We start from the raw sequence: 57,671 nt of genomic DNA, 5'->3' as shown, positions 1-57,671 counted from the left end.
GGAGAGTGTGCAATTGAAGGACGTGTTCCCGATTAATAAGATGTTAAATTTTTCGGCGCATCAAAAAATTAGAACGGTTGCATTTGTTTTGCTTTTCATTTATTTATGTTTACTTTTTTATGTAACACTATTTGCTTGGAATTACGGCGCATCACTTGGGCCAGAAGGACCTGGAGGAAGAAATTTTAATTTAACACCATTTCGAAGTATTTATCGTATTTCTGTGTTCAGTCAAGATATTATGGACCCGATCATTATTTTATTAGGAAACGTCATGTTGTTTGTGCCATTTGGCTTTTTATTACCTTTTATGTTTAAGCATGTTCAAAAAGTGATGATTAAAGCGGTATTCATTTGTTGTGTTAGTTCCCTTTTTATTGAAGTGTGCCAGTTTTTGTTTACGTATCGTGTTTCAAATGTTGATGATGTGATTTTGAACACGTTCGGTGGATTAATCGGCGTAAGTATTTTCGTTATAATACGAACCATAAAAAAGCGAGTGGTTATTTTTTATAAAAAATAAGAGGCTGCCCGAAAGAGCCCAGCATCCAAAGATTTGATAGTGAAGCTGGTTTTGTTCTGGGCAGCCTTTTTCATAACTATCTATTAATTTGTAATGTTCGTTTTTTCCATTGTTTGAAACATATAAAGACAACTGCTACAAAGAGTCCATAAAGAAGCATAATAAGCAGAAGGTCTCTAGGGTTAGTAACTAATGTATTTCCAACTATCGCAAATAACATCATGGATGGCATTTTACCGAGAGTTGAGGCAATCGTATAATTAATAAACGATACACGACTTAATGCTGAATAGACATTTACAATAATTGAAGGTATGACGGGAATTAACCGGCTTAGAAATATAGCAAAAAAAGCATTTTTCTCAAATAATAGGGTTACTTTCTCCGTTAATTTATAATTACGCAGTATTGAATTACCCCAGTCTTGAAAGCTGTAACGAACAATTAAAAACATAATGATAGAGGCTCCTGAAGATCCAATCCAAATGACAAAAGCGCCTAAAGTAGTACCAAATGCAGCACCGACTATTCCTCCAATTATAGGGTAAGGAATAATAGGAAATAAAGATAATAATGTAGCAACAACTATTGTTGATAGTAAAAAGTCTCTTGCGTAATTATCTAACCAAACTAATAATTGATCACCATATACGTAAAGTATTAATCCGGTCATAATATAAAGTGCTATTACACCTAATTTTTTGAGCATTTGAATCTCCTTATGTGAAAGTGCTTTATCAATTATAACGGGATTAAAGAATTTTTGTGATAAATTTTTTGCTTTTCACAATTAGTTCACATTGTTAATATATAATACAGACAAGAATACTAGGAATTAAAAGGAGTGTAAAAGTTGAAGAAGGTATTATTGTTATTTTTATTCTTTTGTTTCGTAATGCCCGTATATGCTTTAGGCCATTCATATGTTGGATCATCTTTTCCAAGTGAGGGAGATGTGATCGTGGAACCATTAGAACAAATTGAATTGCATTTTGATGTTGGTATTGAAAAGCATACAAAAATTGATTTGATTGATGAAGCAGGAGATATTGTTCCACTACACGCTCAAACGGTGGAAGAACGAGTCTTAACAGCATTACTAGAACAGCCTTTATATAAAGGTAACTATGCAATTCATTGGTCTGCATTAGGGAGTGATGGTCATGCGACGGATGGTACGATCTCATTTACGGTTGATGCTCCTGAACCTGAAGTAATCGTTGAAAAAGAGGAAGAGGTTAAGGAGCTAGAAAAAGAGAGCATCGATGAAGAAGGACAAATGGAAACAGAAGAAAATGTTCAAGAAATTAGTGGTGAAACAAAAGAAGAATCTTCTACTAATTTGAAGTGGATTTTATTCGTTGTTTTCATCATTGTTATTAGTACGATTATATTTGCAAGACGACGTAAATAAGTGAAAAGTGGGGAATTCAGATGGTTGAAATTAGCCAGGTGCTAATGTATTTACTTTTTTCATTTTTATTAGGGGTAGCCTTGCTCCAAGTTGTACCTAAGAATAGGGGACCTGCATTCGTTGTAAAAAACAGTTGGGTTTATGGGTGCATTTGCTTAATTCCCGTACTAAGTGTTATTCCTATTTTATCGGCTACTTATCAAATTCATATTCAATACGAAGCGCCATTTATGCCGATTATGACCCAAGTCATGCTTGGATACAAAATCGGCCAAGCTTGGATGGTAACGACGCTATTAGCTATTATTAGCATCACTTTATATTATGGATTAGTATACATTAAGACTTTTTATGTAAAATTAATATTCTTATTACTCGTAATTATTTTTGCATTATCATCGAGTTGGGCGAGTCATGCGGCATCATTAGATGAAGGACTTGGATTTATATATAACGGATTACACTTCATTGCTGCTACAGTATGGATGGGGACTTTGTTTGTAATTAGTTGGTTTTCGAGTGAAAAGAGTACCGAAAAATGGACTTTATTTATTCGATGGTTTTCTCCAGTTGCTATTGCTTCTGTGATTATATTGATTTTGTCTGGTCTACTATTAATGACAATCATTGTTCCAGAGTATGTTAATTCATGGGTGCTTACTTATGGACAATTATTGCTATTAAAGCATATTTTAATTGCTCCAATTATTTTGTTTGGGGTTGTTCATGGGTTTCTATTAAGAAAAAGGCTACATAAAGTGGGCGTTACTCGTTTTCAAAATACATTAAAAGCGGAGAGTATTATCGGTTTGTTTATCTTTGGAATTACTGCTGTAATGACAGAACGAGTTCCACCTCATGAGGTGGCGCGAACATTACAGACGACAGAACCATCTCTATTATACAAATGGTTCATTGGGGAACATGTCGGTTCAATTGTTCCACTTACTTTCTCGTTCAACTGGTTATCAATTGTTTTATTCACTGGTTCTGCCTTACTTTTATTATTACTTATTTTTGAAGTATTAAGAGGAAAAGGGTGGATACGAATCATTTCTGTCAGCACAGCTTTTGCCTTTCTAATGTTATTTGGAATTCTCGGTAGTACTCATCCTTCAAGTCAGGGGTGGATTGATAGTCAGCGATTTTCTACTCCACGAGAAGCGATTCAATCCAGTCAGGAGAATGGTGAAGTGGAAGTACTTGTAGAACAACGAGTAAGTAATGACTTTATTGCGGTCGTTTATCACATTAATCATGAGAAGTTGGCAGTGGATCTCCTCTATAAAGATAATCAGGATTATTATAAAGTAAACGAAAGTAACTTAATGATAGGCGGTATTCCAATCAATGAGCTTGATCATAAAATTAGAACCTTTATTATTCGTAATGGACCATGGCTTCAGAATAACCAACCGTATACTTACGTAACCATTGGGTATATAAGTGAACCAAGCGATGTTGATAAAGTCGGTATTTATTTTGAAGGAGATTCGAGTGAGGCGAAGGTAGAAAATAATACGTTTATTAATGTTATCAGCTCGGATGAGGAATGGGACCCTAATCATCCAATTGAGTTTTTCAATGATAAAGAAGAAATTGTGGGTGGTTATATGAGAGGGTTTCTTGAGGAGGGTGTTTACTGTCATTAAAATCCTAACAAATATTTAGTTGTTTTATTTATTGGGGGCTAAACGGCCTCCTTTTGCTTTTTAACAGTCTAGCTACAGGAACTAACTTTTTACTTTTCTTAATAAATATTTCGTTCTTCGAAAAAAGTGGTACAATAAAGAAAAACATAAGTGAAATTGAGGGAATATGATGGAAAAACAAACAACACCAATATTAACTTATATTATGTTAGCCTTAGCAACAAGTACTTGGGGTAGTGCATTTATTGCTGGAAAGGTTGCGGTAGAGAGCTTTGAGCCTGCTACTGTTGCCTTTTTTCGTTTCTTAGGAGCAACTTTGTTGTTATTTCCAATTATGTGGACGATGGAAAAAAATCGTCCGAAGCCAACAAAAAAAGATTGGGGCTTGTTTGCGTTGTTAGGTCTAACGGGTATATGTATTTACAATATTTGTTTCTTTTTAGCGAGTAAGCATGCTCCTGTTATTAAAAGTTCTCTTTTTATTGCTTCCAATCCTGTATTAATTGTCCTATTATCTGGGTTGTTTTTAAAAGAAACGATTACAAAACGACATATTGTTGGGATGAGTGTAGCTTTGTTTGGGGTTGTAATTATTATTTCAAACGGTCGGCTTTTAGATTTAGTAAAAATAGGTTTTGAACCGATCGATTTTATTTTATTAGGAGCAGTTATAAGTTGGGCGCTCTATAGTGTTTTAGGAAAAGTTGTGTTAGGAAAGTATAGTGCGATTGTTTCGACGACGTATGCTGTATTTTTTGGAACATTATTTTTACTACCATTTGCACTTTATGAATTAACATGGTCACAAATAAAAGGAGCACCCCTCGGAGTATGGGCTTCACTTCTTCATATGAGTATTTTTGTTACTGTTATTAGTTTTATCATGTATTATCAAGGAATTAAAAAGGTAGGGGCAGCTAAAGCTTCAATATTTATTAATGTAATGCCTGTTTCAGCTGTAATTATGGCTACGTTATTTCTAGGAGAAAAGTTTACATTTGCACATGGAATCGGGGCATTGTTTGTCTTATCAGGAGTATATATTGGGACGTACGTGAAATCTAAGAAACAAAAACGGGATATTCAGACAAAACAGGTGATGGTAAAATAAAGGAATAGCCAAGCAAGAGGTGAAACAACTTTATGAACGAATTAAGCATATCATTAAAACAAATCAATGAGGACGTAAACTTATGGCTTGAAGAACCCGAGCAATTTAATCAAGAGCCATTAGCCCTTCGTTACCTTACGTATTTAGAAAATCATCCAGATACCGCTTCTTGCAGAGTGCGAGCGTTAGTATTAAGTTTATTAACATTGAAAAGAAGCGAACGGTATAGTCCGGATGACCCTTTACTTAGTAAGTGGTTAGATGAGGCGCTAGCGATTGAACCGCAGCAGCCATTGGCCAATCGGATTCTTGCTGAGCAGTTAATTTCACAAATACAATTTGACATTATTCCTGAAAAATTACCGCAAATACGAGAAACTGACCATGGTGCATCGAAGAAAAAGATTGCCCATGATTATTTTCAGATTGCGAATCATTTTTTTTCAAGAGCTTCTGAAATTAATTCTGTTCTTTTACGGGCGCGGCAGTCAGCAGAATTAATCGATAGTAGTATGCAACTTAATAAGATTGTTCAGCTCGAAAAAATTATAAAGGATTTGAATGAGCCGATGCTAGCCATTGCAAAAGCTACTGAAGCATACCAGGAATCGGCGACAGGCATTTTTTATTCTGCGTCACAATTAAAAGAAATTCGAGCTCCAATTAAAAAAATTGAAGGATTAAAAGAAGCTTGGCTACGGACGGTTCAACAAAAAGGAGAATTACCGAAGGCAATGGATAGGTTTCCACAATCGTTGAATACGTTAAATCATATGGTTGGTTTAATTGAAGTAAAAGAACGAGTGAGGGGACTATATCATTTTCTACAATATCAACGACGTCGTAAAGAAGAGGGGTTTCATTTTCAAGATGACTTAAGTTTAAATATGATCATTACCGGAAATCCAGGAACTGGGAAAACGATGTTAGCCCGTCTCCTAGCTAAAATTTATTATGAACTTGGGATATTGCCTCGTGAAGATGTTCTTGAAGTTGATCGCTCTCAGCTTGTGGCAGGGTTTGTAGGGCAGACGGAAGAAAACACCTTAAAAGTGATTGAGAAAGCCCTTGGAGGGGTTCTATTTATAGATGAGGCATATAGTTTAAAGCGTGAAGGCGCTGCAAGTAATGATTACGGCCAATCAGTGATCGACACGTTAGTATCTGCCATGACGAGTAGTGAATATGCTGGCAAGTTTGCGGTCATATTAGCTGGTTATCCTGAGGAGATGCGGCAGTTTTTATGGGCCAATCCAGGTCTAAGAAGTCGGTTTCCAGAGCCAAATCATATTCATCTACCTGACTATTCAATTAATGAGTTGTTATCGATTGGAGAAAGAATGGCCTTCGAAAACGATTATGTATTTTCGATGGATGGGTTAAGGGAACTAAAAAAAAGAATTGAAAAAGAGCAGGTAGATGAAACGTTTGGAAATGCACGTACGGTAAAAAATATTGTACTTGATTCAATTTTTAAAAAAGGGTCTCGTGTAGAAATGGACAAGCCATTGACCATTGAACAAATGACAATACTCGATGGTCAAGACGTGAAGGTAACAGCGCGTGAGAACGACGAACAAAAAGAAAGTGCATTAGAGCGACTTTCTCGCTTAATTGGTTTAGATGAAGTTAAAAAGGAAGTTGAAACGTTAAGCTCATTAGTTCGGGTACAGCAGCTACGGGCAGAAAAAAACTTGCGCGTTATGCCGGTCCAACTTCACTCTATTTTTACAGGAAATCCAGGAACTGGGAAAACGACGGTAGCAAAGTTGTTTTCGGAGCTACTTAAAGATATTGGTCTTTTAAAACGAGGACATGTTGTTGTTGCCGGTCGAACGGATCTCGTTGCTGGGTATGTTGGGCAAACAGCATTGAAAACGAAGAAAAAAATTCGTGAAGCTTTAGGCGGTGTTTTGTTTATAGATGAAGCTTACTCATTAGCCGCTGGTGGCGAAAAGGATTTTGGTCGTGAAGTGATAGATACGCTAGTTGAAGAAATGACAAAGCATAATGAAAATTTAGTCGTTATATTAGCAGGGTATCCGGATGAAATGAAGCGGTTAATTTCTCAAAATCCTGGGCTAGAGTCAAGATTTAAAAAGTACATCCACTTTGAAGATTATACGACTGAAGAATTATTTAGTATGGTTACGATGTATGCACAAGATTACGGATATCAGTTAGACGATCGTGCAGCAAAATATGTCCAAGAAGAACTACGGAAAATTAACATAACAGGTAATGGTCGCTATGCAGTTAATTTAGTTGAAATGGCAATAAGCAAGCAAGCGCATCGGGTATGTCAATTAAACGAGGTTGATATTGAACCTTCCGTACTTATAACAGTACAAAAAGAAGATTTCGTATTTTAAGTTTGTCTGCTGTCATTCCGATACATGTTGTTCCAATTAATCCGCTAAAAACTTAAGGCTGTTTTCGTAAACTGTGTTGCTTTTGGACCGTTTTTTGAAAATAAAATAGGCTTTTCAAGACAAATTCATTTGTCTGAACGGCTATTTTGTTTTCAAAACCTTCACGCTATGTGTGAAGAGCCAAGCATCCGCTTGGCTTACGGTCCAAAAGCTAAAAGCAACAATCTTTGAGAAAAGAGCCAAACTTAAACATAAAAGGGAGGTAAACAAATGAAAAAATCGGTAACTGAAATTGAAGTGCGTTACAAAGAAACAGATCAAATGGGTGTCGTTCACCATTCGAACTATATTGTTTGGTGTGAATTAGGGCGAACACACTTAATAAAAGCTTTAGGATTTAGCTATGTGCAAATGGAAAGTGACGGGATATTATCTCCTGTAACGGGTATAAACTTAGTATATAAATATCCTGCGAAATATGGCGACACGATAACGATTGAAACATGGGTTGAACGTTATGATGGCATTAGAGTTGTTTATGGATATAACATAATGAACGCTGATGGCGTTCAATGTGTGTCAGGTACAAGTGAACATGTTTGTGTAAAAAAAGAATCGTTCCGACCGATTTCTATACGAAAGCATTTACCTGAATGGCATACTGTTTATGAACGTGAAAAGAGAATAGAAAAATAAAGAAAAAAATAAGAATAGAAACGAACCTCCTGCAGCAAAATAGTTACGTAAAAATCTAAAGGAGGCTTCCTCATGGCTAAACCAGATAATCGTAAAAATAATGTAGAACGTCTACAACAGATGAAAGAAAACACAAAACAAAACATTGAAGCTGCAGAAGAAACTTTAGCGCAAAGTGATATGAAGGGTGCAGAGCGACAAGCAGTTGAACAAAAGAATGAGAGACGTCGAGAAAGCATAAATGCATTTGATGCAGAAATTAAAGATGAGCAAGAAGCGCGAGAACGCGGCGAATATTAATAAGAATATTATACTTTTTCCAAGTAGCTCTGATGTCGCAGAGAAACATAAGGAATAACGTATCAATTAGAAGCCCGAATCGTATATTGATTCGGGCTTTTTTAATAATTGCAATATCAACGATAACTCAAGTATACCATACTAAATAATATCGTAAGCATTTTTATAAGTTAATGTATTGTTATTTCTTTTTTTTATTATCAAATTGTGAGATTTTCTAACAAAAGTACTGACAAAATTGATTTTGTAATGTATATGTTAAAGGATAGAGATAATCCTCGTTTTGTCTTGAAAAAAACGGGTAAATTACTATTAGGACGGAAAGGTACTGGGGGAATTAAATTGACAGAAATGCAGCAAAAAATTATGAAGGCACTACAAGTGCAAACTGAAGTGAACGCAAGGGTTGAAATTAGACGGAGAGTTGAGTTTCTAAAAACGTATTTACTTCACTCAGGAATGAAAGGGTATGTGCTTGGGATTTCAGGTGGACAAGATTCAACATTAACGGGGAAACTCGTTCAAATGGCGATTGATGAACTAAACAATCAACATTCAGAAAATCCATATATGTTTATCGCTGTTCGACTTCCTTACGGTGTGCAAAGAGATGAACAAGATGCTCAAGATGCGCTTAATTTTATTAAGCCTTCCGAGAGAGTGACAGTAAATATCAAGCCTGCAGTAGATGCTGCATATTCTTCTTTTACTGAAGCTACAGGAAAAATATTGTCTGATTTTAATAAAGGGAATACAAAAGCAAGAGAAAGAATGAAGGTACAATATGATATTGGTGCGCATTATCAATGCTTAGTTGTTGGAACTGATCATGCAGCTGAAGCAATTACTGGTTTTTTTACAAAGCATGGGGACGGGGCGTGTGACACTGCACCACTTTTTGGACTAACGAAACGCCAAGGAAAAGTATTGTTAAAAGAGCTAGGCTGCCCATCTCACCTATATGAGAAAGCACCTACAGCTGACTTAGAGGAAGATCGACCTGCCTTACCAGACGAAGTAGCTTTAGGTATGACGTATGAACAGCTTGATGACTACCTTGAAGGCAAGGAAGTTGCAGCAGACATAAGAGAAAAAATTGAAAGACGTTATTTAATGACTGAACATAAACGGAACTTACCCGTTACAGTTCATGACAATTGGTGGAAAAATGTATAGGACGTGCAAAAAATAAACACAAACCATCGGCGAGGTTAAGAACCTACTGATGGTTTGTTTTACTGGTAGGTTGATAGTAGTATGAAAATTGCGAATACAGAAAAGGAATGATTTGATGACTAAAGCACAAGAAAATGCCGATTTGCATATGCATTCAACAGCTTCAGATGGAGGATATAGCCCAAGCTCGTTGTTGGACAAATGTAAAGATGTTGGATTGCAATATATTGCCTTAACGGATCATGACACAACAGAAGGTGTTAAGGAGGCAATGGATAGAGGTAAAGAATTAGGTATTACGGTAATACCAGGAATTGAATTTTCAACAAAATATCATGGGAAAAGTGTTCATATTCTTGGATATGGTCTAGATTATGATAATGATGAGTTATGTCAAATGTTGAAAGGGCATCAACAGATGAGGAGAAAACGATTGGATGTCATTTTAGGAAAGTTAAAAGCAGTTGGACTTGAGTTAACAGCTGAAGATGTTTTAGAATTTGTTGACGGTGGAAGTATAGGAAGACCACACGTGGCGAAAGCATTAATCAAAAAAAAGTATGTACAGGATGTTGCAGAGGCTTTTGATAAATATTTAGCTGAAGGTCGTCCATGTTATGTTTCCAAAGAAAAAGAAATGACACCAGAAGAAGCGATAAATTGGATTCATCGTATGAAAGGTGTATCTATTATTGCACACCCTGTCTATTATGATTTGGATGATTGGATAGAACCCCTTGTAGTTGAATATGGATTACAAGGAATTGAAGTGTATCATCGAGATCATTCTGACGAAGACAGGATCCATTATGAAAAACTATTACAACAGATTGAGAAAAAACATAAAATATCGTTATTGAAAACTGGTGGTTCAGATTTTCATCATGAAGATTACGGAAGAGTACCTGAACCACTAGGGAGAACGAGAATACATAATAGCTATGCAGAAAAACTAGTAGCTGCAATTAAGAAAAGCGGAAGCGCCCGTTCAGCGACGTATGGACTGGACTAAGCCGCAGAAGATAAAGGAAACACAATGAACGTTAGTGAATTGATGTTGACTTATCGTACGGCGGTGAGGGAAGTCTCACTAGACGCTGGGCGCTGTAGCTAGACACAAAAGAGCTTTTACCTATTGGTTAATCTTATGATTAGGTTTCACTATCATTTAAATTTAAGTGGCTTGATATAAATATTTCGTTTAATGCCTGGGAAGCGAGCTGATCAGCTTCCCGGTTTTCTTTTCTAGAAATGGCTTTGTAGTTGACTATGTAACCAAGCTGCTTTGTTTTCTTTTCAATTCGATCGAGCCATCGCTCTAAATTTTCCTCGTAACATGGCCATTCATTTGTTAATTGGTTGATAACGACCATCGAATCCCCTTTTATCGTTAATTCAGTATGGTGTATTTCGAGCTCTTCAAGTTGTAATAATAAATTCCATAGTGCAGCATATTCTGCTTCATTGTTTGATTCCATTTCTTCGATCCGTTCATTTTTACGGATTCGGTATTTTTGTCCATCTTTCTCGTAGTAAATAACGACACCTAGACCGGCAATATGTGTTGATTTATCAAAGCCACCATCGAAGTAGGCTACAATCTGCTCGGGCTCTTGAGATTTTTTCTCTAACAGCTTTTCTAATTCTTTTTTTGTCCACTCTGAATCCATTTGATCATAAAATTGCAACTGCTTTACTCTACCCGTTTTTTCAATATCTCTAGCGAAAAATAAAATATCTTGAATACTCATAAAATCAGTTGAGAGTAAATACGTTTTTTTTCCTTTTGGTACTTGGTAGTGCCATTCTAATCGCATTTTCATAACGCTTTCACCTCTATTAATAAAAATCATAACAAAATAACAATTGCGAATTATATAAAATCATGATAATTTAATAAATTAAAAGGGTAAAGTTTTGACAGCATTTCTTTTATTTTTGATTGAGAAATCGGTTTATAAGTTTAATACCTTGTTTTAAGAGGATAAGCTTAATCATTTTACGAATCACTAGTCCTATCATTTGTTAACCATCCCTCCTATGTTGTATTTATTAGGCTGTTTTCGTAAACTTTGTTGCTTTTGGACCGTTTTTTGAAAATAAAATAGCCTTTTCAAGACAAATTCATTTGTCTGAACGGCTATTTTATTTTCAAAACCTTCACGCTATGCGTGAAGAGCCAAGCATCTGCTTGGCTTACGGTCCAAAAGCTAAAAGCAACAATCTTTGAGAAAAGAGCCATTTATTGTTTAGGATGGATGATTTACCTTTGATTTATCCCGCATAAAGGAGTTAGTAAAAATGCCAATTAGAGTTCCAGATCATTTACCAGCAAAAGAAATTTTAAACGAAGAAAATATATTCGTCATGGATGAAAGTAGGGCCTATAAACAAGATATACGCCCATTAAAAATTGTTATTCTAAATTTAATGCCGTTGAAAGAAGTAACGGAAACTCAACTTCTTCGCTTACTAGGAAATACTCCATTACAAGTTGATGTCGTATTTATTCATCCAGATACACATAAATCGAAAAATACATCTGAAGAGCATTTATCATCATTTTATAAAACATTTGATGACATTAAGAATAGAAAATTTGATGGAATGATTATTACAGGTGCTCCTATCGAAAAATTAGTATTTGAAGAAGTGAATTATTGGGAAGAATTAAAACAAATTATGGATTGGACTGTGACAAACGTTACATCCACCCTACATATTTGTTGGGGAGCTCAAGCCGGTCTATATTATCATTATGGTATTCCTAAATATCCGCTAGAGAAAAAAATGTTTGGCGTGTTTGCACATAATGTAAATAATGAATCTAACGTTAAACTATTAAGGGGATTTGATGATGTATTTCTTGCGCCGCACTCTCGTCATACCGAAGTGAGGAGAGAAGATATTGAAAAAGTACCAGATTTGGAAATTTTGAGTGAATCAGATGAAGCTGGCGTTTACATTGTTGCTTCAAGAAATGGTAAGCAAATTTTTGTTTCAGGACATTCTGAATACGATTGTTGTACATTACAAGACGAATATGAAAGGGATGTAAATAAAGGCTTAAACATCGAAATGCCGATCAACTATTTCCCAAATGATAATACGAATGCAAAACCTTTATTACGTTGGAGAGCACATTCCAATTTACTGTTTTCAAACTGGTTAAACTACTACGTTTACCAAGAAACACCATACGACTTATCTAAATAATAAAAAGAAAGCTAGCTTTAAGTTTGGAGCTAGCTTTCTTTTTATGGAGCAACTTTTGTATATTCTTCTTTATTAATCATAAAATTTTTTTCTATAAGATATTCAGCAAAATAATCAACAAATTGTGCTTCCCATTGAGTACCTTTGCTTTGATTTAAAGAAATGGTTGTAAACATTAAAACAGTTCCAACTCTGAAGACTGAGACAAGTGAACCGATAATATAATTTCTTAATAAGCGTTTTATAAATGTTCGATATATATTCATCATTAGACAACCTTTTTATTAACATGTTTGATTTTGTCACCATTTAAATAATTCAGCATAGGTTTACTATAGGTTAATGTCTATTTTACTAGTAATCTTACTAACTATACAATGTAAAAGTTGGAGAATTGGAGGATATTAGACATGTTCTTTTTACCTTTATCAAAATTTTCTTAGATGGAGGTTTTTTTATGAAAATGGATCGTCGGTATTATGTAAGTGGACATACGAGGGTTGGTTATTATTCAGTGTTACCAGAGTTAACTCAACAATTGGAATGTTTATTTGTATTAAAAGGGCTTTCTATGAAGCAAGGGCATCTGACCATTGAAAAAATCGCTAATGCATTGAAAGAAAGTCATTTTTCAATCGATTACTTTCATAGCCCAAGCCACAATGATTATGTTGAAGGATTACGCATTCCTGAATTAAAGCTAGCTGTAGTAACTTACACAATGATAAAAAATTTAGATATAAACTTTGCAGAGCAAAGTGTTGTCTTTATTAATTTTAATAAGGCATACGATGTTCAAAAGGCTGGTCAATTGCAAAAGCAAATTAATCAACTAGAAAATGAGCGTGATTACCAAATTCAACTCGCATATGAACGTTTTTCACAAGCGACAGAACACCATGAAATGAAAGAGCAAATCTACTTATCTGCAATGGATTTTACAAAAGCGAATGAGGTAACTGATAAGCTCAAAAAGGCCATCTTTCAAAATAAAAAAGCAAAGCAAACAAGTGGAAATTATGAAGAGATTTTCTTTGGGGCTGCAACCCCAAAAGGCGCTGTACATTTTATTGAAGAGTTAACTTCTGAGTTAAAAAGAAGGTATATTATTAAAGGACGTTCAGGAAGTGGTAAATCAACGTTAATGCGTAAGCTGGCAACGGAAGCCATTCACCGTGGAATGAATATCACATATTTCCTCTGTGGGTTCGACCCTACTAGTTTAGATATGATCATTATTGAAGATTTAGAGATTGCGGTCATCGACGGAACTGCTCCTCATGTAATAAATCCAAAAAGCGAACGAGATAAAGTGATCGATATGTTCGAATTCTGTATTGACCCTACTATAGAAGAGGGAACTGAAATGTCGACCATTAATCAATGTGAATCTAATTATAGAAGCTGTATGAAGGAAGGTACAGCTCATTTAATGAAAGCAAAAGAAGCTCAAGACGTGATTGATGAATATTATGATCTTTTCACCGTAAAAAATAAATTGGAAGCGATCCAAAATGATGTTATCCAAAAAATCATTGAACCGTTAAAAGAAAATTAGAAGCTAATGGCTGACTCATTAACAAAACATTTCGAGAAAGTATAACCGCTTATAAATAGCGTATTTTTATGACTACAATGGGTCAGCCACTATTTTTCCCGGACTTTTAAAATTACATTATAAGTTTCTTTTTTAAAAGGAGGACAAAAAGAGCCGAGAAGGTCGAGGCGGCGAAGCTTCGAGTAACGCAGTGTATGCTTTTAATACATGAGTAACGGAGAAGCAAGCCAACGATGAGATTCGACAGCTATTTTTCCCGGACTTTTAAAATTACATTATAAGTTTCTTTTTTGGATACCAACTCTATCCTTTAACGGCCCAGAATCGACATGAAGATCATTATGGTCATCATCGCTTACATCCTCCATCGAAAAGCCTTCCCCGTAATCTTTCGTATATTCTAAGTCAATGTTGGCTTCTAACCCATATTCTTTTGTACGAGGTTCAACTGTAATTCGTTTATTGTTATTTTTCATTTCTATCCCTCCAATACATAATTCAAGTTATCATAGTTTGCTAAAATAAAGGCAATCCTATTCTTAAAATGTGTGCTCATTTGGAGGGAAATTCTCAATGAAGCAGTATGTTGAAAAATCTGATACGATTTTAGTTAATAATGTAAAAGTGCACTATGAATATTATTTTCATGACAATCAATTAGAGCGACCTGTGATTGTTCTTATCCATGGCTTTGTATCATCAACATATAGTTTTCGTCACCTCATCCCGTTATTAGCAGGTCATCATCCAGTATTAGCAGTTGATCTACCTGGATTCGGAAAAAGCGAAAAATCGAATACGTTTGTCTATTCCTTACAGAATTATGCAGAGTTAATATTTTCAGTCCTTTCAATCCTTAAAATTAATCGAGTCGTATCAGCTGGCCATTCAATGGGGGGGCAGGTGGCACTATATATGGCTAAACTAAGACCTGATCGTGTGGAGAAAGTTGTGTTATTATCTAGTTCAGGTTATCTAAAGCGAGCAAAGAGGACGTTTCGCTATGCTTCATACATTCCATTTGCACCTAGACTAGTAAAGAGATATTTTATGAAACGAGATTATAAGGATGCACTTTCCTATGTTGTCTACAATAAAAAAATCGTCAATGATGATGATGTCATTGAATATGCAAAGACGTTTGAAGATGACCAATTTTTTCATTCTCTAATACGTATTCTTCGTCATCGTGAAGGAGATTTATCTGCCGAACAGTTAAGAAAAATCGAGCAACCTGTTTTAATATTGTGGGGGAAACATGATAAAATCATTCCTGTTCACATCGGGAAAAAGCTACATTTCGACCTTCCAAATGCAAAACTTTTTATTTTGGATAAAACGGGACATTTAGTACCAGAAGAACGACCAAACGAAGTCGCAGAACAAATATTCGAATTTTTAGATGAAGACAGTGCGTATCCAAGCTCTAATATATAGTTAGTATGCTATAATATGGTTGTCCTAGTTGTCGTAACTTGGAGGTGTTGATTTGGATGCATTAGATGTCATAATGAATAAAGATAAAATTGTTCCATACTTTCAGCCAATAATTAGTGCTGATACACAACTAGTTATTGGTTATGAAGTATTAGCTCGTATTGAATTAGACGATGGAGTCAAAAGTCTAGGATGGTTCTTTAAAGATCACTCGATTCCAGAGGAGTATCGACAAGAAGTGGATGAATATGTTTGTCACCTTGCGATTGAAAAGTTTTTATCATTGAAGGATGATACAAAGCTTTTTATTAATGTTGATATGAATGAAATTTTAGCTACTAATGGGGAACGATTGATCAAAAGCTTAAAGTCGTTTGAATTGAATGGACTGTTACTATCTAAGATCGTTATTGAATTTACGGAACAAGACTTCAAAGGAGATTTTTCTTTATTAAAACATTTGTTAACGTATATTCAAAGCTTAGGTGTACAAATCGCTATCGATGATGTAGGAAAAGCAGGAAGTAACCTTGATCAAATCGCCCAGTTAAAACCTAATATTGTAAAGGTAGATTTAGAGTTTTTAGAAGGTGATGCTTTTCCCCAACTATATCGAGATGTCCTTTATTCCCTCTCACTTCTTACTAGAAAAATAGGAGCTACTTTAATGTTTGAAGGGGTAGGGAGTTTTAATCAATTAAATTATGCATGGCGGAATGGAGGCCGGTATTATCAAGGCTTTTATCTTTCTCGACCTAAGCCTAATTTTCAAAAAAGTGATTTTTGTAAAATGTCTCTAAAAAAAGAATTTCACCACTTCATTCATTATGAACGTAAAAAAATTGAAGCACAGTTTACCTTAACAGAAAAACTAGGATTGTTATTAAAAAATTCATTAAAAAAATTAAAATCGTTAGATAGCTATGATGATGTTGTGATGCAAATTGCAAAGGAGTTGGATGAAGTATCTTTTCGAGTGTATATATGTGATCACGATGGTTATCAGCAATCTGGAAATGCCGTTAAAGACAAGAACAATTGGCACCTAGAAGAAGGAAGTCGATTTAAGAACTGGAGTTGGCGACCTTATTTTTTAGAAAACATTGTTCGTATGAACTATGAACGAAAGGGAATTTTATCTGATCTTTATACTGATATTGAAAAAGATGAAATCATAAGAACATATTCTTTTCCTATTGATGATCGTCTCTTTTTATTTGTCGATATTCCGTATAATTATTTGTTTGAACAAGACGGATTAATATAACCTTGACTAAGGCCTTGAAATCATTTTTTGGTTTCGGAGGCTCTTTTTATTTTTCTGAAAAGTTAATTATTTACAAAACTATAGTCATTCTCGGAGAAAACCTTTATTCTTATATGGTAAGTGATTTGAAATGGTCTAAGGGAGATTTTTTGGAATTAAAAAGTCTACTACTGGTAAAAAACGAAGGGAGTGAAGGGGATTATGATACCAAATCGTTCAGTTTTAAGGCTCATGGCTTATTTATTTTTTGCTTATTCGATTATGACTATAGTTATAAGCTATATACCGGTTTACTTTAGGTATCAAGGTGTGACTGCAAAGGATCTCGGAATTCTTTTAGCAGTAGGACCGCTCGCTTCTATATTTGCTCAACCGTTTTGGGGTTATATGAGTGATAAATTTAAAACAATAAAAAGAGTGTTACTTATCGTCGTTACTGGAACGTTTGTGTCAACGTTTGTTTTATTTCAAATGAATCATCTTGCTGGCTATACGATCATGATGTTCGTATTATTTTTATTTTTAGCACCCGTAACTGCATTAGGAGATAGTTTGTCACAGAAAACGGCTCTCAAACATAAAGTGAGCTTTGGACGGATACGTATGTGGGGTTCCTTAGGGTTTGCAGTTGTTTCATTGTTAGCAGGATATTACTTAACTTTTGTCGGGATCCAGTACATCATGTATCCAATCTTATTTATGGCTGTTGTTGCGTTTCTATTTGCTACCTCTCTTAGTGATGTTAAAACGACGAATAAGCCAGTTACCATTTTACATGCAGTAAAGTTAGGGGCAAATCCACGTTTATTTATATTTTTACTCATTATTGTGTTTGTATCTGTTACCCATCGTACGAATGATACGTATCTTGGAATTTTTATTACAGAACTGGGTGGGAAAGAATCATTAATAGGTTGGGCATGGTTTACCGGAGTTGTATCAGAGGCAATCGTTTTCTTTGCAACGGCATTTTGGTTTAGAAAGTTTACTCCGTTAACCTTTTTAATGATTTCAGCTGTATTATATAGTGTTCGCTGGTATTTTATGGGGGCAGCTACTTCCCCAGAAACATTGCTTGTTTTTCAAGCTTTGCATGGAGTTACATTTGGAATTTTTTATATAGCAGCGTTTCAAATTGTTTCAAAGCTTGTCCCAGAAGAATTGCAAGCGACAGGACATGTATTATTTATTACGACATTTTTTGGAATATCTGGTATTATCGGTGCGTTTGTAGGAGGTTTGGTTATTCAGAATGCAGGTGTCGCACAATTATATAGTTATTTAGGATATTTATCGATAATTGGATGTGTCGGGTTGATGATTTATAAATTTCTTACTGAAAGCCGCATAAGTAATACGATGGAATATTCAAAAACATAGGGGTTGCTCATAGAGTTGCCTCTATTAGACTTTTTCATTGAAAATAGGTTAAAATTTTCATAATGCCTAATACTTAAAATAAAGAGCTCGAGGCTTCATAAAAAGGTTGTGCAATTGAAAATATTGGAAACTGATGGAAATAAGGATATGATAAAAAGGAAGAGGTGGAAGGAAACATGAAGGTAATTGTAACAGACGCTGCGTACGCACAGTTAGTATCAGAATTTGATCAAGATGCTATTTATTTGCGCGTATTAGCCATTGATACATTCGAGTGAAGTACGATGTTAGAGTTTCAACTTGCTCTGGATGAGCAAGCAGTAGATGATGCAGTGTATATATTTGATAAAGTTCATGTTTTACTTGACGAAAAGGCAAGAGAAGAGGTCCGAAATTATTTAAAAATTGATTTCTACGAAAATCAGGGCTACCGTCTCATCAATTCATCTCAAACTTTGGCCTATGGTTTAAGAATAAAAAAGGGAAGTGCCTATTAAAATATTGAAGCTAACTCATGAAAATCTTCAGCACACGTAAACAGACAATATTGATGATACCAAAAAGGAAGTATCCTTGATTATCGTTTGATAAAAAATAGGGTGCTGACTTGATTGAGTTAGCCTCTTTTAAATTATATTTTGGTTGCTGTCGTAAACATTGAGCTAACAGATTTAACAATTGGCGAAATTTGGTTTACTGTTTTTACAACTTGATCGACGGTTTGAAACGTTTTTGCAATATCAAAATTCCCATTAGGTCCTTTAAATGCGTTAAGAAAAGCAGGACCTTGCTGAGCATAAGGATTTTGAACTCCAAAATAGTTAGGGCGGTTGCTTAGTGGATAGTTGGCCTGCCAATTTTGTTGATAAGGAAAGTTATAATTCGGATTAGGATAAGAATGCATCTCATGTGGCTTGTAGTTGCTTTGAAATTGATTAGGATAAAAGTTCGGTTGCTGCTGATAGTAAGGATAGCCTTGCATCATATAAGGTGTTTCATTATAGAAGTTCAATTTAACCCCTCCACTAGTAAACGTTTATTCAATATCAATGACATGACGGCGGTTAGGTACTTTGATCGTCAAAAGTCCGTTTTGGTACCTAGCTTTTACATCTTTTTGTGTAACTGGAAATGGTAATGAAATGACGCGCTCTTTTACTTGAGTAGAATATTGCTGTGAAACGTAATGTTCTACATCATTTTGTTCTTCAATGAATTCCTCTTGTTTTACACCGATTTTGACATGACTTTGATAAACATCTAAGATAATTTGCTCTTTTTTTACACCCGGTAATTGAGCCTCGATAATAAAGGCAGAATCTGTTTCGTATGTTTGGACTGGAATCTGTGGATGGAACATGCCATTGTTATGAAGATTTTGGAACGCATCATAAAAGAACGAGTCAATTGACTTTAAAAAATCATTATATGATTTTTTTAGGACATCAGGGAATTGAGGTTCTTTTTTCTTATCATTCATACAGATCACTCCATTTAATACTCTTATCTGTTTTTACTATATGAATGAAGGGTTGTATTTGTTAGTGATATTCGCCTAAAGGACAAATACCTAATGAAAAAAAGGAGGTTTTTATGAACGTTTTTGATGCCCATTGTGATGCATTATTAAAAATTTGGGAAAACCCACAACGTGACTTCACGAACTCAAATGAGCTTGACGTAAACTATGAGCGATTAAGGCTTGGAAAAGTAAAAGTTCAATGCTTTGCATTATTTGCTGAACCAGACTTAACAATTGAAGAAAAGTATCAATCGATTTTAAGACAAGTTGAATTGTTTCAAACAGAAGTTATCAGTAAACATGATCATATAAAACATATTAAAGAATGGAATGATATTACTGATTTACAGGATCATGAGATAGGGGCAATTCTTACACTGGAAGGGGTAGATTGCATCGGTGATAATTTGACGAAACTGAATATTTTCTATCAACTGGGTGTAAAATCGATTGGGCTTACTTGGAATCAAGCCAATTTATGTGCTGATGGTGTAGGAGAACCTAGAGGCGCAGGTCTGACGTTATTGGGGAAACAATTTGTTCAACTGAATAATGAGTATCGCGTTTGGACTGATGTTGCTCATCTAAGTGAGAAAGGATTTTGGGATGTAATGGAATTAGCAGACCTTCCTGTTGCAACGCATTGTAATGCACGGGCATTGTGTGACCACCATAGAAACTTAACTGATGAACAAATCGTCGCACTAGTGAAAAAAGGTGGATGGGTGGGACTTGTTTGGCATCCTTTATTTTTAACAGGAACTGAACAGGCAACTATTTCAGATTGTATTCGTCATATTGACCACTTATGTTCTCTCGGTGTAAAAGATCACATCTGCTTCGGTTCAGATTTTGATGGGATTTCGGTCTTCGTTAAAGGACTCGAAAATGCGAGTAAATATCCCTATTTTATTGAAGAGCTATTGAAGCATTTTTCTGAGGAAGATGTGAAGCAATTTACGTATGGAAATTTTGAGAATTATATTAACCGAATATCTTAAGCTTGCAATAGTACGGATTATTTATATACTTTAAATAAGTGTGTATTTCTGTAAGAAAATAAGTGAGGTGAAAAACATGTTCATAACAGATAAAGCAAAATCTCTTATTTTAGCTGCAATGGAAAACAATAACTCTTCTACAATTCGTGTCGTTTTTGCAGGTATGGGTTGAGGTGGTCCTAAATTAGGACTGGCTCTGGATGAGCCAGATGAGAGCGATAAAATTGAAACCATTAATGGATTAACCGTGGCTATTGAGGATCACGTTATACCTTATGTAGAAAACATAACGTTAGATTGTGTGAAGAACGAATTTGGAAAAGAAGCATTAACGATCGTTGGAAATAATGATTGCTGTTAATGAATTTTCTTGAAGTACAATGAAAACATGATGTGGATGACGCTAGGATTATTAAATGAATCCTAGCGTTTTTCTTAATATGTTTGGAGGGATATTGATGAATGATGTTGTGAATTTAGATGGAATCTTAATGAAAAAGTGGGAGAAAACCATCGTAAGTAATATTAACTGGAAAGTAAAAAAAGGTGAACATTGGGCGCTACTTGGCTTAAATGGTTCTGGAAAAACGTCACTATTGAAAATTATTACGGGATATGAATGGCCATCTAAAGGAGGGGTGTCAGTTCTCGGTAATACATATGGGAGTTGTAATATACAAAATGTTCGCACGAAAATTGGCTGGGTGAGTACAGCATTAGATGATCGATTTCAAGCACGTACAAGCGATACAGTTCTTGAAGTGATCTTAAGTGGGAAATTGGCCTCAATCGGATTGTATGAAGATGTCACGACTGAAGATATTAGCCGTGCAGAAGGAACCGTTGAACGATTTAACATTGCCCATTTAATTAATGAGCCGATTGGTATTTTATCTCAAGGTGAAAAACGAAAAACATTTCTAGCTCGTGCTTGGATGGGCAATCCTGAATTGCTCATTTTAGATGAGCCTTGTAATGGTTTAGACGTATTTTCAAGAGAAAGTTTATTAGAAACGATTGAAGAGTTAACTCATCTAGAAAATGGGCCTACTATCATTTATGTTACGCATCATATTGAAGAAATGGTTCGAGGCATAACGGATGCACTTATATTAAAAGAGGGGAAAGTAGTAGCAAAAGGCAAAAAGGAGAATGTCATCACAGCGAAAAATTTAGAGTCTGCTTTTAATCTTCCATTGAAGTTATCATGGGAAGATGGGCGAGCTTGGATTTCGATAAAAGATAAGCAAACTATCAATTATAAAGCTTCTCAATAGCATTATTTTTGTTGTACTAGTCTAAAATTTCACTTATCATATGGTTATACAATGTAGCAACGAAAATGGGGGCTTTCCATGAACAATGACAAAATACTGCTTGAAACAGGAACGAATGAGTTAGAAATTGTAATGTTTAATGTAGGAACAGGTTTATTCGGTATTAATGTATTAAAAGTACGCGAAATTATTAACCCACTACCAATTACAGAAACGCCGAATGGACATCCGTATGTTGAAGGAGTTATTCGTTTGCGTCAAGAGGTTATTCCAGTAGTCGATTTATCAAAAGTTTTAAATTTTCCACCATCAGAAAGACCAGAGCAAGATAAGTTTATTATTTCTGAGTTAAATCAAGTAAAAGTAGCTTTTCACGTCCATAGTGTAACGAGAATACACCGAATTTCTTGGCAACAAATTGAAAAGCCAAGTCAGCTATCTCAAGGGGAGCAAGCACAAACAATTGGGATTGTAAAAATGGATGAAGGAATGGCGTTATTATTAGACTTTGAAAAAATTGTTGTCGACATTAGTCCTGAGTCAGGAGTCAATGTAGAAAGTTTAAAAGTACTCGGACCAAGACAACGGTCAACGAAAAAAATAGTAGCAGCTGAAGATTCTGCTATTCTAAGAAAATTATTAAGTGACACTTTAGCAGAAGCAGGCTATGAAAATATTATATTTTTTGAAAATGGACAAACTGCTTGGAAATATCTTGAAGATTTAGCCGATGATTCAGCTAAAAATCCGTTAGAAGAAGTCCATTTATTAATAACGGATTTAGAAATGCCACAGATGGACGGGCATCACCTTACATTGAAAGTTAAAAACCATTCGAGATTGAACGATCTTCCTGTTGTCATTTTTTCTTCTCTTATTACAGATGACTTATTCCATAAAGGGGAAAAGGTTGGGGCAAATGCTCAAGTAAGTAAGCCGGAAATTGTTAAGCTTGTCCAAGAAATCGATCAATTAATTTTATAAAAAGAATGATGCTTCTGCTAAGTTTTTACGGTTGAAACTGAGAGAGAAAAAACTACTACTACTTATCTACTAACGAAGGTGAAAATCATATCGATTTTCGCCTCTTCTTTTACTATTGTATTTAATTGAGAATTGTAAAATCATATTTATAATCAGTTTTTTTATTCCTTTATAGGCGATGAACCAATTTCCTTTTTACGACATATCATTTATTATACTTTTTATTCAAGGGGAAATGGTTAATGGCAAAGAAATCATCTAAAAAGAAACTGATTTCACCACAAGTGAATAAACATGAGTTTAATATGAAAGTTGTGACCTCTGATGTTTGCATCGCTTGTAAATCAAAGTGCAGCCGTGGCATTCAGTATATGGAAAAGATGTCACAGCCAGGGGCGATCGGAAAAGGGGTACCTTGTATTCTTACAAAAGGTAAAGCGTATAAGTGATAGTATAAGAGCTGACTTTAGATTAGTGTGAAGCACCTCAACAAAGAAATGACATGAGGAGCGAGTGACACTTAGGAGTCAGCTCTTTTTCATGGCATTGACAGGTTGATTAGTGAATAAACTGAAGTAATATGAAAAAATACGATTTCCATTCGATTTTATTAAAGAATTTACAAACCACTTAAAAAAAAAGTAGTTGCCGGTCATTTTGTACTCCTTTTTGATTATATTGTTATAGGAGGAAAGCGATGGGGAGACGACATTTGGTTAAACCGTTTCTTACTAGAAATTATCCCATTATTGATTACGGTAAGGGGGTTTTTTTATATGATAGCGAAGGTCATTCATATTTAGATGGTTCTTCGGGAGCGGTAACCGCAAACATTGGCCATGGTGTTGATGAAATTATTGAGGCCATGCACGAACAAAGTAAGAAAGTATCTTTTGTTTACCGATCACAATTTACGAACCAACCAGCGGAAGAATTGGCGAAAAAGTTAAGTGGATTATCACCTGGTACGTTAAATTGGTCTTTTTTTGTCAATAGTGGGACAGAAGCAGTTGAAACAGCGATGAAAGTGGCACTTCAACATTGGCAAGAAAAAAAGCGTCCCGAAAAGCAATTATTTCTTTCTAGAAGGTTAAGCTATCATGGAATTACAGTCGGTGCTTTATCATTATCCGGTTTTATTACTCGTAGAGAACGATTTGAACCACTTCTTGAAAACTATCCATTATTATCTCCTCCTTACTGTTATCGCTGTCCATTCCACTCTAGCTTCCCAAAATGTCATATACAATGTGCAGAAGAGTTAGAAGATATCATTGAAAGAATAGGTGCAAAATATATTGCTGCTTTTGTAGCAGAGCCGATTATCGGGGCGGCGGGTGGAGCAATCACACCACCTGATGGATATTATCAAAAAATAAAAAAAATCTGTAGTCGCCATGAAATATTGTTTATTGCAGATGAAGTAATGACTGGAATGGGAAGAACAGGAAAAATGTTCGCTATTGAACATTGGGGAGTCACACCAGATATTATGGCCATTGGAAAAGGATTAAGTGGAGGATATGCACCAATTGCAGCAACTCTTGTTTCAGATGAAGTGATCCAAACAATAGAAGAAGGAACGAAAGTGATTATGAGCGGACATACTTTTAGTGCTAATCCTCAATCGTGTGCGACAGCCTTGGCAGTTATACAATATCTATTGAAAAATAAAATTGTTGATGCTGTAACTGTAAAAGGGGAGTACTTAACCAAAAAGTTAGTTCCCTTAGTAAAGCGATTTCCGTTCCTTGGTGACATTCGCGGAAAAGGGTTACTTATCGGAGTTGAGTTCGTTGAGAATGCGCGAACAAAAAAACCATATTCACGTAACTGGAACGTAAGCCAGATCGTTATTGATCATGCTTTAGGTTCACAATTGTTGCTATATCCTGCAGCTTCAGGTCCCAACGGATTAGACCAAAATGGGATTTTAATTGCACCACCATTAACGATAACCAATCAAGAAATCGACGTACTCGTAGAACGATTTGCAAAGTCTCTAATCTTAACCGAACAAAGTTTAGCTCTAAAGGAAAGGAGTTAAGCGTATGTCATTTCACAAAGTCCAATCTAAAGAACGCATTTTCGACTATGTAAAAAGTGCAAGTACAGTCATGATCGGAGGATTTGGTGGGGTCGGAAGTCCACCTACTATTATTGAAACAATTTTAAATAGCGAAGTAGAGTCGTTAACGGTCATTAGCAATGATGCAGGTTTTCCCGACATTGGAATTGGTAGATTAGTATGCAGTCAAAAAGTGAAAAAAATGATAACAACCCATATCGGCTCTAACCCAGTAGCAGGGCATATGATGAATGAAAAAAAGCTGGAAATTGAATTTGTGCCTCAGGGAACATTTGCTGAACGGGTGCGTGCAGGTGGAGTAGGTCTTGGAGGCATCCTTGTTGAAAGTGGGTTACAGTCATTGAATAACCCAAAAGAAAATAGCGTTCAAATCAATGACAAGTGCTATTATCTTGAAAGGCCTCTAACGGCTGAAGTATCGTTCATTTATGCAAAGAAAGCAGATCATATCGGAAATCTAATTTATGATAAAACCGCCAGAAATATGAACCCATTGATGGCGATGGCTGGAGATGTAACAATAGCTGAGGTTGAAGAGATAGTTCCAGTAGGTGCCCTTGACCCAGAGTCGATTGTAACTCCTGGAGTATTTGTTGATGTCGTCATTGAAAGTAAAGGGGTGAACTGGAAATGGGCATGGGAGTAGAAGATCGTCATCGAATGGCAAAACGTGCGGCGAAAGAAATTACTCCAGGAATGTGTGTAAACTTAGGAATTGGTATTCCTACCCTCGTTGCTGATTATATACCTGAGGAATGGCATGTCATGTTTCATGCTGAAAATGGAATATTAGGAGCTGGACGTAAGCCGGTTTTAGGACATGAGGATGAAAACCTATGTAATGCAGGTGGCTTTCCGATTACATTACGTAAAGGTGGAGTTTATTTCGATAGTGCAATCGCTTTTGCAATTGTCCGTAAACAATTACTTGATATGACGATTTTAGGTGGTCTAGAAGTAAGCGAAAAAGGTGATTTGGCCAATTGGATTGTACCAGGAAAACGAGTACCAGGTATGGGTGGAGCAATGGATTTAGCTGTAAAAGGAAAGAAGCTCGTTGTCATCATGAGTCATACCGACAAAAAAGGAAATCCGAAAATCGTAAAGAATTGTGAGTTTCCATTAACGGCGAAACGATGTGTGGATTTAATTATAACGGATATGGCTGTTATTGAAGTAAAAGATACGGAATTAGTTTTAAGAGAAACGATGGTGAATTATTCAGTTGACGAAGTAGTTAGAAACACGGGATGTGCGCTAACTATACCACCTGATATCGAAAACTTTCAATAGCGTCAGGAGGGGATGAAATGAAAAATTATCAATCATTGGTTCATTCATGGATTCAGGAAAATAATGAGATAGGCATTGAGTTATTACAACAGCTTGTCCGTAACCGGAGTGTGCAAGCAAATGAGTATGAAGCACAGCAAGTCATGGTTAATCATTTAAAAAAGCTAGATTTAGAGATCGATGAATGGGAAGTAGAAGGAGATATATTTAACCATCCTTATTTTTGTTCAACGAGAAAACAGTTTTTGAAGAGTCCCAATGTAGTGGCTGTCAAACGGGGCAAAGGAAAAGGGAAATCGATTATTTTAAATGGCCATATTGATGTTGTACCTGAAGGAGATGTGACTCAATGGTCAGATGATCCATACAGTGGCAAAATTATTAAAGGCAAAATGTATGGGCGTGGAACAACAGATATGAAGGGTGGAACGGTATCACTTTTATTAGCCATCCAAGCATTGAAAGAGCTAGGAATTGAATTAAAAGGTGATATCATCTTTCAAAGTGTCATAGAAGAAGAAAGTGGTGGTGCGGGAACACTAGAAACCATTATTCGTGGCTATAAAGCGGATGCTGCAATTATTCCTGAGCCAACAAATATGAAAATTTTCCCGAAACAACAAGGTTCGATGTGGTTTCGCCTGACCATCAAAGGTCGTTCGGCTCACGGTGGGACTCGCTATGAAGGAGTTAGTGCGATTGAAAAAGCCCTACCTGTGATAAGTGCAATACAAGCGCTTGAAAAAGTTAGAAATAGTAGAATAGTAGATCCACTTTATGAAAATAAGCCCATTCCTATCCCGATTAATCTAGGAGTTATAAGAGGTGGCGATTGGCCATCTTCTGTAGCTGACGAAGTTATTATAGAGGGGAGAATTGGTGTAGCTCCTGATGAAGCAATGTCGCACGCTCAAGAGGAACTAAAACAATGTTTAAAGGATTTAGAAGAACAGGATCCTTGGTTTAAGAAATATCCTGTAGGTCTCGACTGGTTTGGTGCGAGATGGGTGCCTGGCACCATCGATGAAGAGCATCCATTGATGGCGATATTGCAGAAAAAGTTTCAACAAGTAAAAAACATAAAGCCGAGAATAGAAGCGTCACCATGGGGGACTGATGGTGGCTTACTAGAAAAGGTAGGTGGAATTCCAGTTATTGTATTTGGACCGGGTACGACAGAAATTGCTCACTTTCCTAATGAGTACATTGAACTCGATAGAATGTTTGAGGTTGCTGAAATCATTGCACTCACTTTAATAGATTGGTGTGGCGTTAATAATTAATAGTAAAAATAGGTGCTCTCTAGTGACAGAGTCTATAAGTAGGTGATAAATTGAAAAACAATATAAATATAGAAGTAGATACGTATAATGATCGGATCGTTGCGTACTTTCCAACTGTTAACGACGAGGAAGTAACACAGCTTTTAGAGTTGAAGCGACAGTACCGACCATCGAAAATCATTGTTTATGTTGTTCAGGCATATGTCACATTTTTCATCCAGAAAGGGTATGAGATAGAAGGGAAAATTATTGGCTTTTTCAATGGAATCGATGGATTTGTCATTAGTTATTTTAGTAATAAAGAAAGAAAAACCTCAAAGGAGATAGATGAACAACATAAAATCGTGTCTGCTGTTCATCAAATACAACATATTCCAACACTTCCGCCGTTAGAGGAAGATTATGCTCTACAAATAGCCAATATTCATGATGCTAAAGGACTGGTACAATTATATCAAACGGTATTTCAAAAATATCCAACGAAGATCTTTGATGAAGACTACGTAAAAAAGGTCATGAATGATGATTATTTTTTCGTTATTATTAAGCACCGAGGAAAAATTGTAAGTGCCGCTTCAGCGATGATTAATAACTATCGGAGTGCAGAGATAACCGATTGTGCGACTGATCCTACTTATCGAGGCAAACAGTTCCTTTTACACATCATTACGAAGTTAGAACAAGAGTTAATAAATAGAAATGTTTATTATGCATATTCCTTGACTCGGGCTTTATCAGCAGGCATGAATGTAACAATTAAAAGATTAGGTTATGAGTACGGTGGGAAATTGATTAATAATTGCATCATAAGTACCGGATATGAAGATATGTGTGTATGGTCCAAACCACTGAGATAATAAGAAAAGGCTGACTCAAAAGGTCGCATTTTGCGACAGATTGGAGTCAGCCTCTTAATATTTTTACTTGTCAAATTGTAACTTTATAATTTTCATCCCTAACACTAGTATTGAGCATAGCTAAAACTTAAAATAATTTTTCTTTAATGTCCGTGGTTTGTTCATGAGGTCGTCATAGCCAATTGCATAGGGGAGGTCTTGTGTATGAATAAGAAATAGATGGTCTTCAATTTCTTCTACTAGTGATTCTTCAATATAATTCATACCACAAGTGTGACAATAGATCGACGGAATATCGTTAATTTGAATAGCTTTTAATCCATCAGGTAATTCCCAATATGCTTGTTTTGTCGTCTGGACTGTATCATTTGATTGACACCATTCACATTTCATCATTCTTTTAGTTTCCCTCCTTTTTTGTCGTTTTGGCCTCGCTATTTTGATGTTTGATTTTCGTTTGTTCTGCTAACCATTTTCGTTCTTTCATTTCATCACGTTTTTGCCGGCGATCTTTTAAGGTTTGATGATTTTCATCGTTTTCGTAATTTTTCCTGCGATCGATACGCTGTAGTCCTTCTGGTATTAGTGCGGTTTGTTCGTCTTTCATTAAAGAGTGGATTCCAGTCGAGGGTTCATTACCTGTTACTCCATAGTGGGCGGCAAAATAATCATCGGCTTTACCTGGTTTATAATTTTCAGGCTCTGGATATGTGGTTATTACACCTTCAAAGTTTCTGAGTACTACTTTGTTTGCAGATTGTGAAATTAAATAATTCGGTTGTAAGGCGATTTTTCCACCGCCACCAGGTGCATCGACGACGAATGTTGGAACGGCATAGCCGCTTGTATGTCCCCGTAATGCTTCGATAATTTCTAATCCCTTTGAAACTGGAGCGCGGAAGTGACCAATTCCTTCCGATAGGTCACATTGGTAAATATAATATGGCCGGACACGAATTTTGACTAAGTCATGCATTAGCTTTTTCATAATGTGAGCGCTGTCGTTAATTCCAGATAAAATAACGGCTTGATTTCCTACGGGTACTCCTGAATTAACAAGCATTTCACAAGCTCGTTTTGATTCTTCTGTTATTTCAAATGACGTATTAAAATGTGTATTTAACCAAACTGGATGATATTTTTTTAAAATATTGCACAAGTTCTCTGTAATCCGCTGCGGAAAGACGACAGGTGCTCTTGTTCCGATACGAATAATTTCGACATGGGGGACCTGGCGTAAGTTTTTTAATATATATTCCAATATTTGATCGTTGACAAGAAGGCCATCACCACCTGAAATAAGCACATCACGAACTTGTGGGGTGTTGCGGATATATTCAATGGCACCATCTAGTTGCTTTTTCGGTACCCCCATTCCGATTTGCCCAGAAAACCTGCGGCGCGTACAATAACGACAATACATCGAACATTGGTTAGTAACAAGAAATAGCACTCGGTCAGGATAACGATGTGTAAGTCCGGGAACAGGTGAATCCTCGTCTTCTGATAACGGGTCTTCTAAGTCATATTTGGCCTTTTCGATTTCTTTTGAAATAGGTACTGATTGCATCCGAATCGGGCATCTTGGATCATCTGGGTTCATAAGTGAAGCATAGTATGGTGTAATATTCAATGGAATAGTTTTTGTTGAAATCTTTACTCCTTCTTCTTCTTCAGGTGTTAGATGAATGATTTTTTTTAAGTCATCCACTGTTCGAATTGTGTTGGTTAACTGCCATAACCAATCATTCCATTGCTCATCGGTCACATCTTTCCATAACTCTATATCTTTCCAATGTTTTTTTGGTTTATATAAATCAAAATTCATGATTATCCCTCCTAGCTTCTTACTTTTACTAATTGCAATTTTTATGCCAAAATGTAAAAGCGTTAGGAGGAGGCATTATGTTAGAAAAATAAATGGTATAGTGCCGAAAATTGGTCATTTTGTGATCCTATATTTTTTCATTTTATATTGAAGAGTTTGTCTTGGAATGTTTAACGTTTTTGCTGTTTGAAGAATGTTTTGGTTGTTTTCCTGAAAAGCCTTTTCAATCAAGTTTTTTTCAAATTTTTCAACCTCATCTCGAAAGGATGTGGAGGTACGGTTAACAGGGGGTGACGAGTAACTGAGATGGCTAGGGAGATGTTCTTCTAGAATGATATTCGCTTCAACTACATTCATTGCAGATTCGATAGTATGCTCTAATTCACGTACATTTCCAGGCCAATTGTATTGTTGGAATAAGGTCTGTACGCTCTTATGGATTGAGTTGACAGTTTTACCGAAACGTTCATTATACTTTTTTAAAAAGTGAGTACTGAGTAGCTCAATATCCTCCTTTCTTTCGCGCAAAGGAGGAATATGAAGGCTGACGACACTAATTCGGTAAAATAAATCTTGACGTAATCGCGCGGCTTCAACACAATGAGTTGGGTGTTCATTCATCGCAGTAATTATTCGTACATTACATTGAATACCTTTTGTTCCCCCAATTCTCCGTACGATTCCATCTTCAATTACTCGCAGAAGTTTTGCTTGTAAGTCAATCGGCATTGAATTAATTTCATCTAGAAACAATGTACCATTATGTGCAAGTTCGAATAATCCAGGACGTTCCACTGCACCAGTAAAACTACCTTTAGTCGTTCCAAATAAAATACTTTCAAGAAGGCTAGCAGGGATGGCGGCACAGTTTTGCGCAATGAATGGACTCTTTTGTCTTATAGAAGCGTTATGAATGGATTGGACAAAAAGCTCTTTCCCTGTTCCTGTTTCTCCATAAATTAAAATGGGTGAAGTGGTTTTAGCCACTTTAGCAGCCATTTGTTTCAAGTGTTTTAATTTGTCATTGTTGGTTATTATATTTTCGAAATGAAATGTTGTACTGTTTTTAGACGTAACTTTTTTGGAAGGTACATCTTTTTTATTGATTTGTTCTTGTAATTCAACAAGTTTTTCAGAAAGTTTTTTGATCTCGGAAAGGTTTTTAGAAATTTCAACAGCACCAATCATTTTGTTGTTTTGATAAATAGGCATCGTTGTGTTAATTGTATCAATAAGTACTCCACGTACATTAGCGAATTGTTGTTTTTGATAATAAATCGGTGTCCCATGTTTGATAACTTGAAGTAATGTACTTGTTTCTTTTGTTAAGGATGGGAATACATCGAGTACATGCTTATGAATAACCTCACTAGCATCGACTCCATCTAATTGTGCAGCCACTTTGTTGTAATAGATGGTATATCCATTAAGGTCAACAACGTGAATTCCTTCATCAATCGTGTCAAAAACGGCATGCAGTAAATCTGGAGTGGTTTTGGGACCTCTTACTGTCATTTCTTTTCCTCCTTATACAATTGCTCAAAAGTTGGCAAAGGAGAGCCGGAAATTTGGCACTTCGATAAATGATATATATGTTTGTTTTGTAAAAAGCATGTACTTCAATCACTTTTTTTCATATCAAATAGCTACCACCTAAGTTAGGCTGTAGCTATTTGTCGCAGGTTATTTATTGATAGTCTCATAATGGGACTATTTTGTTTGATAATGATTGGAATGAATTTTTATCATATCATCTCTTTGTTTGGTGGATATTACTTTAAGCTTGTGCAATAAATGGGCGTACTGAATCACTTTTTTATTTCTTCCCATTTTCATCACCTTTTTACGTAGTGTTACAATATATTATTCACTACGGCTAAAAAAGTTTCTTGAGGGCAAAATAAAATCGAGCCTATTTTGATAGGCTTTATTTCGTATAACGATTTGCATATGAAGAAGCTACGAAAGATTGAGGCTTAATCAATGGTTTCATACCAAGTTCTTCAATACGTTTCACCATTTCTTCAACGTACACTTTTGTTTTATTTCTTTCCCCCTGTCCAACGTCAATATGACCTTCTATTGTTAATGAACTACCTTCCTTTATGTGGGGAAGAATAATATTAATTAGTTTCTTTTTTCGCTGGAGAGTAAACAATTGAGCAGTTTGCTCAGTTAATGATGTTTCAATTGATATTTTTGAATGAAGGCATTCGATTCGTGTTGGAACATCAAATTTTCTTATGCAGCCCCATGCGCCTTTTCCTTCACGGCGAATAACGATTCCTGTTACAAATCGTGTATAACGAGAGTGTACTTGCGAATCTGTCCCAATAATTAATCGATAAGTTGAAGCAGGTTCTTTTTCAATAAAGGCACATATATATTGAAATACATCTTGAAAGGTCATATGTTTTCTCGAAAGGTTTTGAAAAGATATTCCCATCTAACCTCCTCCTATTAAATTAATATTTTAGTACTAGTTGTGTTAAACTTTATGATGAGGCAAGCTTTTCCTATTCCTATTGTTTTCAAATTTCCAAACGAGATTGTTTAATATAAATGTGTTATAGTTAAAAAAGCGAAACAGAGTAGTACACGAGATATAAGGAGTGTTTGAGTTGAATATTGAAGTTACAAAGCCTGCGTATCAGTGGTTTAAAGATGAATTTAATTTAGAGGGAAATGAATATATGAGAATCTTTGTCCGTTATGGTGGATGTGGTAACTTTCAACAAGGTTTTTCATTAGGAATTGCAAAAGAAGAACCAAAGGATTCAGCTATTGAAGTGAATGTAGAAGGGACATTATTTTTCATAGAGAGAGAGGACATGTGGTATTTTGATGGTCAAGCTGTAAAAATAAAATATAGCAGAAATAAAGAAGAAATTGAATTTGTTCATGCTTAATCGAACGAATTTTTATTCGGTCTCGGTTAATGAGTGACTTCTTATAAGGTCTGTTTGGTATAAGGATTATTATACCAAAGAAGTTGTTGTTAGTGTCATTCTTATAAAGAGTAAAGAACAATCCATAATCCATAATCCATAATCCTAACGATCCATACTCCGCGTGAAATAGAAGTGATCCCACCATTTTTGGCAATGGTAGAAACGATTGAATAACATTAATTATAAGGGAAAGTAACAGCTCAATGGGAGCTGTTACTTTTTCTTTTTCTTCTGTTGTCTTGGCTGGTCGACAAGTTCGCTTGACGTTTCCTCATTAAACATAGATTCAGTTGGTGTTTGATTGTTAGTCAGCGCTTTTCCTTCTTGAGGGCGACGTTTTTTCATGATGAAACCTCCTTTAGACGTTTACGTGTAGTAGTTTCACCAGAAAACAGAAAAATACACTCAACCTGTTAAAGTGTTTTTTAGATAAATTGATCTAGAGATTTTCTCTAAAGTAATAAAAAAAAACAATAATAATAAATGCTGTACCATATAATCAAGGGAGAGCATAATTAAAAGTTATATTCTTGTCACTATTTCGCTTAAAAATTTTGTTTTAAACCCTTAAGATTTTTAAAGAATTGTCTTCTTAGGGAATAACAGGGGGAGATTTAAAATGTATTTTCCACAAAATCGTAATGCATTAGAAGAGAGCCGAAAGCGTATTACAGTTGTTGGTGAAGGCGAAGTTACCGCAACACCTGATATTATTCAAATTACACTAGGGGTGCGTACTGAAGGGGAAAGCGCAAGTGAAACGATTCAGAAAAATGCTCGTATTGCCAATCAGATCATTCAAAACCTAGAAAATATCGGGGTGCCGCAAGAAAAACTAGAGACGAAATCTTATAATGTGAGACCGATGTACGATTATATAGATGGAAAAAGCATTCTTAGGGGTTATGAAGTCGAGCATTTATTCGAAGTTACGATGACAGATGTCACTCAAGTAGGTGAAGTGTTAGGTGCAAGTGCAGAAGCAGGGGCGAATGTAATTCAAGGGTTACAATTTAAAATTGCTAACCCACTTAACTATTATCTACAAGCCCTCTCCATCGCAGTACAAAGTGGGATACAAAAGGCATCACATATTGCCAATCAAATTGGTGTGACACTTAATCAGCCACCAATTAGTGTCACTGAAATAAGTGAACAACCCGTTTCAGTTTATCAAGCTGAAGGAAAAGTTTTATCGACAGCTTATGCTGCGACACCTCCTATTACAACACAAGATCTAGTCATCCGTGCATCCGTAACGGTAGTTTATTCATACATCTAATTGTCACATTTTCGCCATAACTAGTCCAAAGATATATGTTACTATATATATAGTAATAAACGTAATTATATTAGATATAGAGGTGAATTGAATGAGCATTGGTGTATTAGCAGCAATCTTAGGGATTGGCGGAATGGCAATGGTGATTAGTATCGCTATGTCAGTAATGTTTATGAAAATGTCTGAGGTAGATGAAAAAGATCCATTTCATTCTCATCATTAATCCTAATTTAGATAAATAGACGAATAGACTATCGCTAAATTTTAGCGGTAGTTTTTTGCGAGCAAAGGAAAGATGAAGTGGGAGATAAACGACAGTAATAACCCGAACATAGTAATAAAGACTAAAAACAACGCGTTTAATGTGAATAAAAGTAATCAAAAATTTACCTCTTCATGCTAATATTTCAAAACAAAAAAACAAATACTACAGTTACAAAAAAGAATCGTGGATAACGGTTCTTTTTTATTCGTCAAATTTTTCCCGTTTAACTGGCGCTAAGACTCCCACTTCATGGTTTTGAGGAAACAAGAAAAGCTAAGTGGGAGATAAGCGCCAGTAACAACCCGATTGGTTCAACTAACATTAAGTGGGGGGAAGGAAAACCCCCAATTAATGAAGTTTCACTTTATCGAATTGCATAAAATTGTGTAAAATTACATAATTTTTTTGTAAAAATATGAGCGGATGATCAAAAAATCTGTTATAATTTTATTAAAATAGTTTTCGGAATTTTTTGTTAGTGGGAGAGAAATGAGGGGATTTTATGAGTAAAAATAACTTGTATATATTTAGATTTTTCAGAATAATCAGAAATTTAATTGTTGGACTTTCTGTATTTATCCTCTTATTTGCTATTGTTGTTTTCATTTCTGTAGAGCAATGGGCGTCAAAAGAGGAAGGGAAACTGCCTGTCAAGACAGCTGTTATTTTACATGCCATTAATGAAAATTTAGTACCACTTGATATAGAAATTCCGAGTTTTGTAAAAAGTAGTAGTGGCAGAAGTACAATGGTAAGAGAAAATGTGGAAATCCCGGTTCGAGACGGGTCAACAATAGCAGGGAAAGTATATCGACCAAAAGGTGAAGGACCTTATCCGATTATTATGTATTACCATGGCGGTGCTTTTTTAGAAGGATATGGGAGTATTGAAACGCATGAAAATATTGTACGAGCTTTAGCAGCTAGAACACAAAGTATAGTTATTGCGGTAGGCTATCGTGTTGCTCCTAAGCATGTTTTTCCAACCGCAATTGAAGACGGATATGATGCACTATTATGGGCCTATGACATGGCCGATGAATGGAATGGTGATAGGAGTAAAATTGCTGTAGCTGGAGATAGTGCAGGTGGGAACATAGCTACAGTTGTTGCAACGATGTCTAGAGATGTAGGTGGTCCTAAGTTATCTGCACAAGTTCTTTATTATCCGTTAACAACGTTTAAAGATGTAGCGTTACCATCCCGTAATGTTTATGATAGCGGATATTATTTACTATCAAGGAGTGTAATGTATTTAGCTAGAGATAAATATACACCGGAGCAAGAAATGTGGTCTAGCCCATATACTTCACCACTTGAAGCTGAGGATTTATCGAGTTTACCACCAACTTTAATTATTACCGCTGAATTTGACCCACTGCGAGACGAAGGGGAAGCATATGGTAAGAGGTTAAATGAATTTGGTGTTCCTGTAGAAACCATTCGTTATAAAGGTGTGATGCATGGGTTTATTTCATTTTATGAAGTCATGTATCGTGGTAATCATGGGCTGCAGCGATCAGTTCATTATTTGAAAACTGCATTTCATGAGGACATTACGCAAGAAGAGTACAAAGTCAAGGTGGTAGATATTCAGGACGGAAAAGAAACACTTCGAGATCAATTAGAAGCCTATGCTATGGCTGGCTTTTTAATTGGTAGACAAGCTTTTTCAATGTTACCAACTCAATATACAATTATAAAATAAAAGCTGATTCAGGTCATAAGCTTCAACATTTTACACGATATATTAAACTTCTTAATGTTGTTTAATATATCGTTTAGTTGTTTAGCAGAAATGAAATGATAGCCTTTTTTATTGCTTACAGTTTGGAAATTTGTTTAACTAAAGAAAACGGTATAGAGGTGTTATAATGTTAAAAAGACGATTAGGTACAAGTGAATTGTTTGTCTCGGAAATTGGTTTAGGATGTATGTCGTTGAAAGCTTCAAGTGAAAAAGATGCAATAGACATTATTCATAAGGCAATAGAACAAGGTATAAATTTTATAGATACAGCGGATTTGTATGAATTTGGATTAAATGAACAACTTGTTGGAAAAGCCATAAAAGGAAAAAGAGATGAAGTTATTTTAGCAACAAAAGTAGGGAATCGCTGGAATGAAAACGGAGATGGTTGGAGATGGGATCCTTCAAAGAGTTACATAAAGTCAGCAGTCAAAAAAAGTTTACACCGACTCCAAACCGATTATATTGATTTATATCAACTTCACGGTGGAACGATAGAAGACCCAATTGAAGAAACAATTGAAGCTTTTGAGGAGCTAAAAAAAGAAGGATGTATTCGTTATTATGGCATTTCATCGATTCGCCCTAACGTTATTCGCGAGTTTGCCGAAAAATCAAACATAGTTAGTGTGATGATGCAATATAGTTTTTTAGACCGTCGTCCTGAAAGTGTATTTGAAACTTTAGATACCCATAAAATTAGTGTGATTGCTAGAGGTCCATTAGCAAAAGGTGTTTTATCTAGAAATTGGAGGAAGAAAATTGATAATGGTTTTCTTGATTATTCGAAAGAAGAGTTAGAGAAAATATTACCTTCCATTGAACAAATACTTCAGAGTAATCCATCTTTAATTAGTCTAGCACTTCGTTTTTCAACATCAGCTCAAACAGTAGCGACTACAATACCAGGAGCAAGAACAATAGAACAATTAACAGATATTTTAAATTCTTATAATCAATTCAATAACTTACCACAACAATTAGTTCAGGAAATAAAAGAACTAACGAAAACACAAAAGTATACTGCCCATCTGTAAATTAAGTTTTCATTAAAATTTTATACATATTGTTGTTCGTAATAAGAAAATAGGTTATTCTATTTATAGAACGAATTTGGGGTGGTAAATAGATGGCAACTAAAAACTTGGAACTCTTTCATTGGAGTGGACAGAAATATAGAATCGTTGATATTCCGATTGTAAACAATGAGCTTTTTGTCGTTAATTACTACTTACAGTTGCTAATTGATGAGATTGAAAAGTGTGCCAAACCAAAAGAGTCATATTCATTTTCAAGTTTTGTCATTAAAAAAAGTGGATTGAAAGAGTTTAATAAAATTAAATCTCAGAGTATTACTAAAACATTACATCGACTAACTCCTCCTAGTTAAATAAACCATTAAATTTGTATTGAAATATAACCAATAATGAATCACATAAAATGAATGATAATGAATTCTTCAATGAGAAAAAGAGCTATGCTACTAACAAATAGTAGTCATTGCTCTTTTTTTTTGTAGGTTCATTCAGTGCTCAAAAAAGGAAATATATTGAAGTTGATTTGTTGCGAAATATTGTCAATACGTAATTAGGTGATTAAAATCACTTCAAAATTTCATAAAAAACTCTACATTTAAGGTAACAACATTGTAAAAGGAGGTTATTAAGAAGAGAAAATATTTTGGATGTACATGAGGATTTAAATAATAAAAAAGATCCTTTAAAAAAAATTATGACTACCGTCAAATCTCTTAAAAAAGATGAAAAACTGATCCTACATTCTACTATTAAACCAACTCCATTGCTCACAAACATGTAGGCAAAAGGGTATGAAAACGAAGTAACTAAGTTAAGCTCTATAATTAATGGGGTAAAATCTTCTGTTCTACAACTTCCAGTGGTAAACAACTGTGATGTTCAGCTAGTTTAGGAGCCGGCTTGGACTCCTGAGCGTATGAGCCCAAAAGTTGGGGGATATGTTTGCCTAACGAAGAGAGGGGATACAACTTAAATTCTACTTTTAATCGTATCCCCTCGTATATTAATTCGGTTTTAAAAGTTATTTATGTCTTATAGGATAGGAGATTGCTAAGTAAATAAAGCCTTTTATTAAAACGCCCAATTTCCATTTCTAAATAGAGGCTCGCGCTCGCCCCCAGCTGTAATCCCATCTATATTCATTTCTGCAGAACCAATCATGAAGTCAACGTGTGTAATACTTGTATTTAAGCCGTTTCTTTGTAATTCTTCTTTGGACATTGTCTTTCCACCTTCTAAGTTAAAAGCATAGGCGCTACCTAAGGCAAGATGGTTTGATGCATTTTCATCAAATAAAGTATTATAGAAAATAATGTTTGAATTTGAAATTGGTGAATCGTGAGGTACTAGTGCTACTTCACCTAGATATGCAGAACCTTCATCTGTTTCAACTAGCCGTTTTAGAGTTTCGTACCCCTCTTCCGCAGAATATTCTACAACTTTCCCATCTTTAAATGTAAGGGAAAAGTTTTGAATTAATGTTCCTCCATAATTTAATGGTTTTGTACTTGATACTGTACCATTAACCCCATCTTTTTTAGCAGCAGTAAAAACTTCCTCGGTAGGCAAATTGGCAACAAAATAAACATTTTTTTCGTTATTACTTCCAGCACCAGCCCATAAATGCTTTTCTGGAAGTTCAATCGTTAAGTCTGTTCCAGGGGCTGTGTAATGAAGTTTATGAAAACGCTTATTGTTTAAGAATTCTACTTTGCTCGTTAAATTTTCACAATGTTCCTTCCATGCAGATACAGGATCTTCTAATTCAACCCGAGTTGCTTTAAATATAGCATTCCAAAGCTTTTCAACGGCAACATCCTTAGCTTCATTTGAAAATACTTTTTGTGCCCAACCTGGTGCTGATGCGGCAATGACAGTCCAGCTAATTTTGTCAGATTGAACATACGAGCGGAATGTGTCCATCGCTTGGCCTGATGCTTTATTTGCATTTGAAATCCGTTCTGGATTAACACCTTTTAAAAGGTCTGGGTTATTAGCGACGATACTCATGAAAGCGGCGCCATTTTCAGCCATTTCTTCATAACCTTTTGCTTTCCATAGTGGAAACTCATGAAAGGCTTCATCTGGTGCATTTTTATATTTAATTAATGCGAGTTCCTCATCGTTCCACTCCACGTGTACATTTTTAGCCCCATTTTCGTAAGCTTTTAGTGCTACTATTCGGACAAAATCTACGGCAGCAAGTGGAGCATTAATGACTAATGTTTGATTTTTTTGGATATTCACACCGACTTTTACAGCCAATTCAGCGTATTTTTCTAGTTTTGTTTGTATATTTTCCATATATACCCTCCGATTATGTATAATTTCTATTATAAGAGTATTTTAACAGTTCTTTACCGATTTGAAAAAAGAAAAAGATTTACAAATCATTAAATAACGTATTATTCATAAAAAAAGAGGGTTATAGCCCTCTAATAATAAAAATAGTTATGTGAATTATTATTTCTTGCCATACTGGATAAACATTCGTTCATCCTCAATAAGACCACATGTTCCACACTGTACTTTTAGTGAAGGTCCACGATAAGGCAGATGAAAAGGCTCAAGTTGTTCATTTGTATATTGTTCGATTATCTCACCTGTTTGTGGATTTAATTTTACAGCCTGTGCTTGTTGTTCAATGCGGTTAAAGCGTGATCGATTTGTTTTACAATTAGGACATAAATATGGTTCCGCCATAATTAGTAGCACCTCCTTCTAATAGTGTTTCCATTTTATTGTACGAATATTTACTATATATGAATCAGAGAGGGCGTGCCTTTAAATTTGCAAGCGTTTTCATTGATCATTTCATACGCCCATAGAATAATATAAGAGGAGAGAAAGAGAAATAATCGGAGAAGGGTGATTTTTTTGAAAAACTTCAGATTAGAAACAGAGGTCATTCACAAAGGTTATGAAAGTAATGCTTATGAAGGGAGTTTAACACCTCCACTTTTTCAATCTTCAACATTTACAATGGAATCTGCAGAGCAAGGAGAACGACGTTTTGCCGGGGAAGAAGCAGGATACATTTATTCAAGGTTAGGAAATCCGACTGTCACGGTCTTAGAAGAACGGATTGCTGAGTTAGAGGGAGGAGAAGCAGGGCTAGCATTTAGTTCAGGAATGGCTGCTATTTCTGCAACAATATTTGCCCTCGTTCGCTCGGGTGACCATATTCTTGTTTCTGAAGGAGTATATGGTTGTACCTACGGTTTATTAGAATTGTTAAAATATCGTTTTAATGTTGACTATGATTTAATTGCAATGGATAAGGAAGACCATATTCGTTCTTACATTCGTCCAGAAACGAAAGTGATCTATGTAGAAACGCCAATTAATCCGACAATGAAATTAGTAGATCTTCAGTTAGTTAGTAAGATAGGTAATGAAGTAGGTACAAAGGTTGTGGTTGATAATACGTTTGCTACTCCTTACTTACAACAACCACTTTTTTTTGGTGCAGATATCGTCGTTCACAGTGCAACTAAGTATATTAGTGGACATGGAGATGTTGTTGCTGGGTTATTGGTTGGAAGCCAAGAATTTGTCAATGAGGTTCGGATGACAACGCAAAAGGATATTGGTGGGATAATTAGTCCATTTGATGCGTGGTTGCTCATTCGAGGGTTAAAAACGCTTCCGATCAGGATGGATCGTCATTGTACAAATGCTATTCAAATAGCAAATAAAATGACAACTCACCCAAAAATCAAAGAAATGATCTTCCCAGGAGATGATCGTTTCTCACAAGTGGATATTGTAAAAAAGCAAATGAAACAGGCTGGGGGAATGATCAGCTTTCAAGTGGAAGGTGGTAAAGAAACTGCTCAACACTTTATGAATGAATTGAAGTTAATTAAAATTGCCGTCAGTCTCGGTGATGCCGAAACTCTTATCCAACACCCTGCGACGATGACGCATGCCGTTGTACCTGAAGAAAAACGAACACAGATGGGAATCGCCCCAGAATTACTCCGTTTATCGGTTGGCTTAGAAGCCTGGGAAGACATCTGGGCTGACATCGAGCAAGCATTAGAGAAAATTTAATCTCAACGAGAAAAAACCCAAGTGCATTATATTCACTTGGGTTTTCATTAGTAGCGTAGTTATTTTTTTTCTTAATTTCAAGCTCCTACTTTATAATTCTACAGTAATATTAATATTACTCCACAACTACTTCATTCACAATTTCGATCACAGAATTCCGGGTGAGCTTTTTCTCCCCTGCTTCAATGGCGTCTAGTGTAGCAAAGGCAAGAGCAAGTGGGATTTTACAAAAATTATAAATTGGACCTACTTTTAAATTTTTAGAATATAGATCTCCTAATTCTAAGTTAGTCCTAGCATATGTAAACATATCAGTCATCTTCCATCCATTAGGGAAAAAATCTACTCCTCTTGCCAAGTCTTCTTCACGATTTCGGATAATATTTACAGCTTGTAATCCACGCCCGAACCCAATAGCAAGAGATGGGTCACATTCAATACCGTCATACCACTTCCAAAGATCAGAAAGAAGAACCCCTACCAAACCTGCAACATAAAATGTGTATTGATCCAAGTCCTCTGTACTTTCAATATTCCAATTTTTTTCAACCCATTTTCCCATACCTTCAGCCATTTTTGATGTTGAATTTAAAATCGATGGTGTAGCAGAATGCGGGCTAAGTTTTATCCAGTCGTTCAACTGTAAGGTGACTTCAGGTAGAGAATCCTTATATGGTGCAAAAAGAGCTGTAATATCAGCTTCATTAAAAGTACTTTTCATGATATTGCTGAGGGAATTTAATAAATTAATTTTTGCTTCTGATGGAAGTTGTGAGTTGTCCTCAATCTCGTCAATTGCTCTCATGCAAAGGTATGCTGACATAACAGCTTCTTCTAACTCACCTGGTAATTTGCTAATGGGAATAAAAAATGTTCGGCTTGTTTCCATCAACATGTTCCTTGCTCTTTTGTGTAGCTTCTCCGTTTCATTCATTAAATGGACCATCCTTTCAATTTGCTATATAAATAGAAGTTTAAATGAAATGTCACCGATTTACCAGAATATCCGTATATTCTACACTATATATTTCATTAACATAAAAAACAGGCCACACAAAAATAAAAATCATTCATTGGCTTTTATTTTTGTTTTTTAAAAAGTCCATCACCTGGTCTAGAGGTTGATTGACTTCAAAATAATCTTTAAACGGACACCCCTTTTGATTTAATCTCTCAATGATCGAGTTAATTGTAAAGTTTGCTGGTGATAACTGTTCATTTACTTCTTCCCAAAATAGAGGAGTAGCCACAGTTGCTTCCTTTCGCCCTCTTGCAGAATAAGGCGCAATAATAGTTTTGCCTTCTGCATGCTGTACATAGTCAACATATAATCGTTTGCCACGATTTTTTTTTAGCCGTTCAACTGTAAATAAGTTAGGCTCTTTAGAAATGAGATACTCTGCAACAAATGAAGTAAATACCCTTGTTTCTGAATACGTATATTTTCCTTCTTGTAAAGGTAAATGAACTTGAATTCCTTTGCCTCCTGATGTTTTTATAAATGGTAGCAGCCCGAGTTGATCACAAATTTCTTTAATCATTAATGCGCCTTTGACAGCTACGTGGAATTCAGCAACAGAGTATGGATCCAGGTCAAAAACGATTTCTCTCGGTTTATTCGAGTGAATGGTTTGAAAGGGGATGTGGAACTCAATTGCCCCTTGATTAGCTAGCCAAAGTAAAGTTTCGAATGATTGGCAGACAATGTAGGTAATACCTTCATGCTCGGACGTCTCCACGAAAGATGGAGCATAATCCGGAATATTCTTTTGAAAGAAAGCTTCGCTATCAATACCATTTGGATAACGAACAACTGTAAGGTGTCGATCTTGTAAAAAAGGAAAAAAGTATGGAGACACTTTCTTGATAAATTCGATATAATCATTTTTTGTTATGGATAATGATTTCCAATATATTTTATCAGGGTTTGTTATTTCAACTTCCTGAAAGGTTTTTGGTTTTTGTACGATTTGGTCAAGTGTACATTCCTCATAAGATATATCAAAACGAAATTTTTCAAAAAACGGTTCTCTTAATTGATTTTTATAAATTTGTAAATACTTAATTTCAATACAAATGCCTGGAGTTACAAAAACAATTTGCTTATCTTCATTTAATTTATTTTTTCTAATCGTTTCAATCAACGCTCGTTCTTCTTCACTAGTTAGGCCGTGTTTAAACAAGCCGATCGGCAGAACCTGTTTTTCATCCCACAAGCCGACATGAAAATAGCCATTCTCTTTTTCGTAAGATGTTATGAAGCAACAGATATGTTTATAGTTTTTAATTTTTAACCAATTTCGTGTTCTTCCATTTTCCCATTTACTACTGTCGAGTTTAGCAATTACACCTTCACTATCATGTTGAACAACTTGTTCCCAAATGGTAGCAAACGAATTGAAGGAAGGAATATATTTGAAAGGTGCTCGTGCTTTATTCAATTGAGCTTTCTCAAAAAAACTCAATAATTGTTTTTTTCGAGTAACATATCTTTCATTCTTTAAGCATTTCCCCTTCGATTGTAGTAAATCAAAGACACAGAATGTAACTGGTTTTTTTGTTGCTTCTTTTTGGATGGTTTCTTCATTTCGTAATCTTCCTCGTCTCTGAATAGCTTCAAAGTCAGCTTTATAGTCATTTTCAAGAACGACGATTTCACCATCTAGTACTATGGGGAGAAGCTTATCAATGGAAGATCGAATCGTTTCGCCCGCTGCAATGAGTTCAGGGAAATGATCATTTAATATTCGCCCATTTTTACTAATAAGGGAAAACTCCGTTGTACTCCATTTTAGGAGACAACGATAACCATCGTACTTAATTTCATATTTCCACATTGACCCTGTTGGTGGATCAAATGATAAAGTTGGACTCATTGGCTTTTTCATCTATATTATCCTTTCTAAATGGTGATTTAAAATTTAGTTTAACCATATAAACAGTGTGTTAACGCTACACTTTATTGGTACCGTCTTTAAAAACACATTTATAGATTTAGTGGAAGGAAGCTTATCATTAACTTTTTAGTTATTCATTTCGTACACCATCACAATGCAATGCATAAATTATATTGTGAAGCTTCACAAAAAATTTAAGTGTGAAGGAGTGAATAGCGTCATGTCTAAAGGTTATGGAACAGGCTTTGCGTTAATTGTAGTATTGTTCATTCTTTTAGTTATCGTAGGAGCTGCTTGGTTACCGTATTAATACAAAAGGGACGATTCAATTTAGAATCGTCCCTTGAACAGTTGGATGATTAAGTATTGAGGGATAAAAATACTCATTCCGCTTTTAATGATAACTTAGTAAAAAACTTTTACCCGTTGCTTTTTACATAAATATCTCCATGCACCAAATACTAAAATAAAATAGTACAGAAAGAAGGGGCTAAAAAATGCATACAGTTTGGCGAGGTAGCATTAGCTTCGGGTTAGTTAATATCCCAATTAAGCTCCATGCGGCAACCGAAAATAAAGATATTAAATTAAGAAATCTACACGCTGAATGTAAATCACCTTTAAAATATGAAAAAACCTGTCCTGTGTGCGAAAAAGAAGTGGGAAATGATGAAATTGTAAAAGCTTATGAGTATGCAAAAAATAAGTTTGTTATTCTCGATGATGAAGAACTTGAAAAGTTAAGAAAGGAAAATGAAGATAAAGCGGTCGAAATCATTGATTTTGTTAAATTAGAGGAAATCGATCCGATTTATTTTGAACGGAGCTATTTTATCGCACCGAGTGAAGGTGGAACAAAAGCTTACACGTTATTACGTAAAGCATTAGAAGACTCAGGCAAAATTGGTGTAGCCAAAATTATTATCCGATCAAAAGAACATTTAGCTGTTGTTCGAGTTTATAAAAATACACTTGTTATGGAAACGATCCATTTCCCTGATGAAGTTCGAAATGTTGCTGATGTTCCAAATGTTCCAAATAGTGATGATGTCACGAAAAAGGAGTTAGATACGGCTAAAATGCTCATTGACCAACTAACAACTGAATTTGATCCTGAAAAATATCATGATGAGTATCGGAATGCATTGATGGAATTAATTGAACAGAAGAAGGGTGATGAGCAAATTGTTACTGCTGCAGACAAAAAAGCGACCACCGGTAATGTAACAGATCTTATGGCTGCATTGCAAGCTTCCATTGATAAGACGAAAAAGAAACCGGCGCCGAAAAAGAAAGCTGCAAAAGCAAAAAAGAATGCATAAAGTAACATGTTTTATTAACCATATCATATATGGATGTGAAGCGACCCCCAATTGTTAGATTTCGTGTCTAACAATTGGGGGTCAGTTCAAGTGAAGTATGAATCCTAAGGAAAAGTTAAATCTCTTTCAATAATCGAGGTAGCTCCGATAATTCTTTAATCGTATAGGTTGGGTAAATATCGTCAACAATGTCTTTTCCATCACGATTAATCCATACATTTCTCATCCCAATTTGGTTAGAGCCAATAATATCAGTGTGTAAGTTATCACCGACCATAACAGCTTCTTCTTTTGTTAAATCTGTTAAATATAAACAATGCTTAAAAATTGCTGGATCCGGTTTTCCTCGCCCAAATGCGCCAGATATGACAATATGATCAAAATAAGGGACTAATTCAGGTGTCATATCTAATTTTTCATTTTGCAATTCCGGCGAACCGTTTGTTAGGAGTAGCAGCTGGTAGTCTTTTTTTAATTCCTCTAATAAAGTGAACGTATCTTCGTATACGAAAGGTAACGTTCTTCTATTTTTAGCAAATAATTCACCGAGCTCAGCACCGAAGGCAGAATCGTCAATTCCAATTGTCTTTAATCCTTCTACCCAAGCATCGGTACGGTATTGAGGAACAATTTCCTTCATCTTACGGAAGTTTACGTTAATTTTATCCCCAAAGTTTCCCCATAATCCTTCAAAAGGATTGATACCAATCATTTTTGTAAATTCATAAGTTTCATAACTGCTATATAATTGACGCGCAGCTTCTCTTACCGCTTCTTCAAATTGCTCTATGTCTACACCGTATTTATCTACTGCAACTTGGCATGTAGCCTTAAAAGATTCTGCGACACTTTTTTTATCCCATAATAATGTGTCATCTAAGTCGAAAATTACTGCTTTTACCATTTTTATCTCTCCACTCCTTTAGAATATTAATATACATAGATTGTACTATAAAAATGAATTTGAAAATGAAAAACTTCTAAATTTCGACTAAGTAAAAAATAAAGTTTTAATTTTGGCATAACGGTTATTGTATTTATGTATTCATTATAATGATAGTCAAATTCTTTGCATGACCTTCAAAAATATGGATTTATGATGGAGGGTTACAAATGACGAGAGATCAGTCAAAGCAAGAAAAGCTTTGGCAACAGTTTCACGGGCCGAATCTTGGCTATATTATAGAACAATATGAAAAAAATAGCCTTGGTCAGACTGAAGTGGATGAGGACATTATAAAATGGCTTCAAACCATCAATCTAGAAAACAACAAGGAAGATAAAACGGAAGATTCTTTACCTTCGTTGAATTTTGAAAAAGTAGCTTCTGCTATGAAGCTTGCTGATGCAATTAGACAAAATGGACATATAATAGCTGATATTTATCCATTTTCAATCGTTAAAAAAGAGCCCGATAAATTTCATTTAAAGAGATTTCAGTTGACAGAAGCAGACTTATTGAAGATTCCTTATCCATTAATATGTCCATATGCACCAACTGATGTAACAAATGGAAAAGAGGCGATTGATTATTTAAAGGAAGTTTATACGAAAACATTAGCCTTTGAATTTAGTCATGTTCATGAAGAGTATGAGTGTGAATGGCTAACTGAAATGGTTGAGTCGGGTGCAATATACCGTCCCTTTTCTAGTGAAGGACGAAAAGCACTATTAGAACGGTTGATAGAAGTTGAAGCATTTGAACAATTTTTACATCGGACATTTGTAGGCCAAAAACGCTTTTCGATTGAAGGACTGGATACTCTTATTCCGATGTTAGATTGTGTAGTTGAAGAAGCTGTACAAGAAGGTGTTTCAAATATAATGATTGGAATGGCACACCGAGGTCGGCTAAACGTTTTAGCACACGTGTTAGGGAAACCATATGAGCTGATTTTTGCAGAGTTTTTACATGCTCCAAATAAAAAACTCGTACCTTCAGAAGGATCGATCGGGATTAATTACGGATGGACAGGGGATGTGAAATATCATCTAGGTGCAAATCGAAAACTATCAGATCGAAAAACAGAGCATGCGAAGTTAACGTTAGCTAATAACCCTAGTCATCTTGAGTTTGTTAATCCTGTTGTCGAAGGTTTTACGAGAGCTTCTCAAGAAGACCGTACAAACAAAGGAAACCCTTCACAAGACTCATCGCAAGCTTTTGCGATATTAATTCATGGTGACGCTGCCTTTCCAGGTCAAGGAATTGTAGCTGAAACGTTAAATTTAAGTAGGTTAATAGGCTATCAAACGGGTGGAACGATCCATATCATTGCAAATAATTTAATCGGATTTACAACAGATATGCGAGATTCACGATCGACACGATATGCAAGTGACTTAGCAAAAGGTTTTGAAATACCAATTGTTCATGTAAAAGCAGATGATCCCGAGGCTTGCTTAGCAGCAATTCACTTAGCTTTTCAATATCGTTCACGCTTTAAAAAAGATATATTAATCGATTTAGTCGGCTATCGGCGCTTCGGACACAATGAAATGGATGAACCGATGATGACACAACCGAAAATGTATTCAGCAATTAGTCAGCACCCGACAGTAAGAACGAAATACGGTGATTATTTGCTCGAAAACGATTGGATAACCCATGATGTGATTAAAGCAATAGAGTATTCTATTCAAGAAAACCTTGAAAGTGCCTATGAAAAAATGAAACAAATAAAACAATCTAAACGTGAGGTAGCTGGTCTAAAAAGTACTCGAGATGGCCTTCCGAACATTGAAACGAAAGTAGAAGCTAATTCCTTAAAGAAAATAAATGAGGCATTATTAACTTGGCCAAACCAGATCAATATCAATGAAAAGTTAGAGAAAATATTAAAAAGAAGAATTCAAGCCTTTGATGGGCAAGGGAAAATAGATTGGGGATTTGCCGAAACGCTAGCTTTTGCAACAATTTTAAGCGATGGAACTCCTGTGAGAATTACAGGACAGGATTCTGAACGTGGCACATTTGCACAGAGACATCTTGTTTTACACGATCGAGACACAGGGGAAGCATATTCACCACTTCATATATTCCCTCAAGCGAAAGCGTCCTTTGCGATTCATAATAGTCCCCTTTCTGAAGCGGCAGTTGTTGGATTTGAATATGGATACAATGTTTTTGCACCGGAAACATTAGTTCTTTGGGAAGCACAATACGGCGACTTTGCAAACTCAGCTCAAGTATTATTTGATCAATTTATATCGGCAGGTCAAGCGAAGTGGGGGCAGAAATCTGGTCTCGTTTTGCTATTACCACACGGTTATGAAGGTCAAGGACCAGAGCATTCGAGCGCAAGGTTAGAAAGGTTTTTACAACTATCAGCAGAACAGAACTGGACAGTTGCGAATGTGTCGACGGCCGCTCAATATTTTCACCTACTTCGTCGGCAAGCAGCAACTCTTAAGGTGGAAGAAGTAAAACCACTCGTTGTAATGACACCTAAAAGTATGCTTCGGCATCCTAGGACAGCTTCGACTATTACTGACTTGAGTGAAGGTTCATTCCAACCCTTTTTACAGACGACTTCTTCGCACCGGTCTAAAGAAGATATAAAAAGGATTGTGTTTTCATCAGGTAAAATTGGTGTAGAACTCATTGAAAATATAGAAAAGCTACCAGAAAACAAACGAAAACACATTCATCATATCCAAATTGAAGAGCTTTATCCTTTTCCAGAGAATAGACTCAAGGTGCTCGTTAGTGAACTTCCTTCTATCGAAGAAATACTTTGGGTACAAGAGGAGCCTAAAAATATGGGTGTATGGACATATATTGAGCCGAGGTTAAGAGCACTGCTTCAAAATGTGCCTGTAAAGTATATTGGTAGAATATCAAGGTCGAGCCCAGCGGAAGGAGATCCTAACGTTCATAAAAAAGAGCAGGAGCGAATTATCTATGAAGCGATACAGTTCTAAGCGAAAGGAGAGATACTAAGGTGGAAATAAAAGTACCTGAGCTAGCTGAATCGATAACTGAAGGAACGATTGCCAAATGGTTAAAGCAACCTGGTGATGTTGTTGAAAAAGGCGAGTACGTTGTTGAGATTGAAACGGATAAAGTAAATATAGAAATTACGAGCGAAGTGTCTGGTGTAATAAAAAAGCATATTAAAAATGAAGGGGATACTGTACATGTGGGTGAGACGATTGCCATTGTAGAAGAGCAGAATAACAGTGAACAACAAAAGATGGATCATACAATAGCACTTCATGACGATATAAAAAAAGAGCAGGCAGAAACAATAGCTAACAAGGATAAGCACAAGCAACCCATCGCTTCTCCAGCTGCACGCAAGCTAGCGAGAGTGAAGGGGATTAACCTTGATGAAATACCAGCTCATGATCCGTTAGGTAGAATAAGAAAGTTAGATATTGAACGCTATGAACAACCGCACTTAAAAGAAGAGAAACCATCAAGTACGAATAAACAAACGGTAGTCAAAGAAGATCGGGATGACATAGAACGTATTCCAATGTCTCGTAGAAGACAAACGATTGCAAGACGTCTCGTTCAAGCTCAACAGTCTGCGGCGATGTTAACAACTTTTAATGAAGTAGATATGACAGCGATTATGGACGTAAGATCCCGTCATAAGGAAGAATTTCAAGCTGAGTATGGAATAAAATTAGGTTTCATGTCTTTTTTTACAAAAGCCGTAATCGCAGCTTTGAAAAAATATCCTTTGTTAAATGCAGAAATTGAAGGTACTGATATTATAAAGAAAAACTTTTACGACATTGGAATTGCCGTTTCAACAGAGGAAGGTTTAGTCGTTCCTGTTGTTCGTAATGCGGATAAAAAAGACTTTGGCCAATTAGAAAGCGAGATTGCAAGACTTGCGACAGCGGCAAGAAATCACTCTTTAAAAATTCAAGATTTACAAGGCGGAACATTTACAATTACAAACGGAGGTATATTTGGCTCCCTTCTTTCAACACCTATTCTAAATACACCACAAGTCGGTATTTTAGGGATGCATAAAATTCAGTGGAGACCCGTTGCTATAGACAAAGAACGGATGGAAAACCGACCGATGATGTATATTGCGCTTTCTTATGACCATCGAATTATTGATGGTGAAGAAGCAGTCAGTTTTCTTGTTAAAGTTAAAGAGCTCATAGAAAGCCCGGAAAAGATAATGCTGCAAAGTTAAGGAATCACAGCCTTCATGTTCTTTTTTAGAGCATGGAGGTTTTCTTTTGGAAGGATACAGTAAAAATGGTACAAATGTATTATAACAAAATTCAGAAAATAGTTGACTATTATATAACAGTGATAATATAATAGAAAACAAGAAAAGTGAATAAACAAAAAAATCAAACAAGGAGTTGTTTAAGATGAGGAAATCTACTGAGAGTAAGAATAAAGGGCAATTCGAAGAGGTACAGGAAGAGCAAACAATCCTTGATATGATCAATGATTACTACGCTCGAAACTAAACTTGTTGTCTAATTTCCATTTCACCATATATCACATACTTACCTCAAAAAAGCCGTCTAACAAGACGGCTTTTTTAGTACTTAATGAGGTTATCCGTAAACATTTCTTGTAGTATTTAAAACTTATTTTTTCTTTTCTGTTATAATACAAATTTTGCTAAGTAAAGTACTCTATTTTAGCTTCAGGGAAATATTCATGAATGTAACCATGTAGTGTTTCTTTTAACTGTTCTTGTTCATCGGTTTGATATACATATTTGCCAATCCCGTATTTACCCCATTTATACTTTCGTTTTTCTTCATCCAATTCCAGTTTCGTCATCGGGTAATTTTTTTCAATGACTCGTTTAGCTGGCTTTGTAAATCGGTGTTGAATTAATTCAAAAGTGACATCCTTTTTAGCTTCATCTGGCAACGTTTCGTTTAAGGTTACAAACAACTTTTCGTAGCCTTCTTGCCAACCTTCATAAATGTAAATAGGTGCAACGATAAAACCTAATGGGTAACCCGCAATAGCAACCTTGGCTGCTGCTTCGATCCTCTGTTGTAGGGGAGATGTTCCAGGCTCAAAATTTTTAATAATAAAATCCGCATTAACGCTAAAACGAAATCGAGTTCGCCCATTATGTTTGGCATCGAGCAAATGATCAACGTGATGAAATTTTGTAACGAAGCGTAATTTACCCAAATCAGATTTCCCAAAAAATTCGATCGCATGTTTTAACGAGTGAGTGAGGTGGTCGATACCAACGATATCTGATGTACAAGATGCTTCAAAGCGCGTAATTTCTGGGGCACGTTCGTCCATATATTTTTGTGCTGCAACGAGGATTTCATCCGTATTCACATATGTACGAATATATGGTTTGCTTCCCATCGTTGTTTGTAGATAACAATAATGACAATGTCCCATGCAGCCAGTTGCCAAGGGGATTGCATATTCAGCGGAGGGTTTTGATGTATCAAACTTTAACGTTCGTCTGACACCAACTACTAATGTAGATTTAGCATTCCGATATTTTTGTAAGTCATTGTCACCAGGAATGTTCCGAACTTGATTATGTGAAGTTGTTTCTCGTATTTCTATTCCCATAGATTCAAATTTTTTCTTAAGTTCATTCCCAAGTGGATAGGCAAGGGCCTGAGTTTCAATGTATACAAGTTGAGGTATGAAGGGCTTAATCATGGAGTCACTTCCTCAGTAAGGGATTACGTTACATCATAGCGCCAAAATAATACTCATACATTTGTTTGGCTTCTTGAGCCGTTTTATACATCGCATACTCATCAGATAAAGGGTAGTATGTATCATACATAAAAAGGGATAACTCTTGGGGGTTTTCAGGGTTAGCAGTGATCGTTGCTTCTTGTATAGTTGCAACGTTTTGTGTATGGGGATTGCGATAGATGACATAAACTGAATCCCCAGCTTGTAACTCATGTATATCCATAATCTGTTTCATCCCTTTCAATAAGTAATTACTGTAATAGTAATTTTACCTTTAGTCATTGAATTATTTGTTTAACCAAAAAGTAAAATTTGTCAAAATGTATAGTCATAATAAAACAAGAAAAAATAGTTATAGATATTCGTTAAATGATATCGATGAAGTGATTTTGTAACAGCAGTTCTATCCGTTCTCCTTTTTTGGTATGATAAAGGTAATTGTATGTAAAGGAGGATATGTCATGATTCATCAAACTTGGACTGAAAGCGAAACAATCAAAAAAGTAAAATGCGTACATACGAATGCAAAAAAATATATGGTAAACCGTGCGTTAACTGCTGAAAAAGTGTACGATGTAAAAAATGAAACGGAAGAATTTTACTTTGTCGTCGATAACACAGGAAAAGTGGGCGGGTACTACAAAGATTATTTTCAAGAGGTATAAAAAGGTTGGTTTCATTTCAGTTGTATATTATACGACTGAATTTTAGATTTATTTAAAAAAGGCTCTTTTCTCAAAGATTGTTGCTTTTAGCTTTTGGGCCGTAAGCCAAGCGGATGCTTGGCTCTTCACGCATAGCGTGAAAAACGGTCCAAAAGCAACAAAGTTTACGAAAACAGCCTTAAAAAATAAGTAGACTGACTCGATGTGTTACGTACTTAAACGGTATTGTTAAAGTATCGTGTTAAGTGCAACACTAGAGCCAGTCTTTTTTTACAATTTTTCTAATGAGTGCCTGAGCTTCTCTTTGTCAATATGAGTACCGATAAATACTAAAGTTGTAGGATAATTCATCATATCAGGTAATAAAATGGGTTGCCCGTTCGTATATTGAAACGAATATAGGAGGTCAGATTCCTTAAAACGAATAAATCCTTTAATACGGTAGATTGAATTAGGTAGAGCAGTAATAAATTGCTCAAACCTTTCATGACTAATGGGACATTTGAACATATAGACATAGGTTTGCAATGCTAACTTGTCGATTGTTACAGTTGATTTTTCTTCTTTTGCATTTAGTGAAATGCCAGTAATGACAGAAGGGTTAATATCGGCATTTGTTGTCAGAATAGCCAATGCACGATTGTTTAGCGCCTGAATGGAGTAAAGTATAGATGAATGGGAACTCTCGTTAGTGAGATCACTTTTATTTAATAGTAATAAGTCGGCATGCCTTATTTGTTCTACAATCAGCTCTTTTACTGTAGGCTCAAGATGATGTCTATTGTTCCAAAGTGAGAGGTCAATGATTGTAATAATCCCTTTCATTTTAATTTTAGGTGCAATCGAAGGGGACAGGCAAGCGTCAAATACTTCTAATGGGTGGGCAGCGCCAGTTGTTTCAATATAAATGGCATCGAGCAAATTTTCCTCAAGTAGTTTCCCTAGTTGTTCTTCAAATTGATCGATAATCGTACAGCAAACACAGCCGTCTAGTAATTCCTTCAACGGTAAGTCATTAGAAATGGCAGAACTGTCAATCGAAACTTTGCCAATTTCGTTCATCACGACTCCAACATTTCTCCCAGCTTCTTTTTCATGCTTTAATAAGGATTTCAATAACGTTGTTTTGCCACTTCCTAAAAATCCAGAGAGTATGTATATTTCTGTTTGGTTCATCAAATAACTCCTCGTATGTTCAAGTTAAAAGGTAATTTTATTATACACTAGTTGATATGTAGTTGTATTTAGACAACGAGGGTGACTCTAAAGAATTATTGGAGACACTCTCGTTTTGTAAATTGTTTAAAACAAAGGCCATTCACTCAACGTTTCTTTATTACATCTTGTTTTTCTAAAAAAATTTGGATATTCATAATAATACTAATAAATAAACTAATCCATAAGCTCATCTCTACTATAGTAAGGTTAAGCTCTAACCGAATAGACCATAAGTTGTTTATGATAAAAGGTGAAAAAAGTAAAAATGTTCCTGCGATAAGGCACGTTTTAACAAACTTCTGTACTAAACTCTCCTTAATACCGAGCCAGCTCCCGATTTTTTCAAGAAATAATAATATAATTCCACCACCATCTAGTCCGGGAATCGGAAGGAGGTTAATCATTGCATAAAGTAAACTAAGTAATGCTATACCTAAAATCGCACTATCCATTAGTTGAGCTAGTGAATTATACAATTCGAGTTGGCCAATTAAGTCACGGTCAGGGGAATATATCGTTGTAATTTTAATCGAAGGTATAAATAATAGAAGATGATAAATTCCTTTAAAAGCTTGGATAACACCATTGAAAAAAGCTTCAGTTTGCTGGTAGCTAAAATAACCGTAGCAAAGTAAGTAAAGGAATAGATTTGCTATAGCTCCTGCTAGGAGGTATCCTAATTTAACAGTGAAGCTTGTTTGTTGAAATTGTTCTAGATCCACTGTTATTTTTCCGCTAACGGGTATTAAGTGAAAAGAGCATTGGCAGTTGTTAATGATTGTCCGATAGAGTAATGGGCCACGCCCTACATTAAATTCCTTAACTTTTATTCCTGAGAGAAGTGCAAAACAATAATGCCCCCATTTATGAATAAAAAGAATAAAATATACCGCTAAAATTAACTTTAGGATTAGGAAGATTTCATATAAAGTCACATTCTAGTCCCCCCTTATCCCCATTAGCAATGCATTATTAATGAAGAGGTGAAATCATTTCCAAACATCCTGATGACAATTATATTTCATCATATGATGCAAAGGGAGAACTAGAACGAAATCATTCATAGTTTTTTAATTGCTGTACTAGCTGCTTAAAGAGCTCTTCATTTTTTTCATCTAAAGCTTTATCAATCTGGCGTAGTAACATTTCTTTTTTATTTTGAACTAACGATTGTTCAATGACTTTCTCTGCTTGTTTAGTGACTTTCTCATAATATTCATAACGTCTAATATTATCGATTGCTTTATTTTCAATAAGTTGCAGATAGCGATGATTATTGAGCTTACCGTAAAAATGTAGTAACAAATAGACGGGTTCAGTTGGATTACTCATTATTTCACTATAAGCTACAGCAACTTCATCGTATACGCGTCCTGATTGATAGTATTTAAAACCAATTTCGTCTGAGTTAATACTAGAAATAACAACGGTTCTTCTGTTGGCTTTCAATTCATCCGTAAAATGGACATTTTCTAATATATGAAAATTTTTAATTATAACCTCTAGTAATCTTCTTGCATCTGCTTTCTTTAAGCGATGGTTTTCTAAAAACCATTGTAAGAAAGCTTTTTTTTCGTTCGCAGAAACCCATTTGCTCATTGAAAAAACCCCTTGGAAAAAACTATGATCATATTATTATACTAAAAAATAGAGGGCTAAGACTAATTGGTTGTTAGATTTTTTAACAATAAATTTTAAAAAAACTGGTTGACAGTTTCAGAGATAATAAAGCTAACTCAGTATTCAAACGTTTTATTAATTTACTACGTGCTCTGCGCCGGGAGTTATGACGTTTAAATGGAGATGTCTTTGTCCAATACTAGGTGTGTAGGGATGAAGATGAACGAAGAGCAAATCGCTGATGTATTTTAAACTTTATGGTTATGGTTACTTATATATAAACCAACAAAATAACAATGCGTTTATGTAAGGGTGACATTTTTCAATTTACCTTTAAAATACTATAATGGATGTAATTACTACATCGGTAGGTGGACGAAGCAGGAGGTTATTCCATTGTTTGGATTGTTTAAAAAGAAAAAAGAAAAAAATATAGAAAAATCTAAAACGAATCGCGTTATTTATATGTCAAACCATGTCTCTAAAAATGATTTGGTTTATTTACATCGTGAATTGCCATTACATGTACATTTTTTCGTCTTTAATAAAGGAGAATACGAGTTAGCTGAAAAGAATTTAGTTGGACGGAAAGTTACACTTTTTGAAGAAATAACACCTGATGCACTAAAAAAAATAATCTCAATTATCGAAGCGGAAGAGCCTGTCCTTTTATTTCCGGAATTAAGAGTTTCTCGGTTCGGGAATGTTATGAAAATTTATGAAGAAGTAGCCTTTATAGCTAATCGGACAGAAGCGACAATCTATCCAGTCATCATTCAAACAAATGATGGAAAGGGAAAGATGATTAGTTTTACTTCATTAAATCCTTTTTCGGATAAAGATGCTGCAATACATATTGGAGAACCATTTCAACTTAATATTCAAAAGAAACCAGAAGTGAATGAAAAAGAATTGGCTTCTTCAATGATCTATCAGAAGATGACAGAACTCTATGCAAAGTCGATGTATAAATATAATGTTAATTTATTCAATGAATTGCTAGAAGCATCGAGAATGTTCGATCCGAACAAAGTCATCATTAAAGATCCTACAAATGCTTTAACATACAAAAAATTATTACTAGGTGTTCAAGTATTAAGCTCTAAGCTAGAAACGATGCTAGAGGAAGAAAGAGTTGGAGTATTTTTACCTTCTTCAATTGGGCAAGCCGTGTGTTTGTTTTCTTTATTTAAAATTGGAGTGACTCCTGCGATATTAAATTTTACAATGGGTCAATCGACATTAATCGATTGTTGTGAAACGGCAAATGTAAACACGATTTTAACGTCTAAATTGTTTATAGAAAAAGCTGAGCTAGGGGAAATGATTGAAGTATTTGAGAAAAATAGACTATCTATTATTTACCTTGAAGAAGTAAAAGAAAGTTTAAGTTCGAAAGATAAAATAGTTGGATTAAAAAAACATGCGAGTTCACAGAGATCAGTTCACTCCAAAAATGAAGTGATCTTATTTACTTCAGGAAGTGAGAATAAACCAAAAGGTGTTATATTAACGCATGATAATATTTACGCAAATATTCACCAAGCTTTATCGATCATCGATTTACATTCAGGCGATCGAATGTTGAATCCGTTACCGATGTTTCATAGCTTTGGGTTAACGATCGGGACGTTCCTGCCACTTTTAGCAGGAATTCCTGTTGTGATTCATCCATCACCGATCCAATATAAAGTAAT

Annotated in this window: 59 protein-coding genes (1 of these 59 only partly in view); 38 read left to right on the top strand and 21 right to left on the bottom strand. The window is 35.4% G+C overall.

The window, feature by feature from the left end:
- Nucleotides 1-22 precede the first annotated feature (22 nt).
- Entirely contained in the window at nucleotides 23-523 is a 501-nt protein-coding gene (locus tag J0N78_RS06640) for a VanZ family protein (RefSeq protein ID WP_307794911.1), read from the top strand.
- Nucleotides 524-599: 76 nt separating this feature from the next.
- Here J0N78_RS06640 and J0N78_RS06635 read toward each other — a convergent pair whose 3' ends face one another.
- Nucleotides 600-1,232: a TVP38/TMEM64 family protein gene (locus J0N78_RS06635; RefSeq protein ID WP_209122249.1), complete on the bottom strand. Its 633-nt coding sequence runs from the start codon at nucleotides 1,230-1,232 to the stop codon at nucleotides 600-602.
- Between the two features lie 144 nt (nucleotides 1,233-1,376).
- Between J0N78_RS06635 and J0N78_RS06630 the strand changes: the two genes are divergently transcribed.
- From J0N78_RS06630 to J0N78_RS06595, 8 genes are all read left to right on the top strand, one after another.
- Entirely contained in the window at nucleotides 1,377-1,937 is a 561-nt protein-coding gene (locus J0N78_RS06630; RefSeq protein WP_209122248.1) for a copper resistance CopC family protein, read from the top strand.
- Nucleotides 1,938-1,957: 20 nt separating this feature from the next.
- Nucleotides 1,958-3,589, top strand: a complete 1,632-nt coding sequence (locus tag J0N78_RS06625) for a copper resistance D family protein (protein WP_209122247.1) — start codon at nucleotides 1,958-1,960, stop codon at nucleotides 3,587-3,589.
- A 169-nt stretch (nucleotides 3,590-3,758) separates the two neighbouring features.
- A complete protein-coding gene (locus J0N78_RS06620; RefSeq protein ID WP_209122246.1) occupies nucleotides 3,759-4,700 on the top strand; it encodes a DMT family transporter in 942 nt (313 codons plus the stop codon).
- A gap of 32 nt (nucleotides 4,701-4,732) precedes the next feature.
- The gene (locus J0N78_RS06615; protein WP_209122245.1) at nucleotides 4,733-7,072 is read left to right on the top strand and encodes an AAA family ATPase; all 2,340 of its coding nucleotides are present in this window, start codon (nucleotides 4,733-4,735) and stop codon (nucleotides 7,070-7,072) included.
- Between the two features lie 270 nt (nucleotides 7,073-7,342).
- Nucleotides 7,343-7,768: an acyl-CoA thioesterase gene (locus J0N78_RS06610; protein ID WP_209122244.1), complete on the top strand. Its 426-nt coding sequence runs from the start codon at nucleotides 7,343-7,345 to the stop codon at nucleotides 7,766-7,768.
- 72 nt (nucleotides 7,769-7,840) lie between these two features.
- Nucleotides 7,841-8,068, top strand: a complete 228-nt coding sequence (gene tlp / locus J0N78_RS06605; RefSeq protein WP_209122243.1) for a small acid-soluble spore protein Tlp — start codon at nucleotides 7,841-7,843, stop codon at nucleotides 8,066-8,068.
- 351 nt (nucleotides 8,069-8,419) lie between these two features.
- Complete coding sequence (gene nadE / locus J0N78_RS06600; RefSeq protein ID WP_209122461.1) at nucleotides 8,420-9,244, top strand: ammonia-dependent NAD(+) synthetase; 825 nt, start codon at nucleotides 8,420-8,422, stop codon at nucleotides 9,242-9,244.
- Between the two features lie 115 nt (nucleotides 9,245-9,359).
- On the top strand, nucleotides 9,360-10,256 hold the full coding sequence (locus J0N78_RS06595) for a PHP domain-containing protein (RefSeq protein WP_209122242.1): 897 nt from the start codon (nucleotides 9,360-9,362) through the stop codon (nucleotides 10,254-10,256).
- A 139-nt stretch (nucleotides 10,257-10,395) separates the two neighbouring features.
- On the opposite strand, the gene J0N78_RS06590 is transcribed toward J0N78_RS06595, so the two are convergent.
- Nucleotides 10,396-11,067, bottom strand: a complete 672-nt coding sequence (locus J0N78_RS06590; protein ID WP_209122241.1) for a reverse transcriptase-like protein — start codon at nucleotides 11,065-11,067, stop codon at nucleotides 10,396-10,398.
- Between the two features lie 478 nt (nucleotides 11,068-11,545).
- On the opposite strand from J0N78_RS06590, the gene metA reads away from it, so the two are divergent.
- Nucleotides 11,546-12,460, top strand: coding sequence for a homoserine O-acetyltransferase MetA (gene metA, locus J0N78_RS06585; protein ID WP_209122240.1), 915 nt, complete (start codon nucleotides 11,546-11,548; stop codon nucleotides 12,458-12,460).
- A gap of 41 nt (nucleotides 12,461-12,501) precedes the next feature.
- Here the strand turns inward: metA and J0N78_RS06580 are convergent, their stop codons facing one another.
- The gene (locus tag J0N78_RS06580; protein WP_209122239.1) at nucleotides 12,502-12,726 is read right to left on the bottom strand and encodes a hypothetical protein; all 225 of its coding nucleotides are present in this window, start codon (nucleotides 12,724-12,726) and stop codon (nucleotides 12,502-12,504) included.
- 191 nt (nucleotides 12,727-12,917) lie between these two features.
- On the opposite strand from J0N78_RS06580, the gene J0N78_RS06575 reads away from it, so the two are divergent.
- The gene (locus J0N78_RS06575; RefSeq protein WP_209122238.1) at nucleotides 12,918-14,018 is read left to right on the top strand and encodes a hypothetical protein; all 1,101 of its coding nucleotides are present in this window, start codon (nucleotides 12,918-12,920) and stop codon (nucleotides 14,016-14,018) included.
- A 275-nt stretch (nucleotides 14,019-14,293) separates the two neighbouring features.
- Here the strand turns inward: J0N78_RS06575 and J0N78_RS06570 are convergent, their stop codons facing one another.
- Nucleotides 14,294-14,494 carry a hypothetical protein gene (locus J0N78_RS06570; RefSeq protein WP_209122237.1) on the bottom strand — a complete coding sequence of 67 codons (201 nt, stop codon included), beginning with the start codon at nucleotides 14,492-14,494 and terminating at the stop codon, nucleotides 14,294-14,296.
- Between the two features lie 97 nt (nucleotides 14,495-14,591).
- Between J0N78_RS06570 and J0N78_RS06565 the strand changes: the two genes are divergently transcribed.
- From J0N78_RS06565 to J0N78_RS06550, 4 genes are all read left to right on the top strand, one after another.
- Nucleotides 14,592-15,455, top strand: a complete 864-nt coding sequence (locus J0N78_RS06565) for an alpha/beta fold hydrolase (RefSeq protein ID WP_209122236.1) — start codon at nucleotides 14,592-14,594, stop codon at nucleotides 15,453-15,455.
- A gap of 52 nt (nucleotides 15,456-15,507) precedes the next feature.
- Nucleotides 15,508-16,722 carry an EAL domain-containing protein gene (locus J0N78_RS06560; RefSeq protein ID WP_209122235.1) on the top strand — a complete coding sequence of 405 codons (1,215 nt, stop codon included), beginning with the start codon at nucleotides 15,508-15,510 and terminating at the stop codon, nucleotides 16,720-16,722.
- A 201-nt stretch (nucleotides 16,723-16,923) separates the two neighbouring features.
- Nucleotides 16,924-18,102: an MFS transporter gene (locus J0N78_RS06555; protein ID WP_209122234.1), complete on the top strand. Its 1,179-nt coding sequence runs from the start codon at nucleotides 16,924-16,926 to the stop codon at nucleotides 18,100-18,102.
- A 284-nt stretch (nucleotides 18,103-18,386) separates the two neighbouring features.
- A complete protein-coding gene (locus J0N78_RS06550; protein ID WP_209122233.1) occupies nucleotides 18,387-18,599 on the top strand; it encodes a hypothetical protein in 213 nt (70 codons plus the stop codon).
- A 134-nt stretch (nucleotides 18,600-18,733) separates the two neighbouring features.
- Here J0N78_RS06550 and J0N78_RS06545 read toward each other — a convergent pair whose 3' ends face one another.
- Both J0N78_RS06545 and J0N78_RS06540 read right to left on the bottom strand, forming a co-directional pair.
- Nucleotides 18,734-19,114, bottom strand: a complete 381-nt coding sequence (locus J0N78_RS06545) for a YppG family protein (RefSeq protein WP_209122232.1) — start codon at nucleotides 19,112-19,114, stop codon at nucleotides 18,734-18,736.
- Between the two features lie 24 nt (nucleotides 19,115-19,138).
- Nucleotides 19,139-19,582 (bottom strand): Hsp20/alpha crystallin family protein, encoded by a 444-nt coding sequence (locus tag J0N78_RS06540; protein ID WP_209122231.1) that lies wholly within the window; start codon nucleotides 19,580-19,582, stop codon nucleotides 19,139-19,141.
- Between the two features lie 113 nt (nucleotides 19,583-19,695).
- Between J0N78_RS06540 and J0N78_RS06535 the strand changes: the two genes are divergently transcribed.
- From J0N78_RS06535 to ablB, 10 genes are all read left to right on the top strand, one after another.
- Nucleotides 19,696-20,625 (top strand): dipeptidase, encoded by a 930-nt coding sequence (locus J0N78_RS06535; RefSeq protein ID WP_209122230.1) that lies wholly within the window; start codon nucleotides 19,696-19,698, stop codon nucleotides 20,623-20,625.
- Nucleotides 20,626-20,701: 76 nt separating this feature from the next.
- Nucleotides 20,702-20,986, top strand: a complete 285-nt coding sequence (locus tag J0N78_RS26660; RefSeq protein ID WP_483860596.1) for an iron-sulfur cluster assembly accessory protein — start codon at nucleotides 20,702-20,704, stop codon at nucleotides 20,984-20,986.
- A gap of 97 nt (nucleotides 20,987-21,083) precedes the next feature.
- On the top strand, nucleotides 21,084-21,902 hold the full coding sequence (locus J0N78_RS06530; protein WP_209122229.1) for an ABC transporter ATP-binding protein: 819 nt from the start codon (nucleotides 21,084-21,086) through the stop codon (nucleotides 21,900-21,902).
- A 78-nt stretch (nucleotides 21,903-21,980) separates the two neighbouring features.
- Complete coding sequence (locus J0N78_RS06525) at nucleotides 21,981-22,886, top strand: chemotaxis protein (RefSeq protein WP_209122228.1); 906 nt, start codon at nucleotides 21,981-21,983, stop codon at nucleotides 22,884-22,886.
- A 242-nt stretch (nucleotides 22,887-23,128) separates the two neighbouring features.
- The gene (locus J0N78_RS06520; protein WP_209122227.1) at nucleotides 23,129-23,335 is read left to right on the top strand and encodes a hypothetical protein; all 207 of its coding nucleotides are present in this window, start codon (nucleotides 23,129-23,131) and stop codon (nucleotides 23,333-23,335) included.
- Between the two features lie 248 nt (nucleotides 23,336-23,583).
- Nucleotides 23,584-24,933, top strand: coding sequence for an aspartate aminotransferase family protein (locus J0N78_RS06515; RefSeq protein WP_209122226.1), 1,350 nt, complete (start codon nucleotides 23,584-23,586; stop codon nucleotides 24,931-24,933).
- A 4-nt stretch (nucleotides 24,934-24,937) separates the two neighbouring features.
- Complete coding sequence (locus J0N78_RS06510) at nucleotides 24,938-25,621, top strand: CoA transferase subunit A (RefSeq protein WP_209122225.1); 684 nt, start codon at nucleotides 24,938-24,940, stop codon at nucleotides 25,619-25,621.
- A complete protein-coding gene (locus tag J0N78_RS06505; RefSeq protein ID WP_209122224.1) occupies nucleotides 25,606-26,268 on the top strand; it encodes a 3-oxoacid CoA-transferase subunit B in 663 nt (220 codons plus the stop codon). The genes J0N78_RS06510 and J0N78_RS06505 overlap by 16 nt, the downstream gene beginning before the upstream one ends.
- 17 nt (nucleotides 26,269-26,285) lie before the next feature.
- A complete protein-coding gene (locus J0N78_RS06500) occupies nucleotides 26,286-27,551 on the top strand; it encodes a peptidase (RefSeq protein ID WP_209122223.1) in 1,266 nt (421 codons plus the stop codon).
- A 50-nt stretch (nucleotides 27,552-27,601) separates the two neighbouring features.
- On the top strand, nucleotides 27,602-28,408 hold the full coding sequence (gene ablB / locus J0N78_RS06495) for a putative beta-lysine N-acetyltransferase (RefSeq protein ID WP_209122222.1): 807 nt from the start codon (nucleotides 27,602-27,604) through the stop codon (nucleotides 28,406-28,408).
- A gap of 120 nt (nucleotides 28,409-28,528) precedes the next feature.
- Here ablB and J0N78_RS06490 read toward each other — a convergent pair whose 3' ends face one another.
- The 4 genes from J0N78_RS06490 to J0N78_RS06475 all read right to left on the bottom strand — a co-directional run bounded on the left by J0N78_RS06490 (nucleotide 28,529) and on the right by J0N78_RS06475 (nucleotide 32,682).
- Nucleotides 28,529-28,801 carry a YokU family protein gene (locus J0N78_RS06490; RefSeq protein WP_209122460.1) on the bottom strand — a complete coding sequence of 91 codons (273 nt, stop codon included), beginning with the start codon at nucleotides 28,799-28,801 and terminating at the stop codon, nucleotides 28,529-28,531.
- Between the two features lie 7 nt (nucleotides 28,802-28,808).
- A complete protein-coding gene (gene kamA, locus J0N78_RS06485) occupies nucleotides 28,809-30,236 on the bottom strand; it encodes a lysine 2,3-aminomutase (protein WP_209122221.1) in 1,428 nt (475 codons plus the stop codon).
- Nucleotides 30,237-30,350: 114 nt separating this feature from the next.
- On the bottom strand, nucleotides 30,351-31,751 hold the full coding sequence (locus tag J0N78_RS06480) for a sigma-54 interaction domain-containing protein (RefSeq protein WP_209122220.1): 1,401 nt from the start codon (nucleotides 31,749-31,751) through the stop codon (nucleotides 30,351-30,353).
- Between the two features lie 412 nt (nucleotides 31,752-32,163).
- Complete coding sequence (locus tag J0N78_RS06475) at nucleotides 32,164-32,682, bottom strand: ribonuclease H-like YkuK family protein (RefSeq protein ID WP_209122219.1); 519 nt, start codon at nucleotides 32,680-32,682, stop codon at nucleotides 32,164-32,166.
- A gap of 166 nt (nucleotides 32,683-32,848) precedes the next feature.
- Here J0N78_RS06475 and J0N78_RS06470 point away from each other — a divergent pair, with 166 nt between their 5' ends.
- The gene (locus tag J0N78_RS06470; protein ID WP_374193882.1) at nucleotides 32,849-33,145 is read left to right on the top strand and encodes a HesB/YadR/YfhF family protein; all 297 of its coding nucleotides are present in this window, start codon (nucleotides 32,849-32,851) and stop codon (nucleotides 33,143-33,145) included.
- A gap of 255 nt (nucleotides 33,146-33,400) precedes the next feature.
- On the opposite strand, the gene J0N78_RS26125 is transcribed toward J0N78_RS06470, so the two are convergent.
- A complete protein-coding gene (locus tag J0N78_RS26125) occupies nucleotides 33,401-33,532 on the bottom strand; it encodes a hypothetical protein (RefSeq protein WP_280637183.1) in 132 nt (43 codons plus the stop codon).
- Nucleotides 33,533-33,806: 274 nt separating this feature from the next.
- Between J0N78_RS26125 and J0N78_RS06465 the strand changes: the two genes are divergently transcribed.
- The 5 genes from J0N78_RS06465 to J0N78_RS06450 all read left to right on the top strand — a co-directional run bounded on the left by J0N78_RS06465 (nucleotide 33,807) and on the right by J0N78_RS06450 (nucleotide 37,873).
- Nucleotides 33,807-34,469, top strand: coding sequence for an SIMPL domain-containing protein (locus J0N78_RS06465; RefSeq protein ID WP_209122217.1), 663 nt, complete (start codon nucleotides 33,807-33,809; stop codon nucleotides 34,467-34,469).
- A gap of 91 nt (nucleotides 34,470-34,560) precedes the next feature.
- On the top strand, nucleotides 34,561-34,692 hold the full coding sequence (locus J0N78_RS26120) for a hypothetical protein (RefSeq protein ID WP_280637182.1): 132 nt from the start codon (nucleotides 34,561-34,563) through the stop codon (nucleotides 34,690-34,692).
- 544 nt (nucleotides 34,693-35,236) lie between these two features.
- Entirely contained in the window at nucleotides 35,237-36,442 is a 1,206-nt protein-coding gene (locus tag J0N78_RS06460) for an alpha/beta hydrolase (RefSeq protein ID WP_209122216.1), read from the top strand.
- 166 nt (nucleotides 36,443-36,608) lie between these two features.
- Nucleotides 36,609-37,520 carry an aldo/keto reductase gene (locus J0N78_RS06455; RefSeq protein ID WP_209122215.1) on the top strand — a complete coding sequence of 304 codons (912 nt, stop codon included), beginning with the start codon at nucleotides 36,609-36,611 and terminating at the stop codon, nucleotides 37,518-37,520.
- A 92-nt stretch (nucleotides 37,521-37,612) separates the two neighbouring features.
- Complete coding sequence (locus J0N78_RS06450; RefSeq protein WP_209122214.1) at nucleotides 37,613-37,873, top strand: DUF2535 family protein; 261 nt, start codon at nucleotides 37,613-37,615, stop codon at nucleotides 37,871-37,873.
- 718 nt (nucleotides 37,874-38,591) lie between these two features.
- Here the strand turns inward: J0N78_RS06450 and J0N78_RS06440 are convergent.
- Nucleotides 38,592-39,824: an aminopeptidase gene (locus tag J0N78_RS06440; protein ID WP_209122213.1), complete on the bottom strand. Its 1,233-nt coding sequence runs from the start codon at nucleotides 39,822-39,824 to the stop codon at nucleotides 38,592-38,594.
- 159 nt (nucleotides 39,825-39,983) lie between these two features.
- The gene (locus J0N78_RS06435) at nucleotides 39,984-40,223 is read right to left on the bottom strand and encodes a DNA alkylation repair protein (protein ID WP_209122212.1); all 240 of its coding nucleotides are present in this window, start codon (nucleotides 40,221-40,223) and stop codon (nucleotides 39,984-39,986) included.
- Nucleotides 40,224-40,397: 174 nt separating this feature from the next.
- On the opposite strand from J0N78_RS06435, the gene megL reads away from it, so the two are divergent.
- Entirely contained in the window at nucleotides 40,398-41,576 is a 1,179-nt protein-coding gene (megL, locus tag J0N78_RS06430; protein WP_247747170.1) for a methionine gamma-lyase, read from the top strand.
- 115 nt (nucleotides 41,577-41,691) lie between these two features.
- Here megL and J0N78_RS06425 read toward each other — a convergent pair whose 3' ends face one another.
- Together J0N78_RS06425 and J0N78_RS06420 are read right to left on the bottom strand one after the other, a co-directional pair.
- Nucleotides 41,692-42,510: a squalene/phytoene synthase family protein gene (locus J0N78_RS06425; protein ID WP_209122211.1), complete on the bottom strand. Its 819-nt coding sequence runs from the start codon at nucleotides 42,508-42,510 to the stop codon at nucleotides 41,692-41,694.
- 136 nt (nucleotides 42,511-42,646) lie between these two features.
- Nucleotides 42,647-44,464: a DNA ligase D gene (locus J0N78_RS06420; RefSeq protein WP_209122210.1), complete on the bottom strand. Its 1,818-nt coding sequence runs from the start codon at nucleotides 44,462-44,464 to the stop codon at nucleotides 42,647-42,649.
- Between the two features lie 229 nt (nucleotides 44,465-44,693).
- Between J0N78_RS06420 and J0N78_RS06415 the strand changes: the two genes are divergently transcribed.
- Both J0N78_RS06415 and ku read left to right on the top strand, forming a co-directional pair.
- Nucleotides 44,694-44,783 carry a YjcZ family sporulation protein gene (locus tag J0N78_RS06415; RefSeq protein WP_209122209.1) on the top strand — a complete coding sequence of 30 codons (90 nt, stop codon included), beginning with the start codon at nucleotides 44,694-44,696 and terminating at the stop codon, nucleotides 44,781-44,783.
- Nucleotides 44,784-44,970: 187 nt separating this feature from the next.
- Nucleotides 44,971-45,795 carry a non-homologous end joining protein Ku gene (ku, locus tag J0N78_RS06410; protein WP_209122208.1) on the top strand — a complete coding sequence of 275 codons (825 nt, stop codon included), beginning with the start codon at nucleotides 44,971-44,973 and terminating at the stop codon, nucleotides 45,793-45,795.
- 115 nt (nucleotides 45,796-45,910) lie between these two features.
- Here ku and J0N78_RS06405 read toward each other — a convergent pair whose 3' ends face one another.
- Nucleotides 45,911-46,699, bottom strand: a complete 789-nt coding sequence (locus tag J0N78_RS06405) for an HAD family hydrolase (protein ID WP_209122207.1) — start codon at nucleotides 46,697-46,699, stop codon at nucleotides 45,911-45,913.
- A gap of 209 nt (nucleotides 46,700-46,908) precedes the next feature.
- Here J0N78_RS06405 and J0N78_RS06400 point away from each other — a divergent pair, with 209 nt between their 5' ends.
- Both J0N78_RS06400 and odhB read left to right on the top strand, forming a co-directional pair.
- Nucleotides 46,909-49,719 carry a 2-oxoglutarate dehydrogenase E1 component gene (locus J0N78_RS06400; protein ID WP_209122206.1) on the top strand — a complete coding sequence of 937 codons (2,811 nt, stop codon included), beginning with the start codon at nucleotides 46,909-46,911 and terminating at the stop codon, nucleotides 49,717-49,719.
- 20 nt (nucleotides 49,720-49,739) lie between these two features.
- The gene (gene odhB, locus J0N78_RS06395) at nucleotides 49,740-50,957 is read left to right on the top strand and encodes a 2-oxoglutarate dehydrogenase complex dihydrolipoyllysine-residue succinyltransferase (RefSeq protein ID WP_209122205.1); all 1,218 of its coding nucleotides are present in this window, start codon (nucleotides 49,740-49,742) and stop codon (nucleotides 50,955-50,957) included.
- Between the two features lie 443 nt (nucleotides 50,958-51,400).
- Here the strand turns inward: odhB and splB are convergent, their stop codons facing one another.
- Together splB and J0N78_RS06385 are read right to left on the bottom strand one after the other, a co-directional pair.
- On the bottom strand, nucleotides 51,401-52,429 hold the full coding sequence (splB, locus tag J0N78_RS06390; RefSeq protein ID WP_209122204.1) for a spore photoproduct lyase: 1,029 nt from the start codon (nucleotides 52,427-52,429) through the stop codon (nucleotides 51,401-51,403).
- A gap of 28 nt (nucleotides 52,430-52,457) precedes the next feature.
- Nucleotides 52,458-52,694, bottom strand: a complete 237-nt coding sequence (locus tag J0N78_RS06385) for a transcriptional regulator SplA domain-containing protein (protein WP_209122203.1) — start codon at nucleotides 52,692-52,694, stop codon at nucleotides 52,458-52,460.
- A gap of 238 nt (nucleotides 52,695-52,932) precedes the next feature.
- Here J0N78_RS06385 and J0N78_RS06380 point away from each other — a divergent pair, with 238 nt between their 5' ends.
- Complete coding sequence (locus J0N78_RS06380) at nucleotides 52,933-53,136, top strand: DUF6501 family protein (protein WP_209122202.1); 204 nt, start codon at nucleotides 52,933-52,935, stop codon at nucleotides 53,134-53,136.
- Between the two features lie 270 nt (nucleotides 53,137-53,406).
- Here the strand turns inward: J0N78_RS06380 and J0N78_RS06375 are convergent, their stop codons facing one another.
- The 3 genes from J0N78_RS06375 to J0N78_RS06365 all read right to left on the bottom strand — a co-directional run bounded on the left by J0N78_RS06375 (nucleotide 53,407) and on the right by J0N78_RS06365 (nucleotide 55,953).
- Nucleotides 53,407-54,312, bottom strand: coding sequence for a CobW family GTP-binding protein (locus J0N78_RS06375; protein ID WP_209122201.1), 906 nt, complete (start codon nucleotides 54,310-54,312; stop codon nucleotides 53,407-53,409).
- 146 nt (nucleotides 54,313-54,458) lie between these two features.
- Nucleotides 54,459-55,289: a site-2 protease family protein gene (locus J0N78_RS26115; protein WP_209122200.1), complete on the bottom strand. Its 831-nt coding sequence runs from the start codon at nucleotides 55,287-55,289 to the stop codon at nucleotides 54,459-54,461.
- A gap of 121 nt (nucleotides 55,290-55,410) precedes the next feature.
- Nucleotides 55,411-55,953, bottom strand: a complete 543-nt coding sequence (locus J0N78_RS06365; protein WP_209122199.1) for a YpiB family protein — start codon at nucleotides 55,951-55,953, stop codon at nucleotides 55,411-55,413.
- Between the two features lie 417 nt (nucleotides 55,954-56,370).
- Between J0N78_RS06365 and J0N78_RS06360 the strand changes: the two genes are divergently transcribed.
- Nucleotides 56,371-57,671: the 5' portion of an AMP-binding protein gene (locus J0N78_RS06360; RefSeq protein WP_247747169.1), read on the top strand. It continues 769 nt past the right edge of the window; only the first 1,301 of its 2,070 coding nucleotides appear in the window; it begins with the start codon at nucleotides 56,371-56,373; the stop codon falls past the right edge of the window.

Source organism: Alkalihalobacillus sp. BA299, from assembly GCF_017745675.1.
Taxonomy (GTDB): Bacteria; Bacillota; Bacilli; order Bacillales; family Bacillaceae_F; genus Alkalihalobacterium.
The sequence above is the reverse complement of the archived record's forward strand: the minus strand, read 5'-3'. Positions and strand labels throughout refer to the sequence as shown.

What these genes read in the sequence shown, in the direction of transcription:
- J0N78_RS06635 (WP_209122249.1), bottom strand. Translation starts at nt 1,232, where the DNA reads ATGCTCAAAAAATTAGGTGTAATAGCACTTTATATTATGACCGGATTA.
- J0N78_RS06625 (WP_209122247.1), top strand. Translation starts at nt 1,958, where the DNA reads ATGGTTGAAATTAGCCAGGTGCTAATGTATTTACTTTTTTCATTTTTA.
- J0N78_RS06620 (WP_209122246.1), top strand. Translation starts at nt 3,759, where the DNA reads ATGGAAAAACAAACAACACCAATATTAACTTATATTATGTTAGCCTTA.
- J0N78_RS06615 (WP_209122245.1), top strand. Translation starts at nt 4,733, where the DNA reads ATGAACGAATTAAGCATATCATTAAAACAAATCAATGAGGACGTAAAC.
- J0N78_RS06610 (WP_209122244.1), top strand. Translation starts at nt 7,343, where the DNA reads ATGAAAAAATCGGTAACTGAAATTGAAGTGCGTTACAAAGAAACAGAT.
- tlp (WP_209122243.1), top strand. Translation starts at nt 7,841, where the DNA reads ATGGCTAAACCAGATAATCGTAAAAATAATGTAGAACGTCTACAACAG.
- nadE (WP_209122461.1), top strand. Translation starts at nt 8,420, where the DNA reads ATGCAGCAAAAAATTATGAAGGCACTACAAGTGCAAACTGAAGTGAAC.
- J0N78_RS06595 (WP_209122242.1), top strand. Translation starts at nt 9,360, where the DNA reads ATGACTAAAGCACAAGAAAATGCCGATTTGCATATGCATTCAACAGCT.
- J0N78_RS06590 (WP_209122241.1), bottom strand. Translation starts at nt 11,067, where the DNA reads ATGAAAATGCGATTAGAATGGCACTACCAAGTACCAAAAGGAAAAAAA.
- metA (WP_209122240.1), top strand. Translation starts at nt 11,546, where the DNA reads ATGCCAATTAGAGTTCCAGATCATTTACCAGCAAAAGAAATTTTAAAC.
- J0N78_RS06580 (WP_209122239.1), bottom strand. Translation starts at nt 12,726, where the DNA reads ATGAATATATATCGAACATTTATAAAACGCTTATTAAGAAATTATATT.
- J0N78_RS06575 (WP_209122238.1), top strand. Translation starts at nt 12,918, where the DNA reads ATGAAAATGGATCGTCGGTATTATGTAAGTGGACATACGAGGGTTGGT.
- J0N78_RS06570 (WP_209122237.1), bottom strand. Translation starts at nt 14,494, where the DNA reads ATGAAAAATAACAATAAACGAATTACAGTTGAACCTCGTACAAAAGAA.
- J0N78_RS06565 (WP_209122236.1), top strand. Translation starts at nt 14,592, where the DNA reads ATGAAGCAGTATGTTGAAAAATCTGATACGATTTTAGTTAATAATGTA.
- J0N78_RS06555 (WP_209122234.1), top strand. Translation starts at nt 16,924, where the DNA reads ATGATACCAAATCGTTCAGTTTTAAGGCTCATGGCTTATTTATTTTTT.
- J0N78_RS06550 (WP_209122233.1), top strand. Translation starts at nt 18,387, where the DNA reads ATGTTAGAGTTTCAACTTGCTCTGGATGAGCAAGCAGTAGATGATGCA.
- J0N78_RS06540 (WP_209122231.1), bottom strand. Translation starts at nt 19,582, where the DNA reads ATGAATGATAAGAAAAAAGAACCTCAATTCCCTGATGTCCTAAAAAAA.
- J0N78_RS06535 (WP_209122230.1), top strand. Translation starts at nt 19,696, where the DNA reads ATGAACGTTTTTGATGCCCATTGTGATGCATTATTAAAAATTTGGGAA.
- J0N78_RS06530 (WP_209122229.1), top strand. Translation starts at nt 21,084, where the DNA reads ATGAATGATGTTGTGAATTTAGATGGAATCTTAATGAAAAAGTGGGAG.
- J0N78_RS06525 (WP_209122228.1), top strand. Translation starts at nt 21,981, where the DNA reads ATGAACAATGACAAAATACTGCTTGAAACAGGAACGAATGAGTTAGAA.
- J0N78_RS06520 (WP_209122227.1), top strand. Translation starts at nt 23,129, where the DNA reads ATGGCAAAGAAATCATCTAAAAAGAAACTGATTTCACCACAAGTGAAT.
- J0N78_RS06515 (WP_209122226.1), top strand. Translation starts at nt 23,584, where the DNA reads ATGGGGAGACGACATTTGGTTAAACCGTTTCTTACTAGAAATTATCCC.
- J0N78_RS06510 (WP_209122225.1), top strand. Translation starts at nt 24,938, where the DNA reads ATGTCATTTCACAAAGTCCAATCTAAAGAACGCATTTTCGACTATGTA.
- J0N78_RS06505 (WP_209122224.1), top strand. Translation starts at nt 25,606, where the DNA reads ATGGGCATGGGAGTAGAAGATCGTCATCGAATGGCAAAACGTGCGGCG.
- J0N78_RS06500 (WP_209122223.1), top strand. Translation starts at nt 26,286, where the DNA reads ATGAAAAATTATCAATCATTGGTTCATTCATGGATTCAGGAAAATAAT.
- J0N78_RS06490 (WP_209122460.1), bottom strand. Translation starts at nt 28,801, where the DNA reads ATGAAATGTGAATGGTGTCAATCAAATGATACAGTCCAGACGACAAAA.
- kamA (WP_209122221.1), bottom strand. Translation starts at nt 30,236, where the DNA reads ATGAATTTTGATTTATATAAACCAAAAAAACATTGGAAAGATATAGAG.
- J0N78_RS06480 (WP_209122220.1), bottom strand. Translation starts at nt 31,751, where the DNA reads ATGACAGTAAGAGGTCCCAAAACCACTCCAGATTTACTGCATGCCGTT.
- J0N78_RS06475 (WP_209122219.1), bottom strand. Translation starts at nt 32,682, where the DNA reads ATGGGAATATCTTTTCAAAACCTTTCGAGAAAACATATGACCTTTCAA.
- J0N78_RS26125 (WP_280637183.1), bottom strand. Translation starts at nt 33,532, where the DNA reads ATGAAAAAACGTCGCCCTCAAGAAGGAAAAGCGCTGACTAACAATCAA.
- J0N78_RS06465 (WP_209122217.1), top strand. Translation starts at nt 33,807, where the DNA reads ATGTATTTTCCACAAAATCGTAATGCATTAGAAGAGAGCCGAAAGCGT.
- J0N78_RS26120 (WP_280637182.1), top strand. Translation starts at nt 34,561, where the DNA reads ATGAGCATTGGTGTATTAGCAGCAATCTTAGGGATTGGCGGAATGGCA.
- J0N78_RS06460 (WP_209122216.1), top strand. Translation starts at nt 35,237, where the DNA reads ATGAGTAAAAATAACTTGTATATATTTAGATTTTTCAGAATAATCAGA.
- J0N78_RS06455 (WP_209122215.1), top strand. Translation starts at nt 36,609, where the DNA reads ATGTTAAAAAGACGATTAGGTACAAGTGAATTGTTTGTCTCGGAAATT.
- J0N78_RS06450 (WP_209122214.1), top strand. Translation starts at nt 37,613, where the DNA reads ATGGCAACTAAAAACTTGGAACTCTTTCATTGGAGTGGACAGAAATAT.
- J0N78_RS06440 (WP_209122213.1), bottom strand. Translation starts at nt 39,824, where the DNA reads ATGGAAAATATACAAACAAAACTAGAAAAATACGCTGAATTGGCTGTA.
- J0N78_RS06435 (WP_209122212.1), bottom strand. Translation starts at nt 40,223, where the DNA reads ATGGCGGAACCATATTTATGTCCTAATTGTAAAACAAATCGATCACGC.
- J0N78_RS06425 (WP_209122211.1), bottom strand. Translation starts at nt 42,510, where the DNA reads ATGAATGAAACGGAGAAGCTACACAAAAGAGCAAGGAACATGTTGATG.
- J0N78_RS06420 (WP_209122210.1), bottom strand. Translation starts at nt 44,464, where the DNA reads ATGAAAAAGCCAATGAGTCCAACTTTATCATTTGATCCACCAACAGGG.
- J0N78_RS06415 (WP_209122209.1), top strand. Translation starts at nt 44,694, where the DNA reads ATGTCTAAAGGTTATGGAACAGGCTTTGCGTTAATTGTAGTATTGTTC.
- ku (WP_209122208.1), top strand. Translation starts at nt 44,971, where the DNA reads ATGCATACAGTTTGGCGAGGTAGCATTAGCTTCGGGTTAGTTAATATC.
- J0N78_RS06405 (WP_209122207.1), bottom strand. Translation starts at nt 46,699, where the DNA reads ATGGTAAAAGCAGTAATTTTCGACTTAGATGACACATTATTATGGGAT.
- J0N78_RS06400 (WP_209122206.1), top strand. Translation starts at nt 46,909, where the DNA reads ATGACGAGAGATCAGTCAAAGCAAGAAAAGCTTTGGCAACAGTTTCAC.
- splB (WP_209122204.1), bottom strand. Translation starts at nt 52,429, where the DNA reads ATGATTAAGCCCTTCATACCTCAACTTGTATACATTGAAACTCAGGCC.
- J0N78_RS06385 (WP_209122203.1), bottom strand. Translation starts at nt 52,694, where the DNA reads ATGGATATACATGAGTTACAAGCTGGGGATTCAGTTTATGTCATCTAT.
- J0N78_RS06380 (WP_209122202.1), top strand. Translation starts at nt 52,933, where the DNA reads ATGATTCATCAAACTTGGACTGAAAGCGAAACAATCAAAAAAGTAAAA.
- J0N78_RS06375 (WP_209122201.1), bottom strand. Translation starts at nt 54,312, where the DNA reads ATGAACCAAACAGAAATATACATACTCTCTGGATTTTTAGGAAGTGGC.
- J0N78_RS06365 (WP_209122199.1), bottom strand. Translation starts at nt 55,953, where the DNA reads ATGAGCAAATGGGTTTCTGCGAACGAAAAAAAAGCTTTCTTACAATGG.